Origin of the sequence: Streptomyces sp. NPDC051104 (assembly GCF_040682835.1) — a bacterium.
GTDB classification, from domain to species: Bacteria; Actinomycetota; Actinomycetes; order Streptomycetales; family Streptomycetaceae; genus Streptomyces; species Streptomyces cynarae.
Genome location: NZ_JBFBBS010000008.1, coordinates 1 through 57,671, shown reverse-complemented (window position 1 = coordinate 57,671; position 57,671 = coordinate 1). Strand labels below are relative to the sequence as shown.

General features: G+C 70.1%; 43 protein-coding genes and 7 pseudogenes (1 of these 50 running past the window's edge). 10 read left to right on the top strand and 40 right to left on the bottom strand.

What is annotated here, in order from left to right:
- Positions 1 to 369, top strand: partial view of a phosphatase PAP2 family protein gene (locus AB0N14_RS14485; protein WP_366025984.1) — the 3' portion only. 306 nt of this gene lie to the left of the window's left edge; 369 of the gene's 675 nt are visible here — the last part of the coding sequence; the start codon falls outside the window, past its left edge; it ends in the stop codon at positions 367 to 369.
- Between the two features lie 7 nt (positions 370 to 376).
- On the opposite strand, the gene AB0N14_RS14480 is transcribed toward AB0N14_RS14485, so the two are convergent.
- The 22 genes from AB0N14_RS14480 to AB0N14_RS14375 all read right to left on the bottom strand — a co-directional run bounded on the left by AB0N14_RS14480 (position 377) and on the right by AB0N14_RS14375 (position 29,467).
- Positions 377 to 1,729: a glutamate-1-semialdehyde 2,1-aminomutase gene (locus tag AB0N14_RS14480; protein ID WP_366025983.1), complete on the bottom strand. Its 1,353-nt coding sequence runs from the start codon at positions 1,727 to 1,729 to the stop codon at positions 377 to 379.
- A 7-nt stretch (positions 1,730 to 1,736) separates the two neighbouring features.
- Entirely contained in the window at positions 1,737 to 2,288 is a 552-nt protein-coding gene (locus AB0N14_RS14475; protein ID WP_366025982.1) for a dTDP-4-dehydrorhamnose 3,5-epimerase family protein, read from the bottom strand.
- Positions 2,285 to 3,523 (bottom strand): polysaccharide pyruvyl transferase family protein, encoded by a 1,239-nt coding sequence (locus AB0N14_RS14470; protein ID WP_366025981.1) that lies wholly within the window; start codon positions 3,521 to 3,523, stop codon positions 2,285 to 2,287. Before AB0N14_RS14470 ends, AB0N14_RS14475 begins: the two co-directional genes overlap by 4 nt.
- Entirely contained in the window at positions 3,520 to 4,467 is a 948-nt protein-coding gene (locus AB0N14_RS14465; RefSeq protein ID WP_366025980.1) for a glycosyltransferase family 2 protein, read from the bottom strand. Before AB0N14_RS14465 ends, AB0N14_RS14470 begins: the two co-directional genes overlap by 4 nt.
- Entirely contained in the window at positions 4,464 to 5,753 is a 1,290-nt protein-coding gene (locus AB0N14_RS14460; RefSeq protein ID WP_366025979.1) for a hypothetical protein, read from the bottom strand. Before AB0N14_RS14460 ends, AB0N14_RS14465 begins: the two co-directional genes overlap by 4 nt.
- Before the next feature lie 5 nt (positions 5,754 to 5,758).
- Positions 5,759 to 7,033 (bottom strand): DUF4910 domain-containing protein, encoded by a 1,275-nt coding sequence (locus AB0N14_RS14455; protein ID WP_366026169.1) that lies wholly within the window; start codon positions 7,031 to 7,033, stop codon positions 5,759 to 5,761.
- Between the two features lie 20 nt (positions 7,034 to 7,053).
- On the bottom strand, positions 7,054 to 8,079 hold the full coding sequence (locus AB0N14_RS14450; RefSeq protein WP_366025978.1) for an SDR family oxidoreductase: 1,026 nt from the start codon (positions 8,077 to 8,079) through the stop codon (positions 7,054 to 7,056).
- 3 nt (positions 8,080 to 8,082) lie between these two features.
- A complete protein-coding gene (locus tag AB0N14_RS14445) occupies positions 8,083 to 8,730 on the bottom strand; it encodes a PIG-L deacetylase family protein (RefSeq protein WP_366025977.1) in 648 nt (215 codons plus the stop codon).
- Positions 8,727 to 9,533 (bottom strand): glucose-1-phosphate cytidylyltransferase, encoded by an 807-nt coding sequence (locus tag AB0N14_RS14440; RefSeq protein WP_366025976.1) that lies wholly within the window; start codon positions 9,531 to 9,533, stop codon positions 8,727 to 8,729. The genes AB0N14_RS14445 and AB0N14_RS14440 overlap by 4 nt, the downstream gene beginning before the upstream one ends.
- Complete coding sequence (locus AB0N14_RS14435; RefSeq protein WP_366025975.1) at positions 9,530 to 10,780, bottom strand: class I SAM-dependent methyltransferase; 1,251 nt, start codon at positions 10,778 to 10,780, stop codon at positions 9,530 to 9,532. Before AB0N14_RS14435 ends, AB0N14_RS14440 begins: the two co-directional genes overlap by 4 nt.
- Entirely contained in the window at positions 10,707 to 12,017 is a 1,311-nt protein-coding gene (locus tag AB0N14_RS14430) for a glycosyltransferase (RefSeq protein WP_366025974.1), read from the bottom strand. The genes AB0N14_RS14435 and AB0N14_RS14430 overlap by 74 nt, the downstream gene beginning before the upstream one ends.
- A gap of 2 nt (positions 12,018 to 12,019) precedes the next feature.
- Positions 12,020 to 13,252, bottom strand: a complete 1,233-nt coding sequence (locus AB0N14_RS14425; protein ID WP_366025973.1) for an O-antigen ligase domain-containing protein — start codon at positions 13,250 to 13,252, stop codon at positions 12,020 to 12,022.
- A 1-nt stretch (position 13,253) separates the two neighbouring features.
- Positions 13,254 to 14,795 (bottom strand): right-handed parallel beta-helix repeat-containing protein, encoded by a 1,542-nt coding sequence (locus AB0N14_RS14420; protein WP_366025972.1) that lies wholly within the window; start codon positions 14,793 to 14,795, stop codon positions 13,254 to 13,256.
- A gap of 8 nt (positions 14,796 to 14,803) precedes the next feature.
- Positions 14,804 to 16,747, bottom strand: a complete 1,944-nt coding sequence (locus tag AB0N14_RS14415) for an alginate lyase family protein (RefSeq protein WP_366025971.1) — start codon at positions 16,745 to 16,747, stop codon at positions 14,804 to 14,806.
- The gene (locus AB0N14_RS14410; protein ID WP_366025970.1) at positions 16,744 to 18,915 is read right to left on the bottom strand and encodes a bi-domain-containing oxidoreductase; all 2,172 of its coding nucleotides are present in this window, start codon (positions 18,913 to 18,915) and stop codon (positions 16,744 to 16,746) included. Before AB0N14_RS14410 ends, AB0N14_RS14415 begins: the two co-directional genes overlap by 4 nt.
- A 17-nt stretch (positions 18,916 to 18,932) precedes the next feature.
- Positions 18,933 to 20,867, bottom strand: coding sequence for an asparagine synthase (glutamine-hydrolyzing) (asnB, locus tag AB0N14_RS14405; RefSeq protein WP_366025969.1), 1,935 nt, complete (start codon positions 20,865 to 20,867; stop codon positions 18,933 to 18,935).
- A gap of 3 nt (positions 20,868 to 20,870) precedes the next feature.
- A complete protein-coding gene (locus tag AB0N14_RS14400; protein ID WP_366025968.1) occupies positions 20,871 to 22,391 on the bottom strand; it encodes a Wzz/FepE/Etk N-terminal domain-containing protein in 1,521 nt (506 codons plus the stop codon).
- Positions 22,388 to 23,758, bottom strand: coding sequence for a Wzz/FepE/Etk N-terminal domain-containing protein (locus tag AB0N14_RS14395; RefSeq protein WP_366025967.1), 1,371 nt, complete (start codon positions 23,756 to 23,758; stop codon positions 22,388 to 22,390). The genes AB0N14_RS14400 and AB0N14_RS14395 overlap by 4 nt, the downstream gene beginning before the upstream one ends.
- Positions 23,755 to 25,020 carry a glycosyltransferase family 4 protein gene (locus tag AB0N14_RS14390; protein ID WP_366025966.1) on the bottom strand — a complete coding sequence of 422 codons (1,266 nt, stop codon included), beginning with the start codon at positions 25,018 to 25,020 and terminating at the stop codon, positions 23,755 to 23,757. The genes AB0N14_RS14395 and AB0N14_RS14390 overlap by 4 nt, the downstream gene beginning before the upstream one ends.
- Complete coding sequence (locus AB0N14_RS14385) at positions 25,010 to 26,326, bottom strand: nucleotide sugar dehydrogenase (protein WP_366025965.1); 1,317 nt, start codon at positions 26,324 to 26,326, stop codon at positions 25,010 to 25,012. Before AB0N14_RS14385 ends, AB0N14_RS14390 begins: the two co-directional genes overlap by 11 nt.
- A 73-nt stretch (positions 26,327 to 26,399) precedes the next feature.
- The gene (locus tag AB0N14_RS14380) at positions 26,400 to 27,878 is read right to left on the bottom strand and encodes a sugar transferase (protein ID WP_366025964.1); all 1,479 of its coding nucleotides are present in this window, start codon (positions 27,876 to 27,878) and stop codon (positions 26,400 to 26,402) included.
- Positions 27,879 to 28,579: 701 nt separating this feature from the next.
- Positions 28,580 to 29,467: a helix-turn-helix transcriptional regulator gene (locus AB0N14_RS14375; protein WP_366025963.1), complete on the bottom strand. Its 888-nt coding sequence runs from the start codon at positions 29,465 to 29,467 to the stop codon at positions 28,580 to 28,582.
- 359 nt (positions 29,468 to 29,826) lie between these two features.
- Between AB0N14_RS14375 and AB0N14_RS14370 the strand changes: the two genes are divergently transcribed.
- The 3 genes and pseudogenes from AB0N14_RS14370 to AB0N14_RS14360 all read left to right on the top strand — a co-directional run.
- A complete protein-coding gene (locus AB0N14_RS14370; RefSeq protein ID WP_366025962.1) occupies positions 29,827 to 30,147 on the top strand; it encodes a carboxymuconolactone decarboxylase family protein in 321 nt (106 codons plus the stop codon).
- Positions 30,148 to 30,195: 48 nt separating this feature from the next.
- Positions 30,196 to 30,608, top strand: a pseudogene (locus tag AB0N14_RS14365) (cupin domain-containing protein).
- A 549-nt stretch (positions 30,609 to 31,157) separates the two neighbouring features.
- A pseudogene (locus tag AB0N14_RS14360) lies at positions 31,158 to 31,307 on the top strand (integrase); the annotation flags it as partial.
- 194 nt (positions 31,308 to 31,501) lie between these two features.
- Here AB0N14_RS14360 and AB0N14_RS14355 read toward each other — a convergent pair.
- From AB0N14_RS14355 to AB0N14_RS14340, 4 genes are read right to left on the bottom strand one after another with little or no spacing between them, the layout of a single operon-like run.
- The gene (locus tag AB0N14_RS14355; RefSeq protein ID WP_361978118.1) at positions 31,502 to 32,101 is read right to left on the bottom strand and encodes an ATP/GTP-binding protein; all 600 of its coding nucleotides are present in this window, start codon (positions 32,099 to 32,101) and stop codon (positions 31,502 to 31,504) included.
- Positions 32,098 to 32,529: a DUF742 domain-containing protein gene (locus AB0N14_RS14350; RefSeq protein ID WP_366025961.1), complete on the bottom strand. Its 432-nt coding sequence runs from the start codon at positions 32,527 to 32,529 to the stop codon at positions 32,098 to 32,100. The genes AB0N14_RS14355 and AB0N14_RS14350 overlap by 4 nt, the downstream gene beginning before the upstream one ends.
- A 42-nt stretch (positions 32,530 to 32,571) precedes the next feature.
- Positions 32,572 to 33,045, bottom strand: coding sequence for a roadblock/LC7 domain-containing protein (locus AB0N14_RS14345; RefSeq protein ID WP_361978124.1), 474 nt, complete (start codon positions 33,043 to 33,045; stop codon positions 32,572 to 32,574).
- Positions 33,042 to 35,549 (bottom strand): ATP-binding protein, encoded by a 2,508-nt coding sequence (locus tag AB0N14_RS14340; protein ID WP_366025960.1) that lies wholly within the window; start codon positions 35,547 to 35,549, stop codon positions 33,042 to 33,044. Before AB0N14_RS14340 ends, AB0N14_RS14345 begins: the two co-directional genes overlap by 4 nt.
- Positions 35,550 to 36,104: 555 nt before the next feature.
- Between AB0N14_RS14340 and AB0N14_RS14335 the strand changes: the two genes are divergently transcribed.
- Both AB0N14_RS14335 and AB0N14_RS14330 read left to right on the top strand, forming a co-directional pair.
- Positions 36,105 to 36,500: a hypothetical protein gene (locus AB0N14_RS14335; RefSeq protein ID WP_366025959.1), complete on the top strand. Its 396-nt coding sequence runs from the start codon at positions 36,105 to 36,107 to the stop codon at positions 36,498 to 36,500.
- Positions 36,493 to 36,657 (top strand): annotated as a pseudogene (locus AB0N14_RS14330) (hypothetical protein); the annotation flags it as partial. The gene AB0N14_RS14335 and the pseudogene AB0N14_RS14330, both read left to right, overlap by 8 nt.
- Before the next feature lie 254 nt (positions 36,658 to 36,911).
- Here AB0N14_RS14330 and AB0N14_RS14325 read toward each other — a convergent pair.
- The 6 genes and pseudogenes from AB0N14_RS14325 to AB0N14_RS14300 form a co-directional block, all read right to left on the bottom strand.
- Positions 36,912 to 37,787 (bottom strand): polysaccharide deacetylase, encoded by an 876-nt coding sequence (locus AB0N14_RS14325; RefSeq protein WP_366025958.1) that lies wholly within the window; start codon positions 37,785 to 37,787, stop codon positions 36,912 to 36,914.
- A pseudogene (gene speB / locus AB0N14_RS14320) lies at positions 37,787 to 38,692 on the bottom strand (agmatinase). Before speB ends, AB0N14_RS14325 begins: the two are co-directional and overlap by 1 nt.
- A gap of 7 nt (positions 38,693 to 38,699) precedes the next feature.
- On the bottom strand, positions 38,700 to 39,041 hold the full coding sequence (locus AB0N14_RS14315) for an SDR family oxidoreductase (protein WP_366025957.1): 342 nt from the start codon (positions 39,039 to 39,041) through the stop codon (positions 38,700 to 38,702).
- A 13-nt stretch (positions 39,042 to 39,054) separates the two neighbouring features.
- A pseudogene (locus AB0N14_RS14310) lies at positions 39,055 to 39,477 on the bottom strand (SDR family NAD(P)-dependent oxidoreductase); the annotation flags it as partial.
- Positions 39,478 to 39,606, bottom strand: a complete 129-nt coding sequence (locus tag AB0N14_RS14305; protein WP_366025956.1) for a hypothetical protein — start codon at positions 39,604 to 39,606, stop codon at positions 39,478 to 39,480.
- Positions 39,607 to 40,086, bottom strand: coding sequence for an SDR family oxidoreductase (locus AB0N14_RS14300; protein WP_366025955.1), 480 nt, complete (start codon positions 40,084 to 40,086; stop codon positions 39,607 to 39,609). It lies immediately after the preceding gene.
- A gap of 296 nt (positions 40,087 to 40,382) precedes the next feature.
- Between AB0N14_RS14300 and AB0N14_RS14295 the strand changes: the two genes are divergently transcribed.
- The 3 genes from AB0N14_RS14295 to AB0N14_RS14285 all read left to right on the top strand — a co-directional run bounded on the left by AB0N14_RS14295 (position 40,383) and on the right by AB0N14_RS14285 (position 47,534).
- Positions 40,383 to 40,895, top strand: a complete 513-nt coding sequence (locus AB0N14_RS14295; RefSeq protein ID WP_366025954.1) for a hypothetical protein — start codon at positions 40,383 to 40,385, stop codon at positions 40,893 to 40,895.
- A gap of 1,102 nt (positions 40,896 to 41,997) precedes the next feature.
- Positions 41,998 to 45,408: a choice-of-anchor D domain-containing protein gene (locus AB0N14_RS14290; protein ID WP_366025953.1), complete on the top strand. Its 3,411-nt coding sequence runs from the start codon at positions 41,998 to 42,000 to the stop codon at positions 45,406 to 45,408.
- 152 nt (positions 45,409 to 45,560) lie between these two features.
- Positions 45,561 to 47,534, top strand: a complete 1,974-nt coding sequence (locus AB0N14_RS14285) for a discoidin domain-containing protein (RefSeq protein ID WP_366025951.1) — start codon at positions 45,561 to 45,563, stop codon at positions 47,532 to 47,534.
- A 397-nt stretch (positions 47,535 to 47,931) separates the two neighbouring features.
- Here the strand turns inward: AB0N14_RS14285 and AB0N14_RS14280 are convergent, their stop codons facing one another.
- The 8 genes and pseudogenes from AB0N14_RS14280 to AB0N14_RS14245 form a co-directional block, all read right to left on the bottom strand.
- Entirely contained in the window at positions 47,932 to 49,785 is a 1,854-nt protein-coding gene (locus AB0N14_RS14280) for an ABC transporter ATP-binding protein (RefSeq protein WP_366025950.1), read from the bottom strand.
- Positions 49,782 to 50,219 (bottom strand): lasso peptide biosynthesis B2 protein, encoded by a 438-nt coding sequence (locus AB0N14_RS14275; RefSeq protein WP_366025949.1) that lies wholly within the window; start codon positions 50,217 to 50,219, stop codon positions 49,782 to 49,784. The genes AB0N14_RS14280 and AB0N14_RS14275 overlap by 4 nt, the downstream gene beginning before the upstream one ends.
- Complete coding sequence (locus tag AB0N14_RS14270; RefSeq protein WP_366025948.1) at positions 50,216 to 50,470, bottom strand: lasso peptide biosynthesis PqqD family chaperone; 255 nt, start codon at positions 50,468 to 50,470, stop codon at positions 50,216 to 50,218. The genes AB0N14_RS14275 and AB0N14_RS14270 overlap by 4 nt, the downstream gene beginning before the upstream one ends.
- A gap of 29 nt (positions 50,471 to 50,499) precedes the next feature.
- Positions 50,500 to 52,349, bottom strand: a pseudogene (locus tag AB0N14_RS14265) (lasso peptide isopeptide bond-forming cyclase).
- A 26-nt stretch (positions 52,350 to 52,375) separates the two neighbouring features.
- A complete protein-coding gene (locus tag AB0N14_RS14260; protein WP_366025947.1) occupies positions 52,376 to 52,486 on the bottom strand; it encodes a keywimysin-related RiPP in 111 nt (36 codons plus the stop codon).
- Positions 52,487 to 53,272: 786 nt separating this feature from the next.
- The gene (locus AB0N14_RS14255) at positions 53,273 to 54,796 is read right to left on the bottom strand and encodes an aldehyde dehydrogenase family protein (protein ID WP_366025946.1); all 1,524 of its coding nucleotides are present in this window, start codon (positions 54,794 to 54,796) and stop codon (positions 53,273 to 53,275) included.
- 130 nt (positions 54,797 to 54,926) lie between these two features.
- Entirely contained in the window at positions 54,927 to 56,204 is a 1,278-nt protein-coding gene (locus tag AB0N14_RS14250) for a GAF domain-containing protein (protein ID WP_366025945.1), read from the bottom strand.
- Positions 56,205 to 56,319: 115 nt separating this feature from the next.
- A pseudogene (locus tag AB0N14_RS14245) lies at positions 56,320 to 56,649 on the bottom strand (N-acetylmuramoyl-L-alanine amidase); the annotation flags it as partial.
- Positions 56,650 to 56,777: 128 nt separating this feature from the next.
- Between AB0N14_RS14245 and AB0N14_RS14240 the strand changes: the two are divergent.
- Positions 56,778 to 57,671: IS256 family transposase (locus AB0N14_RS14240; RefSeq protein WP_366025944.1), on the top strand; the 894-nt coding region annotated here is incomplete at its 3' end.

Sequence of the window (57,671 nt, the reverse complement as noted above, 5' to 3'; positions counted from 1 at the left end):
GGCGCCGCCATGACCGTAGGCACGGCGACACTGCTCAAGCACCTGGTGGGACGCACCATCCACGGCGACGGCAACCTGTCCTATCCGAGCGGGCACACCGCCTTCTTCACCGCACTCGCCCTCGTGGCGGCGCTGCTCGCGACCGGCCGGCTCGGCCTGGGCAGGACGGCCGGCACATCACTCGTGCTCGCCGCGGCGCTGGTTGGGGGCGCCGCCATGGGCTGGGCGCAGGTCGCCCTGGGCGCGCACTATCCGACCGACGTCCTCGGCGGCTGGTGCACCGCGTTGGCGGTGATACCGCCGACCGCGTGGCTGGTCGACCGGACGGCTGACCGGCTGGCCGACGCCGGTCGGCGGGAGCTTCGCTGACGTCACGTCACGCCAAGCGGCGGAACGCGGGCTTCACCGGTCGTCCGCCCAGCCAGGGGGTGGGGTCGGCGGCGTCCAGTGCCTTCCGGTACACCGCACATGCCTGGGCCACCACGTCGACGGTGTGATCGATGTCGGCGTCGCTGAGCGCGCTGCTCACCACGAACGACGGGGCCAGCACCCCGCCCGCGAGGAGCCGGCGCAGGAACAGGGTGCGGTACTGCTGCGACGGCTGCCGGTTCTCGTCGAGGGTGGCGAAGACCAGGTTGCTGGCCCGGCCCCGGAGGACGATGTGGTCGCCGACGCCCATGCCGCCCGCGGCGTCTCGCACACCGGCGGCCAACCGCTCGCCGAGGGCGTGCAGCCGCGCGGTGATGCCCTCCTCGACGTAGGTGGCCTGCACGGCCATCGCGGCTGCCAGGGAGTGCGTTTCCGCACCGTGCGTGGTGGACAGCAGGAACACCCGGTCGTGGGAGTGGCGCAGGCCGCCCCGCTCCATCAGATCGCGGCGCCCGGCCAGCGCGGAGACGGCGAACCCGTTGCCCAGCGCCTTGCCGAACGTGGAGAGGTCGGGGACGACGCCGTACAGGCCCTGAGCGCCCGCCTCGGACCAGCGGAAGCCGGTGATCATCTCATCGAAGATCAGGACGCAGCCGTGCCGGTCGGCCAGCTCGCGCAGGCCGGCGAGGTACCCGGGCGGCGGCTCGGCGTGGGAGGCGGGTTCGAGGATCAGGCAGGCGACCTCGCCCTCGTACCGGGTGAGCAACTCCTCCGTGGCGGGCAGGTCCCCGTACGGGAACGCCGCGGTCAGCTCTGTGGTCGCCGCCGGAATTCCGGCGGACATCGGCGTGGTGCCGATGAACCAGTCGTCGACGGAGAAGAACGGATGGTCGGCGCAGATGGCCACCCGCGGGCGCCCGGTGACGGCGCGGGCGAGACGCACCGCGGCGGTGGTCACGTCGGAGCCGTTCTTCGCGAACTTCACCATCTCGGCGGTCGGCACCGTGGCCAGGAAGCGTTCCGCGGCCTCGACCTCCACGATGGACGGCCGGACGAAGTTGCTGCCGCGGTCGAGTTCCCTCCGTACCGCCTCGAGCACGCGTGGGTGGGCGTGGCCGAGGCTGACCGACCGCAGGCCGGAGCCGTACTCGATGTAGCGGTTGCCGTCGATGTCCCACACGTGGGCACCGTGTCCGTGGCTGATGACCGGGGCCAGGTTCTCGGGGTACTGGTCGTCGCCCTTGGCGTACGTGTGCGCGCCCCCGGGGATCATGGCGTGCAGCCGCTCGTTCGCCGTCCGCGACCGGGGCAGGAGGAACGCCGCGGTCTCTTCGGTGTGTTCGGTGTGTTCGGTGTCCACGCCGACCTCACGTCTCCTTTCGCTTCAGGACCTCGGCGAGGCTTGGCGCCTCCCGGTCCCGCTGGGACATCGATGTGACCGGCAGTGGCCAGGGTATGGCGAGCTCCGGGTCGTCGAAGGCGATCGTCACGTCCTCGGCCGGATCGTGCGGGCGGTCGATCCGGTACGAGGTGTCAGCGGTTTCGGTCAGCGCCTGGAAGCCGTGCGCGCACCCCGCCGGGATGTACAGGGTCGCCTGCGTCTCGCCGGACAGCTCGAAGAAGGCCCGGCCCAGGTATGTCGGTGAGTCCGGCCGCAGGTCCACGACGACGTCGAAGATCCTCCCGTACGAGCACCGCACCAGCTTGGCCTCGCCGGCGCCGGAGCGCAGGTGCAGACCCCGCAGCACGCCCCGGACCGAGCGGGACACGCTGTCCTGGACGAAGGTGTGCGGGTCGAGGCCCACCGAGCGGACCACGTCGGCGTCGAAGGTGCGGCAGAAGAAGCCGCGCTCGTCGGCGTACGGCGTCGACTCGAACAGGTACGCCCCGGCGATGGCCGGGACTTCGGTCGCTTTCATGCAGTCTCCTGCCGGGCGTGGGCTCGGGCACGGTCGGTCGCCGGGAACAGGACCTCGGTCAAGGCGGTGAACTGGTGCTCAAGTTGCCGGACGGCGGCCAGGTTCCGCTCGGTGAGGGTCTGCCGCAGCTCGGCCGATCGCTTCTCCAGCGCCCGGAACTGCTCGAGCAGCCGGTCGGCGTCGACCTCGCGCGCCGGGTGGCAGTACGCGCCGAGGCCCATCCGGTCCATGAGCGCGTCGCTCTTCGCCGCATAGCTGAGTGCGAGCACCGGCGTGCCGGTCTTCAGCGCGCAGATCAGGTTGTGGTACCGGACCGCCACCACGGTGTCGGCGGCCACCATCTCCTTCATCAGGTCGGCCAGTGAGGACGGCTCGGCCGCGGTGACCAGCGGCGAGTCCACCGCGTCGAGGATCGCGGCGACCACCGACGCATCACACCCGTCGCCGGTGAGCAGCCGGACCGGCCTGCCCTCCTCGACCAGCGCGCGCACGAACCGGATCGTTCCGTCGAGGTAGCGCCGGTATATCTCCTCGGCCCGGGCACGGTCGTCGTTGCCGCCGTGGAAGTCCATGACACCGACGCAGACCGGGCCCGGCGAGCCCGAGGGCGCGCTCGCCTCCGGCGTCGGCAGGGAGAACGCGAGGTCCGGGTAGACCTCGTCGCGCGCGGTGTCCACGCCCATCGCCCGCATCGCGTCACGGGACTGGGCGTCCCGGTACGACCGGTACGCGGCCAGCCGCGCCGACCAGCGCACCAGGGCCCGGGTAGGCCGGTTGGCGATCGTCGCGGCGCCGACGCTGACCAGCGCGACCCGGGTGCGAAACAGCCGGCCGGACGCGGAGAGCAGGAAGAGCGAGTACGGGAAGCCCCACGGCCGCAGCGGCAGCGTGGCCTCCAGGACGCCCATGCCCGGCACGATCACCACGTCGTGCCGGCGCACCCAGGCGGCGGTACGGACGGCGTCGACGAGTTTGCCCAGCCCCTTCGCCGCGATCGCGCCCGCACGCGACGCGGTCCGGTACTCCCCGCGGTACCAGTGCAGCCGTGTCGCGGGGATCCCGAACCGGGCCGCGACGGCCTCGGGTCCGCCGCACAGCGCGTCCACGACCGCCTCCGGGTGCTCGGCGCGGAGGTACCCGAGCACGGCCTCGAGCGACCCGTCGTTGCCGAGGTTGCCGGAGCCGAGCAGGCCGAAGACCCCGACGCGCACCGGAGTTTCGCGCACAGGCTTCATGCCTGCCTCCCCTCACGGCCGGCGACGAGGGTGTCGACGGAGACAGTGAGCAGGGCCGGGTCGACCGGGGCGCGGTCCTCGACCCGTTCGCCGGCGCCCGGCCGGACCCGGCTGGTCATCCATGCGGCCAGGTGGCGGTAGCACGCGCGCCGGTCGGCCGCGGACAACGGGGCCCGCCGGATCGCCGAGGCGAAGCCCCAGACGTACTCGGCGAGCAGCCGGGGCGTCGGATGCAGCAGGCCCGCCCGGCGCGGGTCCAGGTTGACGCACCGGGAGCGCTTGCTCGGGTTCGCCCGCTCGGCGCGGGTCGGGTGGTCGCGGCGGAAGTACAGGAGTTCCGGCACCTGGTGGAAGCGCCCGTGCAGGGCGATCTCGGTGACGAACGTGCGGTCCGCGTGGTGGTAGCTGTCCATCGGTTTCACCCGGCGCAGCGCCTCGGCCCGGATCACCCCGTAGAAGTCGTCACCGCCGGGTTCGAACAGCATGCTGCGGAATCGCTCCGGCGGGTGCGGTGAGTCGGTGGCGAGCGTGTACTCGTACGGGACCTTCACCTGGCCGTCGCCGTCGATGACCGCTTGGTCGGCGTGCGCGAGGATCACGTCCGGCCGCTCGTCGAGCGCCTCAACGCAGCGCCGCAGCAGGTCCCGGGCGTACAGGTCGTCGTGAGAGGCCCACTTGAACAGCTCGCCGCGGCACTGGGTGAACACGTAGTTGTGGTTCGGCGTGGCGCCGACGTTCCGGGGCAGCCGGAGGTACCGGATGCGTGAGTCCTGCGCGGCGTACTTGCGGCAGATGTCCTCGGTCCCGTCGGTAGAGGCGTTGTCGCAGATGACCAGCTCGAAGTCCTCGTAGGTCTGGCCGAGCAGGGCGTCGAGCGACTCGGCCAGGTACTCCTCGCCGTTGTACACGGGCAGGCCGATGCTCAGCCTGGGTCGGTCGGTCATGGGGTCCTCACTTCGGGGATGGGGTTGTGGTGGCGCTCGCGCAGGGCGGACCGCAGTTGCAGCCACCACACGGCCGAGCCGCTGACGGTCGCGGTGGCGACGCCCCAGGCCGAGCCGACCGTGCCGGCGACGGCCGCCCCGCCGAGCCCGCCGCTGACATAGCAGGCGGAGGCGAACAGCTGGGAGCGCAGGCTGCGCCGGGCGGCGCCGAGCGCGCGCAGCCCGGCCGCCGCGCCGGTGCCGAGGCCGGCGCCCACGACGCCGAGGGTGACCGGCGCGATGAGCTCCGCGGCGGAGTGCCAGACGCCACCGAGCACGAGCTCGCCGAGCCGGTCCGGCATCAGCAGCAGCGCCCCGCCCCAGAGCAGTGCGCCGGCGGCCTGCCCGCCACCCAACAGGAGGCAGAACGTGCCGAGCCGGTGCGGGGCCCGCCGGAGCACCCGTGCCGCCTCCGGGACGGTGACCAGCGAAAGCCCCATCAGCACGGCGAGGAACGGGCCGAGCAGGAGCTCGGCGCCCCGCACCGCACCCACGGCGCCGACCCCGACGATCGTGCCGAGCCCGTACGCCCGCAGCTGGCTCGCACCGCTGAGGCTGACGTTCTCGACCAGGTACCGGTAGCCGAGGTCGCGCTGCTCGCGAAGCCACTCGCGTGCTCCGGTCAACTGGGGTCGGATCCCGGACTGGAAGCAGCCGTACACGGCGGCCACCGCGGCGGACGCGCCCCAGGCGAGCACGAAAGCGGCCACGCTGCCCGCGCGGGCCGCCACGACCATGGCCGGGACGAGCGCGATGCCCCACACGAGGTCGTTGACGAACGCCTTCCGCCCGGTGCCGGCGGCGAAGAACGAGAACCGCCAGGCGTCCTGCAGCAGCAGCCCCGGCAGCACGACACCGAGGCAGGCGAACGCGGGCCCCACGCGGCCGCCGAGACCGAGCCCGACCACCAGACACGCCGCGCCGATGGCTGCGCCCACGCCGAGCGCGGTACCCGACGACCGGGCCACCGCCCCGCGCCAGGACGCGTCCGACACGCCGCTGAAGCGCACCATGAGAGGGTCGGTGGCCAGCCCGCGGGAGACGTTGAGCACCACGCCGTAGGTCACCCAGGCGAGGCTGAACACGCCGAACGCGGTCACCCCCAGCGAGCGGGCCACGTAGATGCCCACCGCGAAGTTGCTCATGCTGGAGGCCGCCTGGTCGGCGAGCCCCCAGGACAGTCGGCCGGCGATGGCCCGCCGGGCGGATCCGGCCGGTGTCGTCGTCTTCTCCTGCCCGATGGTCATCGGCGTCATGCCTTTATCAGTCCGGCGCCGTGCAGGGCGTCGGCCGCGACGGCGACGGTGTCGAACGGCAGCCCGGACCGCTCGGCGACGTCCAGCAGACTGTGCTCGCCGTCGGAGAGATTGAGCATCCAGAGCATGGCCAGCTGGGCCTGCTTGGTGTCGCTGCGGCCGCCGAGCGCGTCGTACAACCCGCGTCGGCCCAGCTGTGGTTCGCCGTAGGGGCTGAGGTTGAGGTATCGCCGGTTGCGGTCGAGGACGGCGCATGCCTCGCGGCAGACGGCGAGCGTGTCCGCCATCGCCTCCGGGGAGACGAAGTCCAGGTTGTCCGCCGAGGTGTGGTACTCGGGATAGCCCGCGTACGGGGTCCTGGTGAGCGAGCCCACGCCGAGATCGAACCCGGGCGAGCAGAACTGCCGCTCGTCGTAGCCGTACGGAGTGAACTCGGCGACGCGGTGCGGGCGTTCGGAGGCGGCCAGTACGTGCCGCATCACCCGGTCGATCTCCGCGTCGCCGCGCCTGCTCTGCTTGTACGTCAATGAGCCCGGGTCGCCGGCGCAGGCCAGCACCAGCCCGTGCTTGACCCGCTCCACCCGCTGCGCGTTGCGGGCCAGCCAGGTGATCGCCCCGATGGTGCCGGGCGCGAACAGGAACCGGTAGGTGTAGTACGGCGTCCGCTTCGCCATCGCCCGGGCCAGGAACGCCGCCACCGCGATGCCGGCCAGGTTGTCGTTGGCCAGCGACGGGTGGCAGACGTGGCAGGAGACGATCACCTCGTCGGCGACCTGACCGGGAATCACATGCTCGGCGTAGGTGAGGTGGCCGTCCGCGAGTGTGGAGTCGATGCGCACCTCGTACTCGCCGTCCGGCAGTGCGTCCAAGGTCTCCTGGGCCAGGCAGAACCCCCATTCCGGCTTGTAGTAGCTGGTGCGGTACGGCACCCAGGACGGGTGGTCCGGCAGGGTGTGCAGGTGCGTGCGCAGCTCGGCCAGCGGCATGGTTGCCGACACCGGGACGCTGTAGCCGAGTACGTGCAGGCTGGACGCGGCGAAGTCGACGACCCGGTGGCCGGTGGAGTCGGCGATGTACGCGTCGCGGATGTTCCACTCCTGCGGCACCGTCCAGTCGAGCACCTGCGTCCCGGTCGGCACCTCGTGCACCTGCAGCGGAACGTACTCGCCGACGATGTCCAGGGTGGCGCGCACACCGTCGCCGGTGATGCTCCGGCACAGCGGGTACAGCCGCTCCACCAGTGCGTACATCTCGTCGCCGGCCGCCGTCATCGGCTGTTCGCCGGCCGTGGTCATCGGCGCCACCGCAGGGTGTCGTCGACGGTGCCGGCGTCGGACGCCGCGCGCAGCACGGCAAGCCGGGTGAAGCGTCGTTCGAAGTCCTCCCGAGTCAGCCCGTGTTCGCGGTAGGCGTCGGCGAGTTCGAGCGCGCCCTGCTTCACGGTCCACTCGCAGTCGAAGCCGGGCACCGCGGCCCGGAACCGGGAGAAGTTCACCCGGTACGACCGAGGATCGGCACCGGTCTCCCCGGTGATCACCACCTTCGCGCCGGACACCGCCTCGGCGACCTGCCCGGCGATCTCGGCGACCGTGACGTTGTTGGTCTCGCTGCCGATGTTGAACGCCCGGTCGTGCACCGCTTCGCGCGGCGCGGTCAGCGCGGCCGTGAAGGCCCGCGCGATGTCGGCGGCGTGCACCAGCGGGCGCCAGGGTGTGCCGTCGGAGAGCACCAGGACCTCGCCGGACAGGAGTGCGTGGCCCACCAGGTTGTTCAGCACGATGTCGGCGCGCAGCCGGGGTGAGTGGCCGAAGGCGGTGGCGTTGCGCATGAACACCGGGGTGAAGTCGCCGTCGGCCAGCGCGTGCAGGTCGTCCTCCACCCGCACCTTGGACTCCGCGTACGGCGTCACCGGGCGCAGCGGGGCGTCCTCGCCCACCAGGTCGTCGCCGCCGGCGGCGCCGTAGACCGAGCAGGTCGACGCATACAGGAAGCGCCGCACTCCGGCCTCGCGGGCCAGCCGGGCCAGCCGTACGGACGCGTGGTGGTTGATGTCGTAGGTGAGCTCCGGCGCCAGCGATCCCAGCGGGTCGTTGGACAGGGCGGCCAGGTGGATCACGGCGTCCACCCCGGCCACGTGTTCGGCCGTGACGTCGCGCAGGTCCACCCGATGCCCCGGCGGGTCCGCGGGTGTCGGGCCGAGGACACAGTCGGCGAACAGGCCGGAGTCGAGGCCGACGACCTCGTGCCCGGCGGCGGCAAGGACCGGGGCCATCACGGTGCCCAGGTAGCCCTGGTGTCCGGTCAGTAGTACGCGCATGGTTCAACCCCCCAGGTTGAGCGTGAGTTTGGTGGCGGCGAACGCCTCGGCGTATCGCTCATGGCATTCGATGCCGCGGATCCGCGCAAGGCCGAGGAAGGCCTCCCGGTCGTACCAGGGCCGGTGCCGCTGCGAGGGGTAGTGCTCCTGCAGCAGCCGCACCTTCTGTTCGGCGATCTCCGGGGAGAGTGGCTGGTACGCCGCCGGGCGGCCGAGATCGCCGTCCCACTTGACGATCTCGTAGCCGAGCACGAGGTGGTCGCGGAAGGCGGTGGGTATCAGCTTCGCGAGGCCGCGGTGGTCCTGGTGCGCGTCATCGGTGCGCGGGGCCAGCACGAGATCCGGCTCCGTCTGTTCGCGCAGCTCCTCGACCGCGGCCTTGGCCTCCTCCCAGTGCGCGGGCAGCCGGCCGTCCGGCAGCTTGTGCACGGTCAGCCGCAGGTCGGCGTCCGGGCAGAAGGCGGCGAGCGCGGCCTGCTCCTCCTGCTCCCGCTCGTTGCCGCCGCCGGAGAGCACCAGTGCGTCGACACGGATGCCCGGCCGCGCGAGGCACAGCGTCAGCAGCGTGCCGCCGGCGCCGATGGCGATGTCGTCGCAGTGCGCGCCCACCGCGACGATCCGGTCCAGGCGCCCGGATCCGAGCCGGATCACGCGGTCACCCCGGCGCCCGCTCCCGCGCCGTCGCGTTCCCACACGGCCCACGGGCGCTCGCCCCTGGCGTAGGCGGCGTCGAGCGCGGCCCGCTCCTTCACGGTGTCGGTCGGCTTCCAGAAGCCGCGGTGCTGGTGCGCCACCAGCCGGCCGCGCTTGGCCAGTTGGGCGCAACCGTCGGCGACCAGGTCCCCGTTCTCCGGGATGTGGTCGAAGACCTCCTGGCGGAGCACGAAGTAGCCGCCGTTCTCCCACAGCGGCAGTTCACTCACCGCGGTGATGCCGCCCACCAGGCCGTCCTCGCCCAACTCCACGCAGTGGAACGACGACTGCGGCGGCACCACCATCATCGACGCACCCGCGTCGCGCCGGGCGAACCGGTCGATCATCTCCGGCAGCGGGGCGTCGGTGAGGACGTCCGCGTAGTTGGCGAGGAACATCTCGTCGCCGTCCAAGTGGTGCCGCACGCGGCGCAGCCGCTCCCCGATCGGTGACTCGATGCCGGTCTGCGCGAACGTGATCGTCCAGTCCGAGATGTCGGTGGACAGCAACTCGGTCCGCCCGCCTCGCAGCACGAAGTCGTTGGACGCCGTCTCCTCGTAGTTGAGGAAGAAGTCCTTGATGTGGTGTGCCCCGTACCCGAGACACAGGATGAACTCCGTGTGCCCGAAGTGCGCGTAGTAGCGCATGACGTGCCAGATCAGCGGTCGCGGGCCGACCATCGCCATCGGCTTGGGCACGTCGTCGGAGGCCCCGTTGCGCATCCGCATCCCGTAACCGCCGCAGAACAGAACGACCTTCATGCCGTGACCTTCCAAGACGCGACCTCGACAATGCTCAGTTCCGGGATGGGAAAGACCAGCCGGCCGCCCCAGTCGTGCACGAAGGACAGCTGCTCGACCAGCTCGGTCCGCAGGTTCCACGGGAGGACGAGCACGTAGTCCGGCTTGTCGGCGGCTATCTGCTCGGGCGGCAGGATCGGGATGCGGGCTCCGGGGGTGAACCTGCCGTGCTTGTAGGGGTTGCGGTCGACCGTGTACGGGAGCAGGTCGGGCCGGATACCGCAGTGGTTGAGCAGGGTGTTGCCCTTGCCCGGGGCGCCGTAGCCGACGACCGTCTCGCCGCGCTCGGCCGCCTCGATGAGGAACTTGAGGAGGTCCCGGCGCACCTTGGCCACCCGGGCGGAGAACTCGGTGTACCCGGACAACTCCTGCAGCCCGGCGGCCTTCTCCCGGGCCAGCACGTCGGCCACCTGCTGCGTCGGCTCGCCGGCCGCCTCGGCCGGCCGGGCCCACAGCCGGATGGAGCCGCCGTGCGTGGGCAGCAGCTCGACGTCCACGAGCGTGAGTCCGCCGCTCGCAAGGGCCCGGATCGCGGACGCGACCGTGTAGTACTGGAAGTGCTCGTGGTAGATCGTGTCGTACTGGTTCTCCTCGATCAGGGTCAGCAGGTGCTGCACCTCGATGGAGACCCAGCCGTCGTCGGCGACCAGGGCGCGCAGCCCCTGGGTGAACCCGACCACGTCGGGGATGTGCGCGTACACGTTGTTGGCCACGACCAGGTCCGCCGGGCCGTGCTCGGCGCGGACGGCGGCACCGGTGTCCGGGCTCAGGAACTCCGTGAGCGTGGGCACGCCCGCGTCCCGCGCCGCGGCACCGACGTTCACCGACGGCTCGATGCCGAGGCAGCGGATCCCCCGGTCCACCACGTGCCTCAGCAGGTACCCGTCGTTGCTCGCGACCTCGACCACGAAGGCGTCGGGGCCGAGCCCCACCCGCTGGACGGCGTCGGCGACGAACGTGCGCGCGTGCTCCACCCAGGAGGTCGAGAAGGAAGAGAAGTACGCGTACTGCGTGAACGTCTCCTCCGGCGTGATCAGCGGCGGAATCTGCGCCAGCCAGCAGTCGGTGCAGACCCGCAGGTGCAGCGGGTACGCCGGCTCCGGCTGGTCGAGTTGGTCCGCGGCGAGAAAGCTCTCACATGGTGGCGTCGCCCCGAGGTCGACGACGCTCGCCATCGCTTCCGAGCCGCAGAGTCGGCATCGTGTCATCTGCTGTCCCATCCCCCCTGCTCGCGCGGGTGTCGCCGCCGCGAGCCAGTGCTGACCGACCCGCGATCGCGGTGCGGTACTCCTCCACCAGGCGCTCCAGGCCGACGGCCGGACTGAAACCCTGCTCGTAACGGCGCCGGGCCGCCTGGCCCATCTCCCGGTTGCGGTCCGGGTCGGCCGCGATCCGTCGTATGCGGGACGCGAGCGAGGCAGGCTCGCCCGGCCGGTGCAGCAGCCCGGTGACCCCGTCCTCGACGAGTTCGACGAAGGCGCCGTGACCGGCGGCGACGGTCGGGACCCCGGCCGCCATCGCCTCCACGACCACCAGGCCGAACGCCTCCAGCCACGTCGAGGGAGCCACCACGGCGACCGACCGCGCGATGGCCTGACGGCACTGCGCCGGGTCGTACAGGCCGACGTAGCGCACGTCGTCCCGGCCCGCCGCCCAGGCGGTCACCTCGCGCTCCAGCGGCCCCGCGCCGGCGATCACGAGCGGTACGCCCACACCGCCGCTCGCCGCGATCTCGTCCCACGCGGCCATGAGCAGCCGTACGCCCTTGGCCTCCGCGAGCCGGCCGAGATAGAGCAGATGCTCGCCGGCGCCTGTTCGGCACGTGCCCGGGTCGGGCACGAAGTTGTGCTTCACCGCCAGCCGCTCGGCCGGCATTCCGGCCCGTACCAGGACGTCGCGCTGCGCCGCGGAGATGCAGAAGAACCGCTCCACGCCGGACCACCACCGCCGCCGGTTGACCGACAGGCTGACCGCGAGCGGCACCGTCGCAAGGCGGGAGTTGCGGTAGCAGCCGTGCCGGACGGCGGGCAGCGGCGTCGACCCGACGCACTCGGTGCACGGCCGGCCGTCCCGCTGCAGCGTGCCGGGCGGGCAGACCTGGGTGTAGTTGTGCAGGGTGGCGACGGCGGGCACACGGGCGTCGGCGCAGGCGGCGAGGACCGCGGGCGACAGGAGCGGGAAGACGTTGTGGACGTGCACGATGTCCGGCCGCTCGGTGCGCAGCCGGGCGGCGAGTTCCGTGCGGACCGCCGGGTTCCACGGCACAAGGAGCGGCACCGCGACTTTGCCGAGCAGGGAGCGGGCGGCGATGTCGTCGCTGCGCCGCTCGAACACCTCGACCCGATGGCCGGCCGCGCGCAGCAGCTCCACCTCCTGGTCGACGACCTTGTTCTCCCCGCTCGGCTGCGCCGAGGCGTAGCGGTTGTGCACCACGAGGACGTGCATGCTCAGGTCACCTCCGATTTCCGGGCCCGTCGCGGGATGCGTTGTCGAGGGACTTCGGGCATCGCGAGGGGTGTGGCCGCGGCAGGTGTCGCCAGGAGCGAGGCGGCCAGGGCCAGATGCAGCAGATACGGCGAGGCGTCGCCAAGACCGGCCTCGGTGTACGACGCGATCGCGCAGTAGCTGATCAGGAAGATCGCGCAGGCCCTCTGCAGCGACGGCGGCCGCAGCAACGCGACGCCGCCCAGCACGATGATGAACGCCGCGACAAGGGTGACGCCGGCCAGACCCTGCTCGTTGTAAGCGGCCAGCCAACTGTTGTCGATCGGCAGCCCGCCGAACGACTTGTCGCCCAGGCCCACGCCGAACAACTTCTCCCCGGTCGTCCGGGGCGCAGCCAGCAGGGCGTCCCAGACCTTGGCCCGACCGGTGAGGCTGGAGAAGTTCTCCTTGCTCTGTCCGCGCAGGAACCACGCCTGGAGCAGGGAGGAGAACCCCACCGCGGCCACCGTGGCGCACAGCACCGTCCAGGTGAAGAAGCGGCGGGCCGCGGCGCTGGTGAGCAGGAGCGAGCCGATCGCCAACAACAGCCCGATGAGCAGGCCGAGCGTGGCCGTCCGGGTATGGGTCAGCGCGAGCAGGACGAGGGACGGAACGATGATCACCGCCGCGCTGGCCTTGTCCGTCCGGCGGCCCAGTACGAGCAGCACGGTGAGCCCGATGATCACCGCGGCGTACTGTCCGATCTGCGGCGGTGTGAGCGGCCACAACGCGCCGACAAGGCGTCCGCCGTAGAGGTCGGGCAGGGCCGCGCCCGGTGAGACGACCAGACCGGCGGCCACCGACCCGAGCACCGCGAAGTACATCCGGATGTGGTGCCGGACGAACGTCAGGCCGCCGTCCCACCAGCGGCTGAGCAGCCACAGCGTGCCGACGAAGAGAGCCAGCCGGAAGCACCGGAACAGCGCGCCGACCCCGGACTCCAGGTGCGCGCTGGAGATCACGCTCGTCGCCAGTAGCAGGGTGAGCAGGAACACGTACGCACTGGCTCGGACGCGCAGCCGGAGATTGACCGTGAGCGCCAGCGCGAACGCGGCGACCAGCGCGCCCATGGTGACCATCTGGATGAGGGAGCGGGGCAGCGGCACGATGGTCTTCGCCCCGGCGGAGCCGAGCGTGTTGAGGACCAGCAGCCCCCAGACGGTCCCGACGATCTTCGGTGTGCGGTCCGCGCCCATTTCAGCCACCGTTCCCTGCGCTGAAGGTGCTGCCCGCGTCCTGCTGGTACGGCGTGCCCTGCCACTGCCCGAGGTCGAGCACTCGGCTCGGGTCGTAGGCGACGAACTTCCACGGGCCGACGTAGACGTTGTCGTGCCAGCGGTTGTGCTGCTTGGCGGTGATCGCCTCGGCTACTTGCTCGCCCTTGTACGGCGACCAGTCGGGATAGGTGCCGTAGTTGGACAGCACCGCCATGCGGTCGCACTTCTCCGTGCACTTGATGACGGACTTGTCCAGCACGAAGCGGTTGTCGTGGATGTCCACCCGCTGGGTCTTCCACCGGCAGTCGGAGTAGAGCGGGGCTTTGGCGATCGCCGGCTGGACGCAGCGCTTGGTGTTCTTCACCAGCAACGTGCAGTCGCCGGACGAGGTGTTGGAGGGGCTGTTGCAGAACCGGTCGGCGTTCTCCCACAGGGTGATCCCGGACCAGTTGTTCTCCAGCACGTCCCGGTAGATCTCGATCTTGCTGGTGCGGGCCTTGATCCGTGGTTCGCCGCCGGACTCCGACAGGTAGATGGTCGCGAACGGGAAGCTGTCGCCGCGGTCGGCCGCCTCACGGCCCTCGACCCAGTTGTTCCGCCGGATCGTGTTGTTCCGGATGACCGCGTTGTAGCTGATTTCGTAGATCAGCGCGGCACCGTCGTTGGCCTCGATCACGTTGTTCTCGATGAGGAAGTCGTTGTTGTTGGTGTCCGCCCACAACCCCGTCCCGCGGTTGTCGTGCACCCAGTTGCCGCGTACGTCGGCGCCGTCGACGGCCCAGAACTTGATGCCTCCGGTGCAGCCGCAGCCCGACTGCCGCCGTTCCCAGTCGCCGGTGTTGTTGCCCACGATCTCGTTGCCCTCGACCACCAGGTCCGTGATACGGCCGCCGGTCTTGTACGCGTTCATGCCGTACTGGCCGTTGTCGCGCAGGCAGTTGGCGCGGACCTGCTGGCGGGCACCGGCCATCAGCCCGGCGCCGGAGTTGTTCTGGATCGTCGTGTGCTCGATCACCCAGCCGTCGGCCGAGTCGTGGTTGACCACGCCCTCGTTCTGCGGGGCGTCGAATCCCTGCACGGTCAGGTAGCGGATGGTCACGTCGCGGGCGGTACCGGCGAACGCGTACTGGTTCTTCTTCCGGCCGTCGAGCACCGCACCCGGCGCGCCGAGGTAGCTGTCGCCCTCCTTGGGGATGACCTGGGCGTAGCGGTCCGGGTCGAGCCTGTGCTTGCCCGGTCGGAGCCAGAACGTGGTGTGCGGGGGACTGCTCTTGGTCTTCGCCACCAGGTCGCCGACCACCGCGGGGTCGACCGTCACCGCGCCCGCAGGCGCCTTGGCCGGCCCGGCCGCGGGATTGGCACACACCCGGGCCAGGGATGTGGACCGCGCCCCGGACGTGGTGGGCACGGCGGGCGGCTTCGCACGAGCCGCGTGCGGCGTACTGTCACAGCCCGTCGCCACGAGCAGGACCAGCACCAGCGGTGCCACCGCCGACGCCCAGGGCCGCGTCTTGATCCCCACGCGCCCCCCTAGCCGCGGAACCCGAGCACGGTGGTGAAGCCCTCCGCGCCGTCGGTGAAGCCGGAACCGACCAGTGTGGTGGCGGGTTCCTTGCACCCGAATCCGGCGGAGTACCAGCCCAGCACAGGATCCGTCTCGCCGCGATACGCCTGCCAGGACAGCTGCTCGGGCAGGTCGAGCACCGCGGAGCGGTCTTCGCCGTCCCTGGTCCAGGTGAGCTGTGCCCGGGTCCCCACCAGGTCCGCGGTGATCGCCGGGCCGAGGTGGAACGTCAGGCGTACGGCCCGGCGCGGGCCGCGTACCTCGTCGATCACCCGCAGCTCCCGGCGCGCGGCCGTCAGCTCCACCCGGCGGCGGTGCACGGAGCCCTCGTAGCCGTCGTGCTCGGCACACCAGCGGGTTACGTCCTCGCCGGATGTGTCCACGGTCAGGACACGACTCTCGGCATGCCGGGTCCACAGGAACGGGCCGCCGGAGACGGACTGGTCACCGCCGTCCAGCTGCAGGGTGTTGTGGCCGAGGGTCGACCGGAAGTACTGCCGCCACTCGGGCTGCCCGTGGTAGCAGTACGTCCCCGGGTCGGCGAGCACATCGACCCCGTCGTGCCGGACCTCCACGGACAGCGCGTCCGCGTGGGCATGCGCGGCGATGGACAGGAAGCCGTGCGGACCACCGTCGCAGCGGCACCAGATCTCCTCCGGTCCGCGCAGGATGGTCATGCCCGCGTCGGCGAAGTGCGCCGGCCGGTCCGCCGGGCGGCGCACGGACGGTTCAGTGCGTTCGATGAGCGCGGCCAGCAGCGGGGTGCGCACGTCGGTGCCGGTGACCGCCGGCCACCAGGCGAGCCGGCCGAACACGGCGTCCCCGGTGGCCAGCAGCGAGCCCCAGCGGTCGGTGCCCGCGCCGTCCACGACCAAGCCGTACCCGTCGTCCGCGTCCCCCTGACGCGGCGGCCGGAGCCGGTTGTCCACGATGGCCGCGAGCGCGTCGGTCATCCGCAGCACCACCAGGCGGATCGACGCGGGGACCGGTACGTCGGCGGCGTCCGCCTCGGCCACGGCGGCCAGCCCGAGTTCAAGGACGAGTCCGTGGTACTCGGTGGCCAGCTCACGGTTGAGGCCGGAAAGGTAGGTGTTGCCGCGCAGGTGCCGCTCCAGCGACCGCAGCGCGTCGGCCCGCCAACGTCCCGACGAGGGGAACCAGTCGAACGCGCAGGCCGCGGCGAACTGACCGGCGGCCTCGGCGATGACGTGGTTGTTCGCCGAAGACCCCCGGCTGGGGAAGGCGGCCAGCCAACGCTGGTGGTGCCAGATCTGGTTCAGCGCCACCGGGTTGGCCTCGAACAGACCGGCCGCGCCGGACCAACCGTCCAGCAGCCGGCGGATCCACACCCAGGACAGCAGCCGGATGCCCAGCTCGATGCCGCTGATCCAGTGGACGCCGCGCAGCGGCGGGTTGGCCGCCCACCACGACCGCAGATGCTCGGCCACGCGCTCGGCGTACCGCTCGTCCTCAGTGATCGCGTAGGCGGCGGCGAGCTGGGTGAGGTACTGGTGCCGGGACGGCTCCCAGATCTGCTTGATGTCCCCGACCGCGTCCTCGTTGCGGTACGGCACGTCGAAGGCGTAACCCGAGGGAGCCCGGCGCCCGGTCTTCGGGTCGCGCCACCAGTCCGGGTCGGTCAGGTCGTCGCGGACCACGCCGAAGTACTCGGCGTGCCCGTCCATGAGCCGGTCCGCCTCGGCGACGAGGCGTTTCGCGGCGTCGGGAGGCAGGGCGGCGATCGTCCCGGCCGGCAGGACCGCGGTGAACCGGGCGCCGGTCACGCTCGGAGAGTCGGGCGGCGCCGACCGCCACCGACGCCGCCGCACCGCGTCGCCCACCCGGCCCGCGACCTCCTGCGGTCCCATCCGGGACAGCCGCCGGAGGTACCAGCCCGCGCTCATGGTCATCGCGCCCTCGCCAGCGTCACCGGGGCGCCGCTCGCCAGACCGGCCTGCACCGCGAGGGTGGCCGCCGTGGTGGCGACCAGCGACTCCAGTGGCACCGGCATCGGCCCGCCGGTCCGCACGGCCTTGACGAACGCGGCCAGTTCGGCGCACTGGCCCTTGTCCCGGGCCTTGGGCAGCCGCGAACTGACCCACCGCTTGCGGCCGTACACCGAGGCGCGGACGAAGTCGTCGAGCCGCAGCGCCTTGCCGTCCGCGACCAGGTCCAGCGTCTCCTTTGGGAAGCCGGACGGGCCGGTGGTCACGTAGCTGATGGTGGCGGTGGACCCGTCCGGGTAACGCAGCACGACCTGGATGTCGTCGTTGCCGGGCGTTGCGGTCGCGTACACCGAGACCGGGTCGGCCTCGAGCAGCCAGCTCGCCGTGTCGATGAAGTGCCCGCCCTCACCGGCGAACCGCGAGCCCTCGGTGCCCTGTCGGAGGTACCAGCTGCCGTGGTCCAGGCGGCCCGCGTTGACCAGGTAGCGCAGGCTCGCCGGACCGCTGCGATCCCCGAACCGCTGCCGGGCCTCCCGCAGCAGCGGCGAGAACCGGCGGTTGAAACCCACCTGCAGCCGGTCGTTGCCGGACTCCTCCACCGCCGCGAGCACGCCGGCCAGCTCCTCCTCGGTGAGGGCCAGGGGCTTCTCCACGAACACCGCCTTGCCGGACAGCAGTGCCTTGCGGGTCAGTTCGGCGTGCGAGCTGTGCCGGGTGACCACGAACACCGCGTCGATGGACTTGTCGCCGAGCACGGCGTCGAGGTCGGTGGTCGCCTCGGCGAAGCCGAACTTCCGCTGCGCGTTGGCCGCGGACAGTGCCGTCGTGGTGACGACGGTCGACATCTCGACGCCCTCGCGCTGTACCAGGTGCGGCAGCAGCATCGAACTCGCGTAGTTCCCCGCGCCGACGAACGCGAGCCGCGCCGGCGTCTTGGCGGCCCGGGCCGGACTCCGCTTCACGTCCACGGCAGGCACGGCCACTTCCGGGGCCGCCGCCTCCACCGTGTGCTCGGGATAGCGGAACAGCACGGCCACGGCCTTCAGGTCGCCGTCCTTCAGACGCTGGTACGTCTCGACGGCGGCGTCGAAGTCGGCGATGTGGGAGACCAGGGGCTCCACGTCGACGCTGCCGCGGGCGAGGAGATCGAGGAAGCACGCCAGGTTGCGGCGCTCGGTCCAGCGCACGTAGCCGATCGGGTAGTCGCGCCCCTCGAGCTCGTACTCCGGGTCGTAGCGCCCGGGGCCGTAACTGCGGGAGAACCGGACGTCGAGTTCCTTCTCGTAGTACGCGTTCCACGGCAGGTCCAGGCGGCACTTGCCGATGTCGACGACCCGGCCGCGGTCCCGGCAGAGCCGGGCGGCCAGCTCGACGGGTTGGTTGCTGCCGCCGCCGGCGGCCAGGTACACCTGGTCCACGCCGTGTCCGCCGGTGAGTTCGGCGACGGCGGTTTCCACGGCCGCGGACGCGGGATCGCCGCAGGCCGCTGCGCCCAGGCGCTCGGCGAGTTCGCAGCGCGCCGGGTCGGGGTCGGCGCCGACGACGCGGACGCCCGAGGCGGCGAGGAGCTGCACCACCAGCTGCCCGATCAGGCCGAGGCCGATGACCAGCGCCACTTCGCCGAGCCGTGACTCGCCTTGGCGGACACCCTGCAGCGCGATCGACCCGACGGTGCCGAAGGCCGCGTGCCGCGGCGCGAGGCCGTCCGGCACCGGGGTGTAGAGGTTCTTCGGCACCCAGTTCAGCTCGGCGTGCAGCGCGTGCTCGTTGCCGGCGCAGGCCACGAGGTCGCCGACCTTCACGTCGTCGATGCCGGCGCCGACCTGCTCGACCACCCCGCACAACGAGTAGCCCAGCGGCGTGTAGGAGTCCAGCTTGCCCATCACCTTGCGATACGTGGCGGGCACGCCGTTGGTGGCCACGCTCTGCATGACCTTGGCCACCTGGTCCGGCCGGGAGCGGGCCTTGCCCAGCATCGACATGCCGGCCTCGGACACCTTCATGAGCTCGGTCCCCGTGGAGATCAGCGAGAAGGCGCTGCGGACCAGCACACCGCCCGGCTTGCACCCCGGCACCGGCACGTCGAGCACCGCCAGCTCGCCGCTCTTGTAGTTCTGTACAACCTGTTTCACCGGAACTCCCCTGATTCCTAAGCCGTTTGCCGAGTGCTCTGGCCGGACCCAGAGGTCGCGTCGCGATACCAGTACTCGAGGGTCAGCACATGCCACAGATGCTTGGAGAAGTCCTGCTGCCCGGCGGCGTCCTCGGCGACCATCCGCGCCAGCGCGTCGCGGCGCAGGAACCCGGAGCGGACGAGCTCGCCGTCGTTGACCACCTCGCGCACCAGCGGCGCCAGATCCCGGCTCATCCAGGCACGCAGCGGGGCGCTGAACAGGCCCTTGGGCCGGTAGACGATCTCCCGGGGCAGGATCGAGGTGGCCGCCTCCTTGAGGACCGCCTTGCCCTGCCGTCCGACGATCTTGCGTTCGCCGGGCACGGCGAACGCCGCCCTGACCACCTCGACGTCCACGTACGGAACCCGCACCTCGGTCGACGCCGCCATACTGGAGCGGTCCGTGTACGTGAGGTTCAGGCCCGGCAGGAACATCCGGGCGTCGCCCAGGCACATTCGGTTGACGAAGTCGTCGAGGTCGTTGTCCGCATAGATGTCCGCGTGTTCGGTCAGGACATCGTCGACCGTCCCGGCCAGGTCCGGATCGATCAGGGCGAGCAGTTCGTCCTGGTCGTACATGGTGTAGCTGCGCCGGAATGCGGTCTCCTCCGGCAGATCGGCGAAGGAGAGGAACCGCTTCGCGAAGCGCACCGACCGGTACCCCCGGCGGGACGTGGCGACCGGCAGCCGGCCCACGGCCGCGGACACCCCGCGCCGCAGGGGCCGCGGGACACGCTGGTAGCGCAGCGCGAGCAGGTTGGCCAGGTGCTTGCGGTACCCGGCGAACAACTCGTCGGCGCCCATCCCCGAGAGCATCACCTTCACCCCGGCCTCCCGGGCGGCCGAGCAGATCAGGAACGTGTTGATCGCGGCGGGGTCGCCGATCGGCTCGTCCAGGTGGTACGTCATCTGCGGCAGCAGGTCGAGTACGTTCGGGTCGATCTCGATCTCGTGCAGGTCGACGCCGAACCGCTCGGCCACCTGCCGGGCGTAGCGCAGGTCGTCCGGCATCGCCTCGAACTTGGCGTCCTCGGCGCGGAACCCGATCGTGTAGGCGGAGATCCCGGGCTGGTGGCGAGCCGCCAGCGCGGTCAGGTAGCTGGAGTCGAGGCCGCCGGAGAGGAAGGTCGCGACAGGCACGTCGGAGAGCAGGTGGCGGCGGGTCGACTCCTCGACGACGGCGGCCAGGTCCGGCTGCTCGCCGGACCGGGCCCGCTCCCGGCCCTCGGCGGCCACGTCCTTCAGGTTCCAGAACCGGCCCCGCTCCACCCGGCCGTCGGGCCGGCACCTCAGCCAGCTGCCCGGCGGCAGCTTCTCCGCTTCGCGGAACGCGCACCGTGAGTCCGGCACCCAGTAGTACAGCAGCGAGGCCACCAGCGCCGCGTGATCCACCTCCAGCGATCCGCCGGTCGCGCCGGCGAGCGCCTTGAGCTCGGACGCGAACGCCAGGCCCTCGCCGCGCCGTAGCAGGAACAGCGGCTTGATGCCGAGCTGGTCGCGGGCGAGCACCAGCTCGCCGGTCCGCTCGTCGAAGATGCCGAACGCGAACATGCCGCGCAGCCGGGGGAGACAGTCCGTGCCCCAGCGCCGCCACGCCTCGAGGAGCACCTCGGTGTCGGAGGTGCCGCGGAAGCGCACACCGGCGGCTTCGAGTTCGGCGCGCAGTTCGGGCGCGTTGTACAGCTCGCCGTTGTACGTCAGGGCGAGGCCGTCCGAGACCATCGGCTGGGCGCCGGTCTCGGACAGGTCGATGATGGCGAGCCGGCGGTGCCCGAGCTGCACTTCGCCGTCACCGGCGGGATGGCCGTACCGGCCCGCGCCGTCCGGGCCGCGGTGGGCGAGGGTCTCGGTGAGCCGGTCGGTGACGATCTTTCCGTCCGGCCACTGGTAAGTGCCTGCGATGCCACACATGTCCTACCGCGCCTCCTGCTCGCTGTCCGGGACCCGTGCCGCCCACATCGGCTGGCGCTCCGTCCGGTGCCGGCCCATCCCGTTCTGCCGGGCTGACCGGTCGTTCTGAGCACGCAGGGCGGTGTGCAGCCCGTCCCACAGCGTGCCGTCGGTCCGGTCGCGCGGATCGGGGTCGATCAGCACCACACCGATCACCGCGATGCGCTGGTCGGCGAGCTGCCGCGCCACGGTGTGCAGCCATGCGGCGCTGCCGTGCCCGGCCCGCACGACGAGCACGGTCTGGGTGCCGAGGTACTGCAGGTCGGTCCACGCAGTGCCGGGCGCCACCGAGCCGACGCCGAGCGCGCGCTCCTGAGGCGACAGGGCCCCGGCACGCTCGCCGCTGACCACGGTCGGGTCTCCTGGCTTCTGGCGGCGGTCGCAGAGCCGGGAGCCGGGCAGACCGTCGATGACGACCACCGGCCCCTCCGCCGCCAGTGATCTGGCGAGCTCCAGGGCGATCACGGCCGTGCTGCGCGCACAGCCCAGTTCCAGCAGCGACAGCGGTTCCTCGGAGCCGCGCACGGTGCGCGCCAGGGACCCGGTGAGGCGTTCGCGTGCTGCCCGGTTCCGTCGACGGTGCCACAGTCTGGGCGACCGGGCGGGCAGCTCCGCGATGACCGAGGCGCCGAGGTTCGCCGCGATCTCCCGGCGCAGCACAGGGCGGTCCGCCACCACCGCGCCGACCGCGGCCACCGCGAGTCCGAGGACGAGACCGAGGACGAGACCGATCGCGGCGTCGGTGGCGGCGGCCTTGGGGAGGGAGTGCCGGACCGCGTGCGGGGCGTCCACGATCTGTGTGCCGGCGATGAGCTGGGGCGTGCCGACGCTCGCCTCCGCGGCCCGTTCGCCGAAATCGGTGATCTTCGAGGTGAGGTCGGCCCGGCGGGCGAAGAGCGACTCCAGATTCGCCGACGTCTTGGCGCCGGTCGTCGTCGATCCGTCTCCGATCGCCTTGTTGACCTGGGCGAGTTCGTTCCGCAGCCGATCGCGCTGGTTGAGCAGGGCCTTGGCCTCGGCGTTCGAGGTTTCCTGTATCCGCCGCACATGGTCCGCGACGAACGCGTCGGCCAGCGCCTTGGCGCGGGCCTCCGCCTCCGCGTCGCTGGCGCCCGTCACGGTGATCTGCAGCAGGTTGTTGGTCAGACCGGCACCGCTGTAGTCCCGCATGAAGGTCGCCGGTGTTTCCGGGGACTTGAGGGCCTTGAGGGCGGCATCGGCGATCCGCGTGGTCTGCAGCAGTGCCACGTCGGTGCGGATCAGCGTTCCGGGGTCGTTCGGCTGGTCCTCCTCGTGCGCGACCAGCACCTTGGTCACCGAGCTCGGGGGCGGCGGCATCAGGATCGCCACCGCGGCGCCGAGCAGCAGGCCGACCAGCGCCATGGCGCTCCACAGGCGCCGGCGCCGGCGCACCGCCACCACCAGTGCCTGCAGATCGAGGAGCGGGGCGGCGGCCGTCGACTCCGAAGTCGTGCTCGTCGTCACGCTGAACCTCCCGTTCCGTGGCCGGGCACCGCGAGCGTCAGGGTGGCGTCGTCCGGAAGCTGGCCGGCGGACCGCGTGGGGCGGCCCAGGACCAGGCCGGCGACGACGATGCCGACGACCTCGTGCCTGCCGTCCGCACATGCCTCGGCGATGCCGGCGAGTTCCTCCGCGGTCCAGCTGCCCGCGCTGAGGACGACCAGGGCACCAGACTCGGAATCGCGGTCCGGCACTGTGGGCCGGTCCACCGAGACCTCCACCACTCGCAGTTGCAGACCGTTCTTGGCCTCGGCGGCGAGCTGCCCCGCGGCCCGGCGGGCGGTCTCGTCGCCGTCCGGTACGACGACCAGCAGCTTCTGGGCTCCCGGCAGCCGCTCCTTCAGGCGGGCGCACACCCGCCGGTAGCGGAGCCGACTGCCGGCCTGGTCGCCGGACTTCTGCGGGGCGGGCATGTCCCACCGCGTGTCCATGCCGAGGAGGCGGCGGATCCGGGCTCGTGGGCCCCCGCCTTCCGGCCGGTGCGCCGGCTGTTCCGTGGGCACGTCGACGGTGCCGAGGAGCGTCGAGCCCAGCGCCGCGGCGATCTCCGGTTCGGTGCGCAGTCGGCGTTTCATCCGTGCCGCGACGAGATGGCCGATGAGCGCGAGCAGGAAGAACAGCAGCGCCCCGCCGGCGATGAGCTGCAGCCTCGTGGGCGGCGCCTCACCGGTCGGCCTGGGGGCCGGACCCATGACGACCATGCCTGCCTTGTTGTTCGCCGGGTCGGCCTCGTCCAGCTTCTGCATGGCCTCCTCCAGCGAGGTGCGCAGCTGCTCGAGCTGGGTGCGGGCCTGCACGCTCTCCACGGTCTGTCCCGGATCGGCCGCCTTGGCCAGTTCGGTGATGCGGCGGTTGGTCTCCGCGACCTGCTTCCGCAGGGCCTCGGTCCCCGAGGCCGCCGTGGGGTCGGTGCTGCCGCCCGCGACCCCCGCGGCGAAGGCGACGAACTGCCGGGCCACCTGGTCGGAGAGATGCTGTGCGCGCGTCGGGGTGTCGGCCGTACCCGAGATCTTGATGATGTTCCCGTCGGCGGCCTTCGCGGTCACCCGGTCCTGCAGCGTGGTGCCGCTGACGGCGGACCAGTGCAGAGCGGCGGCCGTGCGGTCGAGCACCGCCGAACTGGTGGCGATGTCCACCTGGGTCAGCAGCTCGCGCTCTTCCCACTGCCCCGGCAACAGGACCGGTGCCGACGCGGTGTATCGCGGCGGGAACACCACTACCGAGGTGCCGTAGCCGACGAGTGCGCCCACCATGGCGAGGGCGGCGAGAAGCCGCCAACGCCGGCGGAGTATCCGCCCGATCGTGACTAGGCGGATCGTGTCTTCGTTCAACGCCGCTGCCTCTTCCTTGTGCGGACCGGGTCGCCCGCCGACTGTGGAGTTCGATCGCGGCTCGCGGCGGCGTAGGCGGCGAGAAGCGACGCTTGCGAGTTGCGCCACGACAGCGGACCGCTGATCCGCTCCTGGCCGATCTTGCCCATCCGGGCCCGTTTCTCCGGATCGTCCAGCAATACCGTGATCAGCTTGGCGAATTGGGCCTCGTCGTTGGCGGGCGCGTAGACGGCGGCGTCACCGGCGGAGACGCGCGCCTCCTTGAGGTCGAACGAGACGATCGGCCGGCCCATCGCCATGTACTCCAGGACCTTGTTCATGGTCGACACGTCGTTCAGCGGATTGCGCGGGTCGGGGGAGAGGCACACGTCCGCGGTGGACAGGTAGCGCACCAGGTCGGCGTCCGGAATGCGCCCGGTGAACTGCACCTGCTCCATGAGCCCGAGCCGCCGGGACAGCTCCACCATCGCGTCGAACGCGTCGCCGGCTCCGACGAACACCGCGTGCCAGTCGGTCCGCCCGAACTCGTCGCGCAGCTTCGCGAGGGCGCGCAAGGCGTAGTCGACGCCGTCCTGCGGGCCCATGACGCCCAGATAGCACAGCAGATGAGGCTTGCCGCGCTTCAACTCCGGCTCGGGCGGCACGGGTTGGAACCGGTCGATCGCGGGTGCGCTGCGCACCACGAAAACGTCCGCAGGGCGTCGACCGCCACGGCGCATCGCGACGTCCCGGTAGCTCTCGTTCGTGGCGAGCACGACGTCCGCGGCCTGGTAGGTCAGCCGTTCCAGCGCGCACACGGCGCGGTAGAGCAGGTCTTCGCCGCGGTCGAACCGGGAGAGGTACAGCTCGGGCACCAGGTCGTGCTGGTCGAAGACGAACCGCGCGCCGCGCCGCTTCAGCCACAGTGCCGGCAGGAACAGCAGGTCGGGCGGGTTGCAGGCGTGGACCACGTCGACCGGGCCGACTTTGCGGGCCAGCCGGGCCGTGTGCCACAGTGCCGCCCCGTACTCCCTCAGGTAGCCGGCCGGTCCTCCCGTGGCCGCGCGCAACGGGTAGCGGTGGATCCGCACCCCATCGATCTCCGCTTCCGGCTCCGTGTCCCGCTTGCTCCCCCGGGGACAGATGACGTGCACCGTCCAGCCCGCGTCGCGCAGGGTCGTGCACTCCTGCCACACCCGCCGGTCGAACGGCACCGACAGGTTCTCCACCAGGATCAGCGCGCGCCGGTCCGACCCGTCGCCGCCGATTGCGTTACCAAGCAAGGCCCATGTACCCCGGTTCGGCCCGGCGCGCCTCGGCGTCGGGGAGGCGGATGAGGTCGACGATCACCGGGCCGCCGCCATGGGGCAGCGCCGAAAGGACGGCCGGATCTCTGGTCCCGACCAGGCACACCTCGGCATGTTCGAGCACCTCGTCGACGGAGTCCGCGAGCAGCTGCGCGAGGTGCGGCAGCCGCATCTCGATGTACTCGCGGTTCGCGCCGAGCAGCCGGGAGAGGCTCACGTTGGCGTCGTAGATCTTCAGGTCGTAACCCTTGCCGAAGAGCCTCTCCGCCAGCTCGACGAGCGGGCTCTCGCGGAGGTCGTCGGTGCCGGGTTTGAACGACAGCCCGAACAGGCCCACCCGGCGCTTGCCGGTGCGCTCGACCAGCTCCACCGCGCGCTGCAGATGGTCGGAGTTGGAGGGCAGCACGTGGGAGAGGATGGGCACCGAGACGTCGGCCCGCTGCGCCGCGTGGACCAGGCTGCGCAGGTCCTTGGGCAGGCAGGAGCCACCGAAGGCGAAGCCGGGCCGCAGGTAGGCGGGGCTGATGTTCAGCTTGCGGTCGGCCAGGAACACGTCCATCACCTGGTGCGAGTCCACCCCGAGCGCCTGGCACACCGCGCCCAGCTCGTTCGCGAAGCCGATCTTGAGGCCGTGGAACGCGTTGTCCGCGTACTTGATCGCCTCGGCCGTCGGGACCGGCACCCGGAACACCTCGCCGGGCAGGCCGTCGTACAGCGCCATCACCGCGTCGCCGCTTGCCGGGTCGAGCTCGCCGATGACGGTCTTGGGCGGGTCGAAGAAGTCCCGCACGCTCGTGCCCTCGCGCAGGAACTCCGGGTTGACCGCGACCCCGAAGTCCACCCCGGCCGTGCCGCCGACGTTCTTCTCCAGGATCGGTACCAGCAGGTTCAGGCATGTGCCCGGGAGCATGGTGCTGCGGAACACGACGGTCTGCCGCCCGCCCCGCTCGGCCAGCGCGGCGCCGATCTGCTCGGTGACCCGCTCCAGATACGTGGTGCACAGGCTGCCGTTGGGCTCCGACGGGGTGCCCACACAGACCAGCGACACCTCGCTGCCCATGATCGCCTCGCGGACGTCGCCGGTGGCGCGGAGCGCCCCGGTCCGCACGACCTCGGCGATGAGCTCGCCGATCCGCTCCTCGACCACCGGGGCCTTGCCGTCGTTGACCAGGTCGACCTTCACCTGGTTCACGTCCACCCCGATGACCTCGTGGCCCATGCTGGCCAGGCACGCGGCCGACACGCAGCCCACGTAGCCGAGCCCGAAAACGCTGACTCTCATGACGCGTTCCTCCCCCCAGGCAGGCCCTTGTGGCCTGCAGTCCGCACGTCGGCCGGACGATGGCCTCCGCGCATCAATAGGCCCCCTGCCCATGGAGCACCGCACGCAGCGTCTTCCACAAGATCACTGTGTCCAGGGCGAGCGACCAGTCCTCCACGTACCGCAGGTCGAGGCGGACCGCCTCCTCCCACGGCAGGTCGCTGCGTCCGCTGATCTGCCACAGGCCGGTGAGCCCGGGCTTGACCAGCAGCCGCCGCCTGATGTCCGGGCCGTAGGCAGCGGACTCCTCCGGCAACGGAGGCCGCGGACCGACGAGTGACATCGAGCCGGTGAGCACGTTGAAAAGCTGCGGGAGCTCGTCGAGCGAGTACCGGCGCAGCACTGCTCCCACCCGTGTCACCCGCGGATCCCGGCGGAGCTTGAACAGCAGCCCTGCGCCCTCGTTGAGGTCGGCCAGCTCTGCACGTGCCGCGTGGGCCCCGGCAACCATGGTGCGGAATTTGAGAATGGTGAACTCGCGGCCGTCCTTGCCGACTCTGCGCTGGCGGTAGAACGCCCCGCCCCGGCTGTCCGCCAGCACGAGCAGCCCGACGAGCACCATCAGCGGCGCGAACAGCACCAGCAGGACCGCCGCGCCCGCCCGGTCGACGACCCCCTTGATCGCCCGGCGGCCTCCGGTGAAGGTCGGCATGCTGACCCGCAGCAGCGGGATCCCGAGCACGGCGTCGACGTGCAGCCGCGGGCCGGCCACCTCCATCAGCACGGGGGCCACGACCATCTCGGCGTCGCTGCCTTCGAGGTTCCAGGCCAGCCGCTGGAGCCGGTCCGGTGTCCAGTGCGGGTCCGGTGTGACCGCGACGACGCGGTAGCCGTCGTGGCGGACGTGCTTGGCGACGTCCGCGAGTTGACCGACGACCGGCACTCCGTCCAGTTGGTCACCGTCCAGCCCGCGACCGTCCGTCGTGCACACCGCCTCCACCCGCCAGCCGATGTGCGGGAATTTGCGGGTTCGGGCGATCAGGTCGCGTACGGTCGCCGGGCTCCCGGCAGCGAGCACCGGTCTCAGGCACCGGCCTTCCTTGCGCTGTTTGTGCAGCGAGAGGCGCAGCACATACCGCGCGGTCATGGTGACGAGCGCGATCGCGGGGATCGCGACGAAGATCCAGAGTTTGATGTTCCGCGAGGTCAGGGCTATCCCGCCCAGCGCCAGTACGACGGTCGCCGCGAACAGTGAGCGTCCGAGTCTTCGGAATTCCTCGGCGCCCTGACCGAGCACGGCCGGAGCCCAGGCCCGGCCCACCGCCAGCGCTCCCAGCACCAGCAGCTCGGTGCCGAAGGCGAGAATTCCCCACTTCTCGTGCCAGTTGGCCGCGTCCCGGGCCCCGAAAAAATTGCCGATCGCCGCCACCACGAAGGCGGTGGCCACGGTATCGCTGGTGATCACGGCACGTCTGTACCGCTGCTCCCAGGCAATCGCGGGCCGGCTGATTGCCCCGTTCGCCAGACGCCCGCGCGCCGACGGAAACGGGCTGACAAGTCCCCCTTGCCGCACAGAACCCCCCAGGTCCCCAGTGGTTCGACGTGTTCGCCCAACACTGTTGCTCCCCTCGGGAGGCCCCCGCCTCCCGCGCCGCGCTGTTCCTCCCCTCGGGAGGCCCCCGCCTCCCGCGCATGACATCCCGGCTATGTCAGAGCTACTTGAACAACCCCACCCCGGCGGCAGCGGACTCGCATGTCCTGCCAGGCTCTCGAGGTGGGCGGGAACCCGTCGACACCTCGGGCGCTCCCCGCACCCGAGGCCTCCCTCGCGGGCTCCAGGTATTGATCACCCCCACGTCCGGCGCCGATGACGCGGCTGCTGGCTCTCCATAGCGCCGGACCTACAGATCATTAATGGTTCGCCTCATGCCCGAACAGCTGAAGCACGGTCAATCTAGACCATCAGGGCCGGTATGAAGAGAGGATGTGTGTAATTTGTGTTCAAGCTTTGAGGGTGGATCCGCCGATCGGTCACCGCCTACGGGTGCCTTGACGCCGCCGCGCGCTCCAGCAGCTCGCCCGGCCCCCGGGCGTGGCTTCCACGCGGTAATGACCGGCGAGCTGCAACGGGCCTTCTACGCCGTTGACACGATCCGGCCCGGAGACCCGGGGCCGGATCGCTTCCGGAATGGCCTCTGCCTCCTGGCCACCTCTGGCTCCCTGGAAGAGGCGTCGCCACCTTCCGGGACTGCGGGTGCGCCGCGGGGAGGGAGGTCAGTTCTCTCGCGGCCGCCCGGCGAGGGCTTCCTGCGTCGCGGCCCAGGAAGCGAGCAGGCGCAGGCCCTCTTCAGAGGGTGAGCCGGGTTCTGCAGTGTAGATGGTGAGGGTGAGGCCGGGTTCGGCAGCCATCTCCAGGCCCTCGTAGGCGAGGGTGATATCTCCGACTGCCTCGTGGTGGAAGTCCTTGGTGCCGGTGCCGTGGTGGCGGACGTTGTGGGCGCCCCAGCGGGTGCGGAAGTCGTCGTTGCGGGTGGAGAGTTCGCCGACGAGGTCGTGCAGCTCCTTGTCGTGGGGGTTGCGGCCGGCCTCGGTGCGCAGGATCGCGACGGTGACGTCGGCGGCCAGGCCCCAGTCGGGGTAGAAGCGGCGGGACGCGGGGTCCAGGAAGGTGAAGCGGGCGAGGTTCGCCTGGTTGTGGGGGTTCGCGTAGACGTCGCTGTAGAAGGCGCGGGCGAGGGCGTTGGTGCCGAGGATGTCCATGCGGCCGTTGCGGACGAAGGCGGGGCCTGCGGTGATCGCGTCGAGCGTCCACTGCAGGCTGCGGTGCGGGGTCCACTGCCGGGCGGGGCGTCGACGTCGGGGGCGGATGAGGGTGTCGGAACCGTCGGCGGCCTGGGCCAGATGGAGGAGGTGGGCACGTTCGGCGTCATCGAACCGGAGGGCGCGGGCGACGGACTCGAGGACGGCGGGTGAGACGCCGGCGAGATTGCCGCGTTCGAGCTTGGCGTAGTACTCCACGCTCACGTCCGCGAGGGCTGCGACCTCGCTGCGGCGCAGCCCGGGGACGCGGCGCCGGGTCCCGGATGGCAGTCCGGCCTGCTCGGGGGTGATCTTGGCTCGCCGCGAGGTGAGGAACTCGCGGACCTCCTGTTGGTTGTCCACCCCTCGACCGTACGTGCAGCGGGCCGTACGAGGGATGTACTGCCAGTACACCCATCGACGGTGACTGGACGGCCGCCACGAAGGGGGGTTACCTGGAGGAGGAGGCGCTGTCCCCGGCCGTCCGTCGGCGGGGACGGGGCCGCCTGACTCCGGCGCACGGACACCTCGCGACCCGGGGACGGTCGTACGCGGACCGCTTACAGCGGTCCGACTTCACGCGTGGCTGCGCAGCCCCGGCGCCGGCTTCGTCGTCGGCGTCGCGCTGCCCGTCGACGGCGGCTACGTCGCCCAGTGACCACCGAGCCGGCGAGCGGCTTCCCCCGGCTGGACCGACCCGCTACGCAACAAGGAGTGACAGCATGCCCAAGCAGTCCGCGCCCAAGGAGCTGGAGGCGATCGCGCCCAAGCTCGTCGAGGTCACCAATGAGGTGCTCTTCGGTGACGTATGGGAGCGCCCCGGGCTCTCACCGCGCGACCGCAGCCTGGTGACCGTCAGTGTCCTCGCCGCGCTCTACCGCAGCGAACAGCTGCCCTATCACCTGGGCGTGGCGCTGGAGAACGGCCTGAGCGTCGAGGAGCTCTCCGAGGCCATCACCCACCTGGCCTTCTACGCCGGCTGGCCCAACGCCATGACCGCGATCAACCATCTCAAGAAGCTCACCGAAGAGCGCGACGCCTGACACCCGCACACCACTTCCCCCGCAGCCGCACAGCAAGGAACACCTTCCGTGGAAATCGTCACGCAGACCCCGACCGCCAAGGCCCCCGCCGAACGCTTCACCGGGGACGTCTACCTCAACATGATCGAGACCCCCGCCGAGCCGGCCCGGCTGGCGACCGCCCTGGTCCGCTTCACCCCGGTGCCCGCACCAACTGGCACTCCCACTCCAACGGCCAGACCCTCTACATCACCGACGGTGTCGGCCTCGTCGGCACCCGTGACGGCGACGTCGTACGCGTCAGCGCGGGCCAGACCGTCAAGTGCCCGCCCGGTGAGGAGCACTGGCACGGCGGCACCGACACCACCCTCATGGCGCACATCGCCATGGTCGTCGGCGATACCGACGGCGACGGCACCACCTGGCTGGAGCCGGTGACCGACGAGCAGTACGCCGAAGCGCTCGCCACCGTCACCCGCTGAGGGCCAACGAGACGGTCGGTGCGTGAGTGATGGGACGCACGCCCGGCATTCAATCCGATGCGGTGCCAGGAGACGGTCTCATGGGCTCGCGGCGCTCATGAGCGGGCGGCTCGTAGGGTGATGTCCTTCAGCGCCGTTTGGTCCGCGACTGGTCCGGGAGAGACTCCCTTGGACGTCAGACAGTAGCGCGAAGACTCCAATTGATTACAGATTGTAGTCGTGGTTTGGGGGTTGCCTGGAGCGCAACGATGCCTCCAGGCAACCGACTTCAGGCTCTAGAAGAAGCCGAGCTTCTGAGGGCTGTAAGAACAAAGAATGTTCTTCGTCTGCTCGCGGTACACGAGCTTGATGCCCGCTGACCTGCAGATATGAACGCAGATCGGGGCAGCCCGTAGTGCCTTGGCCCGCGGCTGGCTCGGATCTTGGATTTGGTCGGATGGCGCGGGCTCGTTTTTCGCCGAAGGTGAGGCCCGACAGTGCGCCGCCGGGGAGCCCCTGGCAGAGGGCGTGCGCGAGTGCACCAACCGCTACGCCCAGCCCGCCAGCGCCAACTGTCATCGACCGCACCGAGCCCTGGGACAAGCCGCGCCGCTGCGCCCACTGCCCGCACCGATCAGCGTGCCAGAGCAGATCGGGCACCTTGAGGTCCGCCGACGAGACCGGCTCGGCGGAACCCTGCACGCGTACCAACATGCCGCCCGAGCAGACCGGATGATGTTTCGGCACCCGCAGCGCCAAGGTAGCCGTAGCTATGGAGGCTGGCTACAGTGCCCTGTTCGTGAGCTGGAACGCCGGCCCTCAGCTGAGCCGGCGGGCCATCGGCGTGCTTCGACACCGTCGCCTGGACGACCCGGCGGTGCGGCACCAGGGCGCAGTCTTGGCCGCGACGGCCGTCAGCCCTCGGCCCGCTTCAGCGCCAGCTGCAGGACGGCCAGCAGCGCGTCGCGTACAGAGCCGCGCCTGCGGGCGTCGAAGGTGATCAGCGGGACCTGGTCGGCGATGTCAAGGGCCCAGCGGACCTCGTCCAGGCTGTGCTGGATCTGGCCGTGGAAGGCGTTGATCGCGACGACGAATGGTATCTGCTTGTGCTCGAAGTAGTCGACCGCGGCGTAGCAGTCGTCCAGCCGCCGGGTGTCGACGATGACGAGCCCGCCGAGGGCTCCCTCGACGAGGTCGTCCCACATGAAGCCGAACCGTTCCTGCCCGGGCGTACCGAACAGGTAGAGCTTCAGGGACGAGTCGATGGTGATGCAGCCGAAGTCCATGGCGACCGTGGTGGTCGTCTTGCGCGGCGTGTGGCTGAGGTCGTCCACGCCCGCCGCGACCTCCGTGATGGACGCCTCGGTGGTAAGCGGGGCGATCTCGGAGATGGAGGCGACGGTCGTGGTCTTGCCCACCCCGAAGCCGCCCGCGATGACCAGTTTGACCGGCAGTGGGGGCCGGGCGGCGGTCTTCTCGGCGCGGCCGCGGGCCGCGGTCTCGGTCGGTGTCACGGAATTGTCTCCCGGGAGTCGGTAATGGCCCGCAGACCATCGATAACCCTGCGCAGTACGGAGAGGTCGTGGGCAGCCTCGGCTTTGGGCACGTAGACCGACAAGTGCCCGGCGGACTCCAGATCCTCGGCGAGGACCCGGACGACGTTCAGATGCAGCCGCAGCTGCGCCGCGACCTCCGCGAGCGACTGCGGCAGCCGGCACAGCTCGACGATGTCCCGTTGTTCGAAGGCCAGCCGTTCCAGTCCCGCGATGCCCGCCACGGTCGATACGACCTGGGTCTCCAGGGGCATCGGCGTGGCGGCCGTGGTGCCCGCCACCCGGCCCGCGGTGACCAGGAACGGCCGCACGGAGGGGGCACGTCGGAGCGGGTCGGCGGCCCGCCCGGTGACGGCGTCCCCGTCGGCTTGCATGTCGCCGGCTGTCATGGTCGCTCCTTCCCCTCGCCCCGAGGTTCCCCCCTGGACCGGTCACCCGGCGTGTGACGAACCGACGTTGTTCTTCAGTTCGAGTACGAGCTGCGGGCTCAGCGCTGCACCGGCCCGGTTGGCGAAGAGCGTCATCTCGTACGCGATGTTGCCCAGCTTTGCCTCCTTGGACGTGACCACGCCGAGCACGGCGCCGCTGCCGATCGCGGAGACCAGGACGTGCCCCTCCTCCAGATCGATGATCACCTTGTTGAGGCCACCGAGACCGTAGTTGCCCGCAACGCCGGCCGCCAGGCTGGTGATGCCGGAGACGATGGCAGCGAGTCGCTCGGAGTCGGAGGTGTCGCGTAGTTGTGAGACCGCGATCAGCAGTCCGTCGGAGGACACGGCGATAACGTCGACCACGCCTGCGGTCTCGGTGGCGAATCGGTTGAGCAGCCAGGTGAAGTCGGCTGCGGCGGCCCGCAGGTCGCTGGGCGCGGTCTGCTGGGAGGTTTCATCTGTCGGCGTTGTCACTGCTCCGCTCCTTCCGGGAACGCTGCTTGGCGCTGGGTGTTATTGGGGGCCGTGCCGTCGGAGGTGTCGCGGTGCGCGCGCTCCACGGCGGCTTCGAAGTCGTCGAGTTCCGAGCGGACCGCGTCCGCGTCGGCGATACGGGGCGCCTCGCGTACCGCGTGCCCCCCGGTCTCGCCAAGTGTTGCCCGAAGCGTGGCACCACGCACTCGGCGGTTCAGCGGACGTGGCCCGCCGGCCTCCAGTTCACCGGCGGGGTGCTGGACGGCGGGTTCGGCGGGCAAGGGTTCGGTGGCACCGCCGGCGCGGACCCCCGAGGGATGCCGATTCTGCGGCACGCGCTGCGGCAGCGGGGCGGCTTCGGGACGTCGGTGGTCCTCGGCCGGCGGCAGCGCGGCGCGACGTTGGAGGAGCGCGGGCGCGGGGTGCGCGGGCGCCGAAGGACGGGGCTCCGCCGACGACGGGACGGACAACGCGGACTTGCCGCCGACGGTGGCGTCGTTGGCTTCGTGCGCCCGGTCGGAGTCCTCCGCGAGCGGGCTCATCTGGAGCAGCAGCGCAGAAGGAAGCGCCACGCGGCTGGTGACACCGCCGCCCGGTGTGGGGCTCAGCGTGACGCGGACACCCCAGCGGCGAGCCAGGTTGCCGACGACGAACAGGCCGAGCACCTTGGTGGGCACCAGATCGAGGCGTTCGCGGCGGATCAACCGGGCGTTCTCCTCGGCGAGCCGTTCCTCGCTCATCCCCAGCCCGTGGTCGCTGATCTCGATCAGGGCGCCCTCGGGCCGGGTGCGCACCCACACCTCGACGGGGCTGCCGGACGGGGAGAACGCCACCGCGTTCTCCAAGAGCTCGGCGATCAACAATGTCAGGTCGGCGACGATGTCGGGACCCACCGTGACATCCCTGTCGCCGGACAGGGAGACGCGTTGGAAGCCCTCGATCTGCCCGAGTGCGGCCCGTACGACGTCGGTGAGCGCGGTGGGGCCGAAGTCCAGGCCGGTCTCGCGGACTCCGGCCAACAGCATCAGGCTGTCCGCGTTGCGCTGCAGACGCACCGCGAGGTGGTCGATGCGGTAGAGGTGGTCGAGCAGGTCGGGATTGGTCTCGCCGCGCTCGACGGCATCGATCAATAGAAGTTGGCGCATCGTCAGATTACTTACGCGGCGGCCGACGTTGCCGAACATCTCGGCCACGTTGCGGCGGCTGAGCACCTGGCGTTCCAGCAGCGCGGCGGCGGCGGTCTGGACCCGGTTGAAGGCGTCCGCCAGGTCGCCGATCTCGTCGCGCGCAGTGACCGGCATCTTGCGCAGCCGGGGCGGGCTCGCGTCGTCGTCGTCGTCGTCGGCCACCCTGGCGAGTTCCTCGCCGGCCACATCAGCCACCTGGGTGGCGGCGGCGGTGAGGGCCTGCACGGGCCGGATCACCGAGCGGCGGATGACCACCGAGAAGGCCAGCCAGAGGGCGAACCCCAGGAGCGCGCTGCCGAGCAGCCACGCAGCTCGCGACCACGCCCTGCTGGACGTCTGGTCGACGTGGTCGGCGATCTGGCCGATCAGCGAGCCGGTGATGCGCAGCCGGTTTGCCCCCTGTGCCTGGTAGTCCGGGTACGCCCGCAGGGCCTTGGCGAATGTCTTCCGGAGCTCGTCCTGTCCCTGGGCCTTGAGGGCGCTGGGGTCGGTCTGCATCGCCGCGTATTGCTGCAGAATGCTGTTCCACGTGGGGGTCTGCTGGACTCTGGCGAGTTCTGTGCTCTGCGCTTCGGTGGAGAACCGACCGAAGCGAGCGGTCTGGTAGCCGTAGAGCTGCGTGTCGCCGACCGCGGCATTGTACTCGATCAGCGCGTCGCCGTCGCCGGTCTGGGCGGAGAACACCGCGGTCTCGAAGTCCTTGTAGGAGGCTGTGGCGTGCAACAACGAGTCCAGTTGGATGGCGGTGATGGTGTCGTTCATGGCGTGGACGAGGCCGAGGCCGTCGATCAGGCCGTTGACCGGGGAGAGGTACCCGTGGTCGATGCCGGCGAGGGGCAGGTAGCCCCGCTCGACGGTGGTCCGGAGGCTGCCCAGGCCGCCGATTTCCTTGAGGGCGTGCGCCTCGTTGGCCGACAGGCGGGCGCCGAAGGTCTGGCGGACCTTGTCGACCTGGGCGTCCACCGCGGCCTGGGCCTTTCGGTAGGCGGCGGCCGAGGGGTGCTCGCCGGGGGTGGCGGCCTCATACCGGAGCGACAGCAGCAGCGCCTGCTGGTGCTCGCTCTGCAGTCGGTCCACGAGTTCGGTGACCGGTCGGCTGTCGCGGACGAGTTGTGCGTCCGCGGCGGCGCCCTGTGCCTGCCCCACCAGCCCGCTGATCGCGTAGGCGATCAGCAGGCCGATGACCACCAGCGGCACGCCGACCAGCACGCTGACCTTGCGCCGGAACGGCCATCGGTCGGCGAAACTCCCTTCGCCGCGCCGGTCTCGCGGCGCCGGGTCCGGCCGCGCGGGCCCGCTCACCTCGTCCACTGACACCAAGCCCTCCTGTGCGTCTTCGCCTCGGAATCGCAAACGCCCCGGCGGCCGAACGGACCAACCGGAATCTGGGAACCGGTCTTTCGGGACGGCGCGCGAGGCCCTTGACCAGGCGCGTGATACCCGTTTCGAACCGCATACGGAACGAAGGGGACCAAGACGGACAAACCGTATCGTCTCGATCACCAAGTCAACTGCCGGGAGATTACCGCTTCTTGCCGAAACATCAACTACTGCGTCATCCCATATCTCCGGCAAGAATCACGGCCGACACCGGCGAGGGGCGTCCACCCGGCATCGATGCCAATCGGTGACCAACGCGCTCTTGATCCGGTCGGAACTCGCTCGGTCCGGTCTCGAATTGGTACAGCTCCAACCGCCTCGGATCCAACCGACAACCCTGCCGGCCGGTAACCGTGACTTCTCATGTGAAGAGCGCTTGGTCCAGGCCGAGATATCTCCGACTTGCCGCAGTGGCCACCATCACGACGCCGCTGCCGGCGGGTTGTTCCTTCGCCTCCGACAACCCTACGGTGAGGCGCTCGAGGCCGCGGGGTGCAGGTCACGTACAAGACGAACCTCGGCAGCCACGAGACCACGCACGGCCTGATGAAGAACGGCTCGCTGACGGTGGTGCCGGATCTTCCTGGTGGCCCCCTACTTCCAGGCGAGCTGCCGCTGCTGGGGACGGCCTTCCGCGGCTGGGTGCACAACGGCGACAGCGCGGCACTCGAGGCGCTGTTCGACCAGCTCATGCAGTTCGGCAATGACAGCACCTACGCGGCACTGCTCGCGGAGGTGTGCCACGGACGCGCCCTGGCCGTCGGACTGGGCCAAGTGGAAGGCGGACACCTGGGCCACCGCGGCCCCGGCTCCGTCCACCACCTGAGGCAACACTTGGTTCAACGCGCCCTGCCGGACCTGGGGCGCCGAGGCCGGCACCCTGGTTGACGTGAACGGCTCGAAGGTGGCCGGCGCACTCCTGATCGGCGAGACGCTGGACGCGGCGACGCCGTTCGAGGGCAGCCTCGAAGTGCGGGCGCGGTTCCCGCACTCGGCGCCTATCAGCGTGCTGGGCGGCACCAGCGACGGTGAGACCCCGGCCAGCAACACGTGTGTGGACGCGTCCATCGCCGCATACCTCACCACCGGTACACTGCCGACCCGCACCCGGCCGCCATGCCGACCTGGAGTGCGCGGCGTCCCCGCTGCCCACACCGGCCGGCTGAACCCCGCACGGCGGGCCCGGTCGGCGCCGACCAGCCGACCGGGCGTATCCCGGGACGTGGGCGCTCCGGCACCTTCGGCTCCGGTAGGACCGGCGGTCAACTGGCAGGACGGCCTGCCGGTGCGACGGTCTGCTCAGGACAGGTCCGCAGGGAACTCGATAGACCGTGGGGCAAGGCTGAGTCCGCGTATGTGGCGCGCGATTTCCTGCATCGATGCCACCCACACATCGGCACAGCCCAGGACGTGCTCCATCAATTCGTCGAGCTGCTGAGCGCGGGACGGGCGACCAGAGAGGAACGGGTGGTTGGTCAGCACCCAGCATCCACCCGCCACGCGCAGGCCCTCGAACTCGGCCTGCCATAGCTCCCTTGCCTTGGCAGGTGTCTCGATCAGGCCGCTGCCGTAAATATCCGGCAGGTAGCAGTACTGCTCCCAATCGTCGAGCGCCCACTGCATGGGAATTTCCACTATGGATCGGCTTGACCCGGGAGTGATCGCCAATTCGTAGGGGACGTCGGCGTCCATGAGACTCGCATCGTAGAGAAAACCCCGCGCGTCCAGCAGAGCGGCACTGTGCCAGGAAAGTTCACACATAGGGGCGTGATAGCCGACAGGCCTGATGCCCGCGACCTCTTGGAGCGCGTCAAGCCCCCGGTCGAGTACAGCGGCTTCTTCCTCGGCGCTGATTCCGGTGGGCTGCTCGTGCAAGTAACCATGATGCCCGATTTCGTGTGCCGCCGCGACGATGTCGCGCACCACGCCCGGATAGCGGTGCGCAGTGTACCCGGGCACGAAGAAGGTGGATCGGATTCGGTGTTTTTCCAGCAGGCCGAGCAGCCTCGGAACACCGACTAGCAGGCCGTATGCTTGGTGGCTCATGACGCTCATGCGGTCAGCGACGTGCGGCGTCTGCCACAGTACAGCCGATTCGGCGTCGATATCGAAACTGAAGGTGGCGGCGGCGGTCTTACCCTCCGGCCACGTCACCGGGTCTGCTGGCCTGCTCATCAACGTTTCCCTGTCGTCATGATGGTCACCAATTCGTACGCGAGGTTCGCTGCCGCGACCGCAGTGATTTCTGCGTGGTCATGGGCGGGCGCCACCTCGACGATGTCGGCTCAGCGGCAGTTCGCTCATGCCACGCAGCATTGCCAGAAGTTCGCGGGTGGTCATGCCCCCGCCTTCAGGGGTTCCGGTCGCTGGCGCAAATGCCGGATCGAGCACGTCAATGTCAATCGACACATAAACCGAGGCGTCTCCCACGCGGTCGAGCACACGCTGGACAATTCCCTCGACGCCGATTCTTTCGATGTCGCGGCAGTGGACGATGGTGAATCCGAGGTCGGCGTCATCGAGTAGATCTTTGCGGTCATACAGCGAGCTGCGGATACCGACATGGGCGGAGTTGCCCTTGACCAGCAGCCCTTCTTCGGATTGCGCCGGAACGGGGTGCCATGTGTGCAGGGGGCACCGAAGTAGGTGTCCCACGTATCCAGATGTGCATCAAAATGCACGAGCGCGACCGGTCCGTGGACGGAGTTGATCGCCCGAAGCGCTGGGAATGCCACCGTGTGGTCCCCTCCCAGGACGAGAACCGGTCGACCGTCGCCGATGAGTGGCAGGAGTCCCCGTTCGATCTGCTGGAGAGCTTCGGTGATGTCGAAGGGGTTGCAGACGATGTCTCCGGCGTCGACGACCTGGGCCTCGCGGAAGGGCTCCGCATCCAGGGCGGGGTTGTACGGGCGCAACAGCCGCGAGGCCTGCCGAATGTGGGACGGGCCGAACCGCGCCCCCGGCCGGTAGGTCACCCTGCTGTCGAACGGGAGACCGACCACCCCATTGGCGTACTGCACGTGTTGCTCAGTCAGAGTTGCCTTGTCCTTCGTTTCTGGTTTCTCTGCAGAACGGCTCATGCGGCGCTCAGGCCCGGGTCCGGGTGGAGCCGCCGTTGGCCTGAACTACTTGTCCGACCATGGCCGAGATGCGGAAGTCGGACAGCATCGCCACTACGTCGGCGATCTCCTCGGGCCGAGCTATCCGTCCTAGCGGAATGCCGGCGGCGTAGCTGGCGCGCATCTGTTCCAGGCTCAGTCCTGCGTCGTCGGCGTCGACCCTCAGTTGCTGCGTGTCGGTGACGCCGGGGGCGACGGCGTTGACGATGATCGCTTCGCTGGCGAGCTCGCGGCCGAGAGTGTTGACAAGGGAGATGAGACCGGCTTTTCGAGGCCGCGTATGCCGTCGCTCCCGGCCAGCCCGTGACACCCCATTCGCTGGCCACGACGACGATGCGTCCCCCTCCGCTCCGGCGCATCCCGGGGAGGACGGATTGGATGAGATGGAAGGCACCTCCCAGATTGGTGTCAATCACCTTCCACCAGTCGTCGAGGTCACTCTCGAGGAATGCGCCCATGGACATGTAGGCGTGGTTGGCGACGAGTACGTCTACTGCACCGAGTTGTTCCTCGATCCTGGCCACCAGTTCCTGCACCTGATTCCGGTCGCTGACATCGCCCGGGGCCGGGACTCCGCCGATTTCCTCTGCCAACACGGTGAGTTCGGGTGACGGGCTCAGATCGTTGACGGCCACGAGCGCTCCGGCGTCGGCGAGCCGCCGTGCATGAGCGGCTCCCAAGCCCTGGGCGGCCCCGGTAACCAGAGCGATCTTGCCGGCCAGAGGCCTGTCCTCATTCAACGTCATTCAGATCACCGCTCCGGCATTGGGATTGAGGACCTCGCCGACACTGAGCGTGCCCTCGTCGGCCAGGAATGCGATACACAGAGCCACTTCCTCGGGGGTGGCCAGGCGGCGCAGCGGGAGGGTGTTCACTTACTCCGGTGCGCGCCACGGTGAATCGGGGGGATTCATCGGGGTATCGGTCGGACCGGGTGCGACGGCGTTGACCCGCACCCCATGACCGGCCACCTCGGCGGCCAGGCTTCGGGTCAAGCCGAGGACGGCGCCCTTGGCGGACGCGTAGTGGGCGTCCTCGCTGCCGCCACCGACGGCCAGTTCGCTCGCTACCGCGACGACCGAGCCGCTGCCTCGGGCCAACATGCCGGGCAACACCGCCCGGCTGAGGTTCAGCAAACCGCCGACATGCACCCGCAGCATGCGCGTCCAACGCTCCGGCGCTATGTCGGACACCGCCAACATCTCGTAATATCCAGCGACTGAAACGGCGCATCCCACCGGCCCCAGACGGTCTTCGGCTGCGACCACTGCGGCAGTCATCGCCTGGGCGTCGGCGACGTTGACCTCAAGCGAGTAGTCGCAGTTCGCCGCGGTATGGAGATCGAGTCCGGCCACAGCCCAGCCCCGTCGTTTCAACTCGGCTGCCGATGCCGCTGGCAGCGCCTGTCACGATCGCGGTGCGTGCTTCCTGCCTACCGTTCATGCTGTGGTTGCTGCGACGCCGGCGGCCTCGTCAGCTTCCTCCCGCAACAGCACGATCCACCAGCCTGGCACGCCCACCCCACGATCACTGGCCGTTCGCGACCTTCTGCAGGTCGCAGACCTTGGATGGGTTTTTCGGCGCCCGTAAGAGCCGCAGACCATGCCACCAGGAAATTGCAGATTTCAGGCTGGAAGTTGCAAGGACTTGCGTGATTCATTCGCATCACATGCTGACGATCCCCAGACCCCGGCGCGGCATCCGCCGCGCCGGGCGCCGACTGGCGGTGGCCGCGCTCGGCGCGACGTGCGTGTCCGTCTTACCGGGCCGCCGCTCAGGAGGCGCCGCCGTCCGAGGCGCCCGGGCCGGCCCGACGGCCCCCGCTCCCCGGCAGGCGCAGGCGGCAGCGAGCGCGGCGGTGGGTGCGACGACGCCGTTCTCGGTCTACGAGGCCGAGGTGGGAACGCCCGGCGGGGGTGCCGCCGTCCGGTCGCTGACCTCGGCGCCGACGACACGGTACTCAGGCGCCGCCTTGGAGGCTTCGGGCCATGCCTATGTCCACCCGGGCGGCACGGGCCGCTCGGTGCAGTGGACGAACACTACCGGGCAGTCGATCTCCTTCATCAACGTCCGCGCCGGCATCCCGGATTCGGTGTCCGGCGGTGTCACCGGGTCGGGTGCGGGCAGCATTTGGGGCTGCGCGGAGGAATCTTGGCGACCGTGATGCCCTCGCCGGCGAAGACGGCATCGAAGGCGGCGGTGAACTTCGCGTCCCAGTCGCGGATCTCAGGTGGGTGAAGTCGGCGGCGCGGTCGCCGATCTGCCAGAGCGTGTGCCGGGCCTGTCGGGTGGCCCGGACAGCGGTGGGGCGGGTGGTGAGGCCGGCCGTAGGTGGCCGGGTGGGAGACTGATCTGGTGACGCAGGGTGAGATCTCCGTGTCCTCGTCCCGGTCGCTGATGGGCGGCAGGCCCAGCACGGCGGACGCGTTCGTCACGCTCAGGTGAGCAAGTTGGAGCAGTACGACCGCCCATCATGCCGGGGTGATCGCCAGCCGCGCGAGAGTACCGATCGCGTCCGGACGCGAGACCCTGCACATCCCGCACACCGGCTCCCACCCGGGCGGACGAGGTTTTCAGCAAGGGCAGCCGCCAGGAGGCGCCGATCTGCTGGAACGAGCCGAACGAAACCGGGTTGCCCCGCACGGCTCGTCTCGAGCGGCCCATGGAGCGCGCCTGTTCCGTCGCCTCGGTTCTGAAGGGGTGTCGCCGGGCGTCGAACGCAGGTACCCGCTGTCCGGACACACGGGTTCACGATTGGTGGCAAGTGGTGCCCGAACCACCCTGGCCGGCCCGGTGCTGGATGCCGACCTCGGGGCGTCACATGAGATCTTGCAGGCAGCATTTTGATTCTGCAAAGTTCTATCTAGTTATTGCGCGCATGGGTCAAGGATATTACGGTCCCCTTGCGTCGTAACCACCCGCACCTCCCTCCACTCCCCCCACCTCCCCCCGTCTCCCATTGAGCCGCTTTGCCGACCACGGTCCATCGGTCGGCCAGGTGTCTTGCTGTGCGCTGGACTGCGTCGATCGCTTGGGTTCTCGCTTGTTCCCTGTCCTTCCCTCTCTGGCGGCGCCAGCGGCATAGATCCGGCATTTCGTGCTGAAAAGAGTGATAAGTGTTCCATTCCATCCGAAATCTGAGGCGAGCCCTCGTCGGGGCAGTCAGCGCCGCGATGCTGGCTGCCTTCGGCGTCTTCGCTCTGGCTGGCCAACCGGCTTGGGCGGCCGCTGCTGCCACTGGCGGCAGCGGCGCGAGCCTGCCCTACGTGGAGGTGCAGGCTGAGAACTCCGCCACCAACGGCACGCCCATCGGCCCGAGTTACACCCAGGGCCAGTTGGCTGACGAGGCGTCGTACCGCAAGGCGACGACGCTGCAGGGCACCGGCCAGTACGTCACGTTCACCACGCCGGTGGCGACCAACTCGATCAACTTCCGGTACAGCATCCCCGACACCTCAAGCGGCTCGGTCTACACCGCCGCACTGTCTCTGTACATCAACGGCGTCAAGCAGCCCGACTTCACCCTGACCAACGCCTACAGCTGGTACTACGGCAGCTACCCCTTCACCAACACGCCGGGCAGCAACGCGCACCACTTCTTCGACGAGGCCCACCGCCTGTTCTCCACCACCTATCCGGCGGGGACGACCTTCAAGCTGCAGGTCGATTCGGGGGACACCGCCTCCTCGTACACGATCGACTTCGCCGACTTCGAGCAGGTCGGCGCCGCCCTGACCGCACCCTCGGGGTCGGTGTCGGTGACCAGCAAGGGCGCCGACGCAACCGGTGTGAACGACGCGACCAGCGCGTTCAACGCCGCGATCAGCGCGGCCGGTCCCGGCGGCACCGTGTGGATCCCGCCGGGCACCTACAACATCCCCGGCCACATCAGTGTCAACAACGTCACGATCGCCGGCGCCGGCATGTGGTACTCGACCGTCACCGGGACGGCACCAGGCTTCTACGGCAACTCCGCACCCTCGCCGAGCACCGACGTGCACCTGCAGAACTTCGCGATATTCGGCAACGTGCAGGAGCGCAACGACAGTGCCCAGGTCAACGGCATCGGCGGCGCGATGAGCAACTCGACCGTCTCCAGTGTGTGGATCGACCACATGAAGGTCGGTGCCTGGATGGACGGGCCGATGGACGGGCTGACGTTCAGCGGCCTGCGCATCCGTGACACCACCGCGGACGGCATCAACTTCCACGGCGGCGTCACCAACTCGAAGGTGACCAACAGCGACATCCGCAACACCGGCGACGACGGCATCGCCACCTGGGCGGACTCCGGTATCGGTGCCGACGCCAACGACACGATCTCCAACAACACCGTGTCACTGCAGATCCTCGCCAACGGCATCGCGATCTACGGTGGCCACGACAACACCGTCAGCGGCAACCGGGTGGTGGACACCGGCCTCACCCAGGGCGGCGGCATTCACGTGGGGCAGCGCTTCTCGTCGACGCCGGTCGGCACCACCACGATCTCCGACAACACCATGATCCGGGACGGCAGCCTCGACCCGAACTGGCAGTTCGGCGTGGGCGCACTGTGGTTCGACGGCAGCCAGGGCGCGATCACCGGCCCGATCAACGTGACCAACGCGCTGATCCAGCAGAGTCCGTACGAGGCCGTCCAGTGGGTCGAGGGCACCATCAGCGGGGTCAACCTCAACAACGTGACCATCGCCGGCACCGGAACCTTCGCCCTCCAGGAGCAGACCGGCGGCGCGGCCAAGTTCACCAACGTCACGGCGACCGGTGTCGGCTACTCCTCTCCGGTGTACAACTGCTCGGTCGGGAGCTTCACGGTGACCGACGGCGGCGGCAACTCCGGCATCAGCGGCACACCGTACTGCGGAGGGTGGCCGGCTCCGGTCTACCCGCCCTACCCGGCCGAGGGCGTGACGGCCACCCCCGGCGCGCTGAACTTCGGTTCGGTCCCGAACGGTTCGACCAGCGACGCACAGACCGTGACGGTCTCCAACCCGACCAACACCGCCGCGTCCGTCTCGTCGATCTCCACCAGCGGCGACTACTCCCAGACCAACACGTGCGGTTCGTCGATCGCGGCGAACGGCTCGTGCACCGTCAGTGTGAAGTTCGCACCGACGGCGACCGGCAGCCGTAGCGGCACTCTGACCGTGAACGCGGGCGGGATCACCAACAATGTCAGCCTCTCCGGTACCGGCACCGCGCCGGGCCCGGTTCTGAACACCGACCCGGCGAGCCTGTCCTTCGACAGTACGGTGGTCGGCTCGTCGGCCACCGCGCAGACGGTGAAGGTGACGAACTCGGGCACCACATCGGCGACCGTCTCGGGCGTCTCGGTGACCGGTGACTTCAGTCAGACCAACAACTGCTCCACCCTTGCGGTCGGTGCGTCCTGCACGGTGAGCGTCGGGTTCAAGCCCACCACGGGCGGATCGCGCACCGGCAAGCTGACCGTCACCAGCAACGCCAACAACAGCCCGAACGTGGTCTCCCTGACCGGCAGCGGCATCGACAGCACCACCAACGTCGCCGCGGGGCGCCCGGCGTCGGCGAGTTCGAGCACCAGTCCGTACGTCGCCTCGAACGTCACCGACTCGGACGCCTCGACGTACTGGGAGAGCGCGAACGGTTCGTTCCCGCAGTGGGCGCAGGTCGACCTCGGCCAGAACTACAGCGTCGGCAAGGTCGTGCTCAAGCTCCCGCCGGCGACGGCGTGGTCGGCCCGCACGCAGACGCTGTCGGTGCAGGGATCCACGGACGGCTCCAGCTTCTCGACGATCAAGGCATCGGCCGGGTACACCTTCGACCCGAACGCCAACAACAACACGGCGACCATCACGTTCAACGCCGCCACGGCGAGATACGTGCGGGTGAACATCACCGCCAACACGGGGTGGAACGCCGCCCAGTTGTCGGACTTCGAGGTGTTCCCCAGTGACGGCGGCTCCTCGAACGCGACCTTGTCGGCCAGCCCGACGTCGCTGTCGTATCCCACCCAGGCACTCAACACCGCCAGCAGTGCGCAGACGGTCACGGTGACCAACACCGGTACGGCGGCCGCGACGGTCTCCGGCATCACCGTCACGGGCGACTTCTCGCAGACCAACAACTGCGGGACGTCGATCGCGGCGAACGCCTCCTGCACGGTGAACGTCACGTTCAAGCCCACCGCGTCCGGCACCCGCACCGGCGACCTCAGCATCGCCAGCAACGCGTCGAACGGCACGACCACGGTCGCGCTGACCGGCACCGGCGCCGGCACGGTGAGCAAGAACCTGGCAGCCGGCGCGGCCACCACCGAGTCCAGCCACACCGACGTGTACCCGTCGTCGAACGTGACGGACGGCAACCAGGGCACCTACTGGGAGAGTGCCAACAACGCCTTTCCCCAGTGGGTCCAGGTGGACCTGGGTTCCGCGCAAAGTGCCAGCCGCGTCGTCCTCCAGCTCCCCGCGACCTGGGGCGCCCGTAACCAGACGCTGTCCCTGTCGGGCAGCACCGACGGCTCCTCCTTCACCACCATCAAGTCGTCGGCCACGTACACCTTCGACCCCACCACCAACAACACGGTCACCATCACGTTCGCCGCGACCACCCAGCGATACGTCCGGGTGAACATCACGGCGAACACCGGCTGGTCGGCCGGTCAGATCTCGGAATTCCAGGTCTGGAACACCTGATACGACCTGATGGTGCCGCCGAGCGCAAGCCGCTCGGCGGCACCATCTCGATCCCACAGGCCCGGCCCCCACGGGGTCATGGGCGGCACCGGCCACCGAAGTCCACTCGCTCGTAGTCGACGGGAAGTCGACAGCCGACCAGAGGAGTCCAGATGGGTGTCACGCGCAGGGTCTTCTTGCAGGCCGCGATCGCGGCCACCGCGGTGGGAACCGCGGTAGCCGCCGAGACCGTACTCGCCGAACCCGCGTCAGCGGCCAGCCAGCCGGGCGACGTGGTCGGCAAGATCAGCGTCGGCTACCAGGGCTGGTTCGCCTGCATCGGCGACGGCGCGCCCATCAACGGCTGGTGGCACTGGACCCAGAACTGGGGCCAGTCGCCGTCCCCGTCGAACACCGGAATCAAATGCTGGCCCGATGTGCGCGACTACACCAAGACCTACCAGACCTCGTACGCCAGCCTCGGCAACGGCCGGCCCGCCACGCTGTTCTCCTCGTACGACCAGCAGACGGTGAACACCCACTTCTTGTGGATGCAGCAGAACAGCATCGACACCGCGGCACTGCAGCGCTTCAACCCCACCGGCGGCGAGGGCCCCACCCGCGACGCCATGGCGACCAAGGTGCGCAGCGCCGCCGAGTCGTACGGGCGGAAGTTCTACATCATGTACGACGTGACCGGCTGGTCGAACATGCAGTCCGAGATCAAGACGGACTGGACGAACAAGATGTCCTCGCACACCGCTTCCTCGGCGTACGCGAAGCAGAACGGCAAGCCGGTCGTCTGCATCTGGGGCTTCGGATTCAACGACAGCAATCACCCCTTCACCGCCGACGCCTGCCTTGACGTCATCAACTGGTTCAAGAGCCAGGGTTGTTACGTCATCGGTGGCGTCCCGCGCGAATGGCGGACGGGCACCGGGGGCTCACGGGCCGGCTATCTCGGCGTCTACCACGCCTTCAACATGATCTCACCGTGGATGGTCGGCGCCATCGGCAATGTGTCGGACGCCGACAACGCCTACAACACCTACACCGTCGGCGACCAGGCCGATTGCAACGCCAACGGCATTGACTACCAGCCCTGCGTCCTGCCTGGCGACGTTTCCGCCCGGCAGCGAGCGCACGGCGACTTCATGTGGCGGCAGTTCTACAACATGGTCCGGGCCGGGGTGCAGGGCATCTACATCTCGATGTTCGACGAGTACAACGAGGGCAACCAGATCGCCAAGACCGCCGAGACACAGGCATGGGTGCCCACCAACTCCGGCTTCCTCGCCCTCGACGAAGACGGCACCGCCTGCTCCTCCGACTACTACCTTCGCCTGACCGGCGACGGCGGCCGCATGCTCAAAGGCCAGATAGCGCTGACCGCCACTCGCCCGACCCAGCCGATCGTCTCCACCGGCGGCGACACCACACCGCCCACCGCGCCGAGTGCCCTGAACGCCACCGGGCACACCAGCAACTCCGTCTCGCTGGCCTGGAGCGCTTCGACCGACACCGTCGGCGTCACCGGCTACCGGGTCCTGCAGGTGTCCGGCTCGACCAGCACACAGGTGGGTACCACCAGCGCCACCTCGTTCACTGTCGCCGGACTCAGCGCGTCCACCGCGTACACCTTCGACGTCGTCGCCCTCGACGCGGCGGGAAACGTCTCGCAGCCCTCCAACCAGGTCACCGTCACCACCGACCCCCCTTCCAGCACCACGAACCTCGCCCTCCACCGCCCCACCTCGGAGAGCAGCCACACCCAGACATACGCCTCGGGCAACGCGACCGACGGCGACGCCAACACCTACTGGGAGTCCGCCAACAACGCCTTTCCGCAGTGGCTCCAGGTCGATCTGGGCGCCACCACCGGCGTCAAAAGGATCGTCCTCAAGCTTCCCCCGGCGACCGCCTGGGCCACCCGCACCCAGACCATCTCCGTCCAGGGCAGCACGGACGGCGGCACCTTCGCCCAGCTTCTCGCCTCGGCTGGCTACACCTTCGACCCGGCGACCGGCAACACCGCGACCCTCCCGCTTCCCTCCACCGTCGCCACCCGCTACGTACGACTCACCTTCACCGCAAACACCGGCTGGCCGGCCGGGCAGGCCTCGGAGTTCCAGGTCTTCGGCGTCTGACGCCTGACCGTGAACCGCCCCGGCCCATTGCCGGACGGGGCGCGTGAAATGGGCATCCGCGGCCTCTCGTCCTGCCCACTCTGCGACGGTGAACGGGGCAAGGTCGATTTCACTCTGTGGGAGACCGGAGGCCCGGCTGACTCCCTGCCACTGGCTGGGGCCGTCTGAACCTGAAGGGCGGCGTCGTGATGGCACGACCCGTTCCTGTCCCACCTGTGCTGGTCCGCATGCTGCGGGAACACATCGAGCACTTCCGTGTGGCGTCGGACGGGCGCGTGTTTCGTAACGCGGCCGAAAACTACATCGACGCCTCGGCGTACGGCATAACGTGGCGCCGAGGACATGAGGCGGCGCATGGTCCGGATCCCTTGCTGCGGGGCCGCCAGGACGGCACGCTTCAACCGTCCGTCCGCCCCCGACTGTCGCCTCCGAGCGCACCGCCCGGCCGGAGCATCTGGCTCGCAGCCAGCTCGCGATAGAGGGCACTGCCGGCGAGCAACTCCTCGTGGCGTCCGCCGGCGGCGGTGCGGCCGTCCTGCAGCACCACGATGTGGTCCGCGTGCTGCACGGTGGACAGGCGGTGGGCGATGACCAGCAGGGCGCACTCTTGGGAGATGTCCTTCATAGCGGTGGTGAGCGCCGACTCATTGATCGCGTCCAGGTGGGAGGTGGGCTCGTCCAAGAGGAGCAGCGAGGGGCGGGCCAGCAACGCGCGGGCGAGGGCGACGCGCTGGCGTTCGCCGCTGGGGAGGGTGCTGCCGCGTTCGTCGATGACAGCGGCCAGGCCGCCGGGCAGCCGGTCAACAACTTCTTCGAGGCGGGCCAGTTCGATGACGCGCCGGATCTCCCGTTCCGTGGCGTCGGGCAAGGCGTAGGCGATGTTGTCGTGCAGGGTGCCGTGGACGACGTGGGTGTTCTGGTCGACGACGGCGATGCCTCGGCGGCATGCCTCGCGGGTGAGTTCGGCTGCGGGCCGCCCGTCGAAGACCACGGCGCCCGCGTCCGGCTCGTAGCTTCTCGCCACCAGGGCGAACACCGTGCTCTTGCCGGCTCCGGACCGGCCCACCAGTGCCACGTACCGCCGGTGCGGGACGGTGAACGAAACTCCACGGAGGACCGGCCGCTGCGGGTCGTAGGAGAAGTGGACGTCGTGCATTGCCAGGGCGGGGTGTTCGCGGGTGACGGGCGGCCCGCTCGGCAGCGTGGTGGGTGCGCGCTCTGTCGGGACCCGAGGTGCGGTGGGCTCGACAGCCAGGTGGAGCGCCTGGTCGATTCGCTGGTAGGCGCCCATCCCACGTTGGACGAGGCCCACGGCGCGGAAGACGGAGGACAGCGGCAGGACGAGGTATGAGGCGTACAGCAGGAAGGCTACGAGGTCACCGAGTGAGCCGGCGCGGCTGCCCACGCGCAGGCCGCCGACGACCAGGACGACGAGGAACGAGCCCTGGACGGCGAGTTCGACGGCGGAGCTCATGACGGAGGCGAGCTTCGCCGTGCGTACCCCCGCGCCGTAGGCGGCATCGACGCGGGCGCCGATGCCGGCCGCCTCGCCTTCCTCGGCGCGGTGCACGCGGACCATCGGCAGGGAACCGAGGGCGCGTTCCAGATCGGCGGCGATCGCGCCGACCGAGTCCTGCATGTGTTCGGACGCGCATCTGATACCTGTGAGCAGCGAGGCGACGACCACGGCCGCCGCTGCCACGATGACGGCGACCAGAAGCAGCAGCAGGAGGTCGAGCCACGCCATGAGGATGATCGCTCCGGCGGCGACGAGGCTTCCCGTCACCAGATCCACCAGGGCCTGCGACACGACTTCCAGGAGCAAGGTGGTGTCGGCCGTCACCCGGGAGATGAGGTCTCCGCCCCGCTGCCGTTCGTACTCCCTCATCTCGAGCCGGAGCAGGCGTCCCACCAGTCCATGGCGCAGTTGTCGTACGACTCCTTCGCCCATCCGCTCCAGAATGAAGCGCCCCGCGGCTCCCGTTGCCGCCTCAATGACGAACAGCGTGCCCAGAAGTCCCAGCGGCGGCCAGATGACCTGTCCGCGGCCGCTCGCGTCGACGACGTGCTTGGCGACGAGCGGCTGGGCCAGTCCCAGGGCGGAGCCCACGAGGGTCAGCACGGTGGCTACGGCGATGGCGCTCCGGTGCCCGGCGGTCAGCCGGTACATCGTGGCCACCGCGACCCGTGTGGACTTGTCACCCTCGGCGGCCCCGGCCCGGCCGTCCTGCGGAGCCGTCGGGCCGGTCATCGGTCCGTCGGCCGTGGCAGCGGGTCGACGGCCAGGAGCCGGGCGAAGTAGCCCCCCGGCAAGCCCTCGCCGATGGGACGGCCTTCCGCCTCGATCCAGGCGTGCGCGGTGAAGGGCGGGACGACGCGTACACCGGTGCACCAGGTCGGCCAGGTTCCGCCGAGCCGGCACAGTAGCGCGGCCCCCAGGGAGCGCGGCAGACACCCTTTCGGTCCGGCGCAGCGCAGGCTGGCGGCGCACATGGCGTCGCGCGCGTTCTGGGCCTGCGCGGTGGTGGCGGGCCTGGCGCCGCGACGCAGGATGGCGAGTACGGTGCGGATGCGGCGGGGCGGCAGCAGGGCGAAGGCCATGGCGGGGAGCAGGACGAGGCGGGCGGCCAGGCGTCGGGACAGGGGCACGTCGGTGGGTCGCTCCAGCGCGCTGGGTGTCGTCATGAGGCGAGCCCCGAGCTCCGCAGCTGCTCCACGAGCGCCTCGACGTCCCGCATGGCCTGTGCCCGGTCGATGTCGAACTCCTGGACCGGGGCGGCGGCCGCGTCCGCCTCCTCGCCGCCGTCGAGCAGCGTCCGCACCACCAAGGTGGCCCTCGGGTTCAACTCCCAGTACGCCCCAGCACGTTCGTCCAGCAGGACCGTGCCGTAGTCGGTCTGGGCCGTGGAGACGTTGTCGCCGAACCGCAGGGGCATGTGGGGGCCTTTCTGGGGTGGGGATGCGGTCAGGGTTGAGGGACACGTGGGTGGCTGCGGTCCATTCCACGCAGCCACACCTCGGCGGCGATCGTGGAGTACAGGATGGCGTCGGACAGCCCAGGGGAGGCGGGCCGTCGGGCGAGGCGCCGGAGTTCGGCGCCGTCCACCAGGCCCAGTTCCTCCAGCCGTGAGTTCTCCCACAGGGCCAGCAGCTCGGCGCGGTGTCGGCGCAGTCCGTTCGAGGCGTCCATGGCGGCCGTGGCCTTGTTGGCCCGCCGAAGGCAGGCGTCGGGTACGATCCCACGCATCGCGGCGCTCAGGACGGGCTTGTACTGCCAGGGCGTGACGCGCTCGCTCGGACGTACGGCGAGACACGCCTCGATGACGCGGTCGTCGAGGAAGGGAGAGGCCATCGGCAGGCCGGCGCGGGCTGCCATCCGGTCCCACTGCCGGATGACGCGGGTGCACGAGCGGACCTGTTCCAGGTCGGCGTGCAGTCCGCGGTCCGGATGCAGCGGCGAGGCCGTCGCCGCTGCAGCGAGCAGTGCCCGGCGGGCCATTTGTTCGGCCTCGGGAGTCACCCAGTCGAACAGGCGTGGCGCCATGCCCCAGCCGAGACCCGTTGCGACGGACGGGGGCAACGGGCCACGCAGGTGGCCAGCGGCGTCGGCGAGCCACTTCCCGTACGGCCGGGAGTCGGAGAGAGCGCGGACTGTGCCGCCGAGCGGCCACTGCCACAGGGCCCGGAACCCGCGCAACTGACGCAGGGCGAAGAGGGGGCGGGTGCGCAGCAGCCGGTGGTAGTACGCCTCGGAGCACCATGCCACGTGGTCGCCGCCGATGCCGGTCAGGTGCAACCGGCTGCCGCGTGCGGCGAGACCGGGCAGGTGGTGCAGGACCCGGGAGCGGTCCATGACGCCGATGGTGGGTTCGTCGAGGAGGTCGTCGATGCCGAGCAGGTCCTCGTAGACCAGCGGCGAGGCGTCGGCGTCCCAGACCACGTGCTCGACGTCCGGAAGGTGCCTCATCGCCTGCTCGGCCCAGTACAGGTCGGTGTCCGCGGGATCGCGCCCCGGCCAGGTACTGGCCACCACGGAGGCCGGGGAGCGGTCGGCGAGGAAGCAGACGGAGGTCGAGTCCAGGCCGCCGGACAGGTCGCAGCTCACCACGCCGCCCTGGCGGGTGCGGGCGCCGACGGCCTCCTCCAGCGCCTCACGGATCTGGGGCGCCGCCTCGGCGAGCGGCCGTACCGGCTCGGGCGGTGTCCACCACCGGGTGTGCCGTCCGCTGCGGCCGTCCGCGGCGACGACCACGGCGTCCTGCGGGGGAACGCGGTGATCGCATGCCACATCGACGTCTCGAACAGCGGATACGGGGCCGGCCACAGCAGCCTTACGGCCAGTTCCTGCACGTCGGGGTCGAGGCCCAGGACGGAGGCGAGCGTGTCGGCTCGGGTCGTGGCCACCCGCACGCCGTCGATCTCCGCGTGGAAGACGAGTCGTAGTCCGGAGGTCGTGCCCTGCACCCTGACCTGTCCGTCGAGGGTGCCGACGAGGTGGAAGCTGCCAGGGAGGGAACGGGCCAGTGCGTCGAGCTCCGCGAGATCACGCAGTCGTGCGACCCGGCGGCGCAGGTCGTCGGCTTCGATCGGGCAGCAGCCGACGACGGCGACGCGGGCGCTGCCGGTGTCAGCCGTGAGGACCTCCTGGTCGTGCCAGCGGCCGACCAGCCAGGGCCGGCCCGACGTATGTGCGAGGGTCCGGCTTCCGGGGCGGGCGAAGGAGCGGGCCACGGCGGCCGCGGCTGCACGGTCCGGGAAGACCGCGAAGTGCGCCTCGCCGGGGCCCGGCCCCGCACTTTCGTGCAGTTCAGTCATGACGTCGGGTCAAGGACCGTCGGTCGTCAGTTCTTGCTCAGGATCAGCCGGTCGTGACCGTGGCGCTGCAGGAGCCCCGTCTCCTTCCGGAAGGTGCCGAGCCGGACGAGCGTAGGTGCCTCGTGTGCCTTCTTCATGACAACCCCTCACATCACATGCGGGTTTCCCGACCGCCTCCGTGACCGACGGCGCAGGGACTTGCCGAGGTGCTGTCGGTCGGCCCCGGGCACATCGGGAACCCCCGGGCCAGGAAGCAGGCGCAGCAATAGCTAGTGCCGCGGCAGGCAACGTTTGCCCGTCAAGGAGCGGCGTCCGGTGCGTGCTCTCGGCCTGCCGGCCGGAAGTCCTCGTACTGGATGTACTTGGGCTTTCGGCCGGTGCGGCGAGAGTGCGTGCCGGGCGTCGCGACGGGGCGAACGTTGCCTGTTGCGGCACTAGCTGCAAAGCGTGAGATCAGGGCAAGAGCCTTTGCGAAGCTCGGATAATATGCAAACTCCGAATCACTGGGGTTGTACGCCCCGCTCGTTTTGGTGGTTGTCGGCGCAGCATCGTTGTGCGATCCGGGTGTGCGCATGCTCGAATAATCGTTTTGACATGCGCCCTGGCAGTTGCTCGCGGCACCTGCCAGACGCCCCTTACGGCGACCATAGGCGGCGCCGCCGGGCGCGGTCCACGCCCCTGGGCCTGCTCCCTTTCCTGTCGCTCCGCTCCGAAGCGTTCCCCAGACGTCTCACCGGCGGCCGCCTTCAGACGTAGAGGAACAACGAGAGCGCATCGTCAGCAGCGCACTGCCAGGAGAGCGAGACGCCCGCCTCGCCGGCATCGCATTCTGGGTCGGCCTTCGGCGTCGACCTCGCGGAGTGCGCGCGCCAAGAAGGGTTCCTGACCGGTAGCTTCCCTGGTCAGGAGCCCTTTACCGATGTCTAGAAGAAGCCCAGCTTCTTCGGCGAGTACGACACCAGAAGGTTCTTCGTCTGCTGGTAGTGCTCCAGCATCATCTTGTGGGTCTCACGGCCGATGCCCGATCCCTTGTAGCCTCCGAACGCCGCGTGTGCCGGGTAGGCGTGGTAGCAGTTCGTCCAGACACGGCCCGCCTGGATGGCGCGGCCAGCGCGGTACGCGGTGTTGATGTCCCTCGTCCACACGCCCGCCCCGAGCCCGTACAGCGTGTCGTTGGCGATCTTGATGGCGTCGTCGAAGTCGTGGAACGACGTCACCGACACCACCGGCCCGAAGATCTCCTCCTGGAAGATCCGCATCCGGTTGTCGCCCTCGAAGATCGTCGGCTGGACGTAGTAACCGCCCTTCAACTCACCGTCGTACTCGACGCGTTCTCCGCCCGTGAGGACCTTCGCGCCCTCCTGGCGGCCGATGTCCAGGTAGGAGAGGATCTTCTCCAGCTGGTCGTTCGACGCCTGGGCGCCGATCATCGTGTCGGTGTCCAGCGGATGCCCGGCCCTGATCTTCTCCGTGCGCGCGACCGCCGCCTCCATGAACTCGGCGTAGTGGCCCCGCTGCACCAGCGCCCGCGAGGGGCAGGTGCACACCTCGCCCTGGTTGAGCGCGAACATCGTGAAGCCTTCCAGCGCCTTGTCGCGGAAGTCGTCGTTCGCCGACCACACGTCGTCGAAGAAGATGTTGGGGGACTTCCCGCCGAGTTCCAGCGTCACCGGGGTGATGTTCTCGGAGGCGTACTGCATGATCAGCCGCCCCGTCGTGGTCTCACCGGTGAACGCGACCTTCGCCACGCGCGGGCTCGACGCCAGCGGTTTGCCCGCCTCCACACCGAAGCCGTTGACGATGTTCACCACGCCCGGCGGCAGCAGATCGGCGACCAGGCTCAGCCAGTAGTGGATGGACGCCGGGGTCTGCTCGGCCGGCTTCAGCACGACCGCGTTGCCCGCGGCGAGCGCCGGCGCGAGCTTCCAGGTGGCCATCAGGATGGGGAAGTTCCACGGGATGATCTGCGCCACCACGCCGAGCGGCTCGTGGAAGTGGTATGCCACCGTGTCGTCGTCGAGCTCGCCCAGTGAACCCTCCTGCGCGCGGATCGCGCCCGCGAAGTAGCGGAAGTGGTCGATGGCGAGCGGAATGTCCGCGGCCAGGGTCTCCCGGACGGGCTTGCCGTTCTCCCAGCTCTCGGCCACCGCCAACTGCTCCAGGTTGGCCTCCATCCGGTCGGCGATCTTCCGGAGGATGTCGGAGCGCTCGGTCACCGACGTACGGCCCCAGGCGGGCGCGGCGGCGTGCGCCGCGTCCAGCGCACGCTCCACGTCCTCGGCGGTGCCCCGCGCGATCTCCGTGAACGGCTGCCCGTTGACCGGAGTCGGATTCTCGAAGTACTGGCCACGCGCCGGCGGCACGTACTCTCCGCCGATGAAGTGGTCGTAACGCGCCTGGTAGGAGACGATCGCGCCCTCGGTGCCGGGCGCTGCGTAACGGGTCATTGCGGCTCTGCCTCCTGGGAAGGCGCTGCCCGCCGTTGGGCAGCTCTCGACGCCGAGGCTAGGAACGGGGACGTTGCGAGGACGTTGCATCCTGGGGCCTACGGATGGATGCCGGTCTTCGCCCCCGGTGTCAATGAGGCCCGGGACGCTCCCACCCCGCAGGTGCCGCCAGCTCCGCCTCCAAGTCCTCGAGGCGTGCCCTTACCGCCGCAGTCGGCCGTACCGCCGCGAGTGCCCGCCAGACGTCGAGGTCGTCCTCGCCCCACGGCGCGTGCACCCAGTCGGCCAGCAGATCGGGGTCGCGGCGGGCGATCAGCGCCGTCCGCAGCCCATCGGCGAGCCTGCGCCGCAACCGGGCCACCGCGGGCGCTTGCGAACCGGGCAGCAACGGGCCCCGGTACGCGGCCGCCGCCTCCGCCACCGCCCCCGACGCCAGTCGGCGCTCCACGACGCTGACATCCGACTCGACCGCCGCCGTGAGCCGGTACGGGCGCGACGCCAGCAGACCGGGGCCGAGGATCCGGCGCAGCCGGGCCAGCTCGGCGCGCAGCGTCACCGGCGTCACCGACACGTCCTCGTACAGCGCGCACAGCAGTTCGTCCCCGCTCAACCCCTCCGGGTGCCGGGCCAGCAGCACCAGGATCTCGCTGTGCCGGCGGCTGAGCCGGACCCTTCGGCCGCCGACGAGGAGCCGCGCCTCGTCACGGCCGAGTGCCGCCAGCCGCAGCGTGTCCGCCGCGTCCTCGACCGGTGCCAGGAGCGCCAGCTGGGACTCGGCGGCCCGGGCCACCGCCTGCACGAAGCCCAGGCTGTGCGGATGCGCGAGCCGGTCCCCGCCGGTGATGTCCAGCGCGCCGATCACCCGCCCGGTGCGTGGATCGTGCACCGGCGCCGCCGCGCACGTCCACGGCTGGACCCGCCGGACGAAGTGCTCGGCGGCGAACACCTGCACCGGCCGGTCCACCGCGACGGCCGTCCCCGGCGCGTTCGTCCCTACCGCGGACTCCGCCCAGCGGGCACCCGGCACGAAGTTCATGCTGTCCGCCCGACGTCGTGTCGCCGGATGTCCCTCGACCCACAGCAGCCTGCCCTGCGCGTCGCACACCGCCAGCAGATGCTCGCCGTCCGCCGCGAACGGGCCCATCAGTTCACGCACCAGCGGCATCACCCGAGCGAGCGGATGCTCGGCCCGGTACGAGCCGAGGTCGCCGTCCGTCAGCTCCACCGGCGCCGTACCGTCCGGTCCGACGCCCGCCAGCGCCGAACGCCGCCAAGAGTCGGCCACAACAGGACGGACCCGCCGCGCCACCGTCCCCACCGCCGTGAACCTTTCATGCGCGCGACGCAGCTCCCGCACCCGTTCGACGGGATCGGCCCCTGGCTCCAGGGCCACCCACGGCTCGGTCAACTCGGCCTCCCGGGAACGGCGGTGCGATGGGTGACATCGTCACTCCGGGGTCGGCCGCCGACAACCGTTTCGACCGCCATCGACCCGAACGGGACCGGCAGTTCGCGCGCGGGCGTCAAGAGACGTTGACCAGCCACATGTAGCGCGTCCAGTCCCAGTTCGGTCGGGGGTCGGTGTGGTCGGTGCCCGGGACCTCGTAGTGGCCGATGATGTGCGCCCGGTCCTTCGGGATGCCGTGACGGGCACAGATCGCCGCCGTGAGTCTGGCCGACTCCTCGTACAGGGCTTCCGTGAAATATCCGGGACGGTCCACCCACCCTTCGTGCTCGATGCCGATGCTCCGTGTGTTGTAGTCCCAGTTGCCCGCGTGCCAGGCGATGTCGTGCTCGCGGACGCACTGCGCGATGTGCCCGTCCGCCGACCGGACGACATAGTGCGCCGACACGTTCTTCCGCGAGCAATGCTCAAGACCTGTGGATCGGTCTGACGGAAGGGGGCGTACCTTCCCGATGGATCGATCGATAGATCATCGAGCAAGGCCGACGTTGCAGCGTCGGTCGGGAAGGCACGCCCGTGCTTACGGTAGTCAACGAGGACGGCACCACGCCAAGCGGCAGTTCGCTGCTGGATGAGATCGTCCGTGAGGGTGCCCGGCGGATGCTGGCCGCCGCGCTGGAAGCCGAAGTCGAGGCATGCATAGCCGAGTTGGCTGGCGAACGGGACGGTGACGGGCATCGGCTGGTGGTCCGTAATGGCTACAACCAGCCCAGGAAGGTCACTACCGTGGCCGGAGCGGTCGAGGTGAGGGCGCCGCGGGTCAATGACAAGCGGGTGGACGAGGTCACCGGCGAGCGCAAGCGGTTCTCCTCGGCGATTTTGCCGCCGTGGTGTCGGAAGTCCCCGAAGATCAGCGAGGTGCTGCCACTGCTCTACCTGCACGGCCTGTCCTCGGGCGACTTCGTGCCCGCGCTGGAGCAGTTCCTCGGCTCCTCGGCCGGCCTCTCGCCCGCGACGGTGACCCGGCTGACCACGCAGTGGCAGGCCGACCACACCGCGTTCATGGACCGTGATCTGTCCGCCACGGACTACGTGTACGTCTGGGCGGACGGCGTCCACCTGCGCATACGCCTGGAGGAGGCGAAAGCCGCGGTACTGGTGCTGATGGGCGTGCGCGCGGACGGCACGAAGGAACTGATCGCGATGACGGACGGCTACCGCGAATCGTCCGAGGCGTGGGCGGGACTGCTACGCGACTGCGCCCGCCGGGGCACGCGAGCCCCGGTCCTGGCCGTCGGCGACGGCGCGCTCGGCTTCTGGAAGGCCCTCGCGGAGGTCTTCCCCGAAGCCCGCCACCAGAGGTGCTGGGTTCACAGAAGCCGTCAAGAATCAACCTGTTGCTTCCTGATCAGCGGCTCGTTGGCCTGGTATGGCGATCACGGAGGAGATGCTGTCCCAACTCGACTGCCG

Coding starts and splice junctions, on each gene's coding strand:
- AB0N14_RS14435 (WP_366025975.1), bottom strand. CDS start 10,780: ATGACACGATGCCGACTCTGCGGCTCGGAAGCGATGGCGAGCGTCGTC.
- AB0N14_RS14370 (WP_366025962.1), top strand. CDS start 29,827: ATGCCCAAGCAGTCCGCGCCCAAGGAGCTGGAGGCGATCGCGCCCAAG.
- AB0N14_RS14260 (WP_366025947.1), bottom strand. CDS start 52,486: ATGAAGAAGGCACACGAGGCACCTACGCTCGTCCGGCTCGGCACCTTC.
- AB0N14_RS14470 (WP_366025981.1), bottom strand. CDS start 3,523: ATGAAGCCTGTGCGCGAAACTCCGGTGCGCGTCGGGGTCTTCGGCCTG.
- AB0N14_RS14475 (WP_366025982.1), bottom strand. CDS start 2,288: ATGAAAGCGACCGAAGTCCCGGCCATCGCCGGGGCGTACCTGTTCGAG.
- AB0N14_RS14425 (WP_366025973.1), bottom strand. CDS start 13,252: ATGGGCGCGGACCGCACACCGAAGATCGTCGGGACCGTCTGGGGGCTG.
- AB0N14_RS14460 (WP_366025979.1), bottom strand. CDS start 5,753: ATGACCATCGGGCAGGAGAAGACGACGACACCGGCCGGATCCGCCCGG.
- asnB (WP_366025969.1), bottom strand. CDS start 20,867: ATGTGTGGCATCGCAGGCACTTACCAGTGGCCGGACGGAAAGATCGTC.
- AB0N14_RS14325 (WP_366025958.1), bottom strand. CDS start 37,787: ATGAGCAGGCCAGCAGACCCGGTGACGTGGCCGGAGGGTAAGACCGCC.
- AB0N14_RS14450 (WP_366025978.1), bottom strand. CDS start 8,079: ATGCGCGTACTACTGACCGGACACCAGGGCTACCTGGGCACCGTGATG.
- AB0N14_RS14385 (WP_366025965.1), bottom strand. CDS start 26,326: ATGAGAGTCAGCGTTTTCGGGCTCGGCTACGTGGGCTGCGTGTCGGCC.
- AB0N14_RS14430 (WP_366025974.1), bottom strand. CDS start 12,017: ATGCACGTCCTCGTGGTGCACAACCGCTACGCCTCGGCGCAGCCGAGC.
- AB0N14_RS14415 (WP_366025971.1), bottom strand. CDS start 16,747: ATGACCATGAGCGCGGGCTGGTACCTCCGGCGGCTGTCCCGGATGGGA.
- AB0N14_RS14280 (WP_366025950.1), bottom strand. CDS start 49,785: ATGACCGGCCCGACGGCTCCGCAGGACGGCCGGGCCGGGGCCGCCGAG.
- AB0N14_RS14350 (WP_366025961.1), bottom strand. CDS start 32,529: ATGACAGCCGGCGACATGCAAGCCGACGGGGACGCCGTCACCGGGCGG.
- AB0N14_RS14465 (WP_366025980.1), bottom strand. CDS start 4,467: ATGACCGACCGACCCAGGCTGAGCATCGGCCTGCCCGTGTACAACGGC.
- AB0N14_RS14285 (WP_366025951.1), top strand. CDS start 45,561: ATGGGTGTCACGCGCAGGGTCTTCTTGCAGGCCGCGATCGCGGCCACC.
- AB0N14_RS14255 (WP_366025946.1), bottom strand. CDS start 54,796: ATGACCCGTTACGCAGCGCCCGGCACCGAGGGCGCGATCGTCTCCTAC.
- AB0N14_RS14455 (WP_366026169.1), bottom strand. CDS start 7,033: ATGACGGCGGCCGGCGACGAGATGTACGCACTGGTGGAGCGGCTGTAC.
- AB0N14_RS14270 (WP_366025948.1), bottom strand. CDS start 50,470: ATGCCCCTGCGGTTCGGCGACAACGTCTCCACGGCCCAGACCGACTAC.
- AB0N14_RS14275 (WP_366025949.1), bottom strand. CDS start 50,219: ATGACGACACCCAGCGCGCTGGAGCGACCCACCGACGTGCCCCTGTCC.
- AB0N14_RS14440 (WP_366025976.1), bottom strand. CDS start 9,533: ATGAAGGTCGTTCTGTTCTGCGGCGGTTACGGGATGCGGATGCGCAAC.